51 protein-coding genes and 1 tRNA gene (1 of these 52 cut by a window edge) are annotated in these 56,549 nt (G+C 71.9%); 23 read left to right on the plus strand and 29 right to left on the minus strand.

Annotation, left to right across the window (positions count from 1 at the left end):
- Positions 1 to 179 precede the first annotated feature (179 nt).
- Both ACH4XV_RS36375 and ACH4XV_RS36380 read left to right on the plus strand, forming a co-directional pair.
- The gene (locus tag ACH4XV_RS36375) at positions 180 to 1,172 is read left to right on the plus strand and encodes a PP2C family protein-serine/threonine phosphatase (RefSeq protein ID WP_395796823.1); all 993 of its coding nucleotides are present in this window, start codon (positions 180 to 182) and stop codon (positions 1,170 to 1,172) included.
- A 238-nt stretch (positions 1,173 to 1,410) separates the two neighbouring features.
- Positions 1,411 to 2,637, plus strand: coding sequence for an LLM class flavin-dependent oxidoreductase (locus tag ACH4XV_RS36380; protein WP_078976065.1), 1,227 nt, complete (start codon positions 1,411 to 1,413; stop codon positions 2,635 to 2,637).
- A gap of 132 nt (positions 2,638 to 2,769) precedes the next feature.
- On the opposite strand, the gene ACH4XV_RS36385 is transcribed toward ACH4XV_RS36380, so the two are convergent.
- Entirely contained in the window at positions 2,770 to 3,447 is a 678-nt protein-coding gene (locus ACH4XV_RS36385; protein ID WP_395796824.1) for a DedA family protein, read from the minus strand.
- Between the two features lie 246 nt (positions 3,448 to 3,693).
- Between ACH4XV_RS36385 and ACH4XV_RS36390 the strand changes: the two genes are divergently transcribed.
- From ACH4XV_RS36390 to ACH4XV_RS36400, 3 genes are all read left to right on the plus strand, one after another.
- On the plus strand, positions 3,694 to 4,230 hold the full coding sequence (locus ACH4XV_RS36390; RefSeq protein ID WP_126636536.1) for a hypothetical protein: 537 nt from the start codon (positions 3,694 to 3,696) through the stop codon (positions 4,228 to 4,230).
- Positions 4,231 to 4,311: 81 nt separating this feature from the next.
- Positions 4,312 to 5,457, plus strand: coding sequence for a CapA family protein (locus tag ACH4XV_RS36395; RefSeq protein WP_395796826.1), 1,146 nt, complete (start codon positions 4,312 to 4,314; stop codon positions 5,455 to 5,457).
- A 278-nt stretch (positions 5,458 to 5,735) separates the two neighbouring features.
- The gene (locus ACH4XV_RS36400) at positions 5,736 to 6,995 is read left to right on the plus strand and encodes an MFS transporter (RefSeq protein WP_395796828.1); all 1,260 of its coding nucleotides are present in this window, start codon (positions 5,736 to 5,738) and stop codon (positions 6,993 to 6,995) included.
- 54 nt (positions 6,996 to 7,049) lie between these two features.
- On the opposite strand, the gene ACH4XV_RS36405 is transcribed toward ACH4XV_RS36400, so the two are convergent.
- From ACH4XV_RS36405 to ACH4XV_RS36420, 4 genes are all read right to left on the minus strand, one after another.
- A complete protein-coding gene (locus tag ACH4XV_RS36405; protein WP_395796830.1) occupies positions 7,050 to 8,270 on the minus strand; it encodes a methyltransferase domain-containing protein in 1,221 nt (406 codons plus the stop codon).
- Entirely contained in the window at positions 8,267 to 8,419 is a 153-nt protein-coding gene (locus ACH4XV_RS36410) for a hypothetical protein (protein WP_395796832.1), read from the minus strand. The genes ACH4XV_RS36405 and ACH4XV_RS36410 overlap by 4 nt, the downstream gene beginning before the upstream one ends.
- A 37-nt stretch (positions 8,420 to 8,456) precedes the next feature.
- Positions 8,457 to 8,933, minus strand: coding sequence for a GNAT family N-acetyltransferase (locus ACH4XV_RS36415; protein WP_395796834.1), 477 nt, complete (start codon positions 8,931 to 8,933; stop codon positions 8,457 to 8,459).
- Positions 8,934 to 9,005: 72 nt separating this feature from the next.
- Positions 9,006 to 9,446 carry a nuclear transport factor 2 family protein gene (locus ACH4XV_RS36420; RefSeq protein ID WP_078976058.1) on the minus strand — a complete coding sequence of 147 codons (441 nt, stop codon included), beginning with the start codon at positions 9,444 to 9,446 and terminating at the stop codon, positions 9,006 to 9,008.
- Between the two features lie 236 nt (positions 9,447 to 9,682).
- Between ACH4XV_RS36420 and ACH4XV_RS36425 the strand changes: the two genes are divergently transcribed.
- Both ACH4XV_RS36425 and ACH4XV_RS36430 read left to right on the plus strand, forming a co-directional pair.
- Positions 9,683 to 10,786, plus strand: coding sequence for a S1C family serine protease (locus tag ACH4XV_RS36425; RefSeq protein WP_395796836.1), 1,104 nt, complete (start codon positions 9,683 to 9,685; stop codon positions 10,784 to 10,786).
- A gap of 159 nt (positions 10,787 to 10,945) precedes the next feature.
- Complete coding sequence (locus ACH4XV_RS36430; protein ID WP_395796838.1) at positions 10,946 to 11,992, plus strand: RDD family protein; 1,047 nt, start codon at positions 10,946 to 10,948, stop codon at positions 11,990 to 11,992.
- A gap of 48 nt (positions 11,993 to 12,040) precedes the next feature.
- Here ACH4XV_RS36430 and ACH4XV_RS36435 read toward each other — a convergent pair whose 3' ends face one another.
- Complete coding sequence (locus tag ACH4XV_RS36435; protein WP_380003509.1) at positions 12,041 to 12,232, minus strand: ferredoxin; 192 nt, start codon at positions 12,230 to 12,232, stop codon at positions 12,041 to 12,043.
- A 262-nt stretch (positions 12,233 to 12,494) separates the two neighbouring features.
- Between ACH4XV_RS36435 and ACH4XV_RS36440 the strand changes: the two genes are divergently transcribed.
- Complete coding sequence (locus tag ACH4XV_RS36440; protein ID WP_395796840.1) at positions 12,495 to 14,561, plus strand: serine/threonine protein kinase; 2,067 nt, start codon at positions 12,495 to 12,497, stop codon at positions 14,559 to 14,561.
- 41 nt (positions 14,562 to 14,602) lie between these two features.
- Here the strand turns inward: ACH4XV_RS36440 and ACH4XV_RS36445 are convergent, their stop codons facing one another.
- The gene (locus tag ACH4XV_RS36445; RefSeq protein ID WP_078976054.1) at positions 14,603 to 15,025 is read right to left on the minus strand and encodes a hypothetical protein; all 423 of its coding nucleotides are present in this window, start codon (positions 15,023 to 15,025) and stop codon (positions 14,603 to 14,605) included.
- Positions 15,026 to 15,247: 222 nt separating this feature from the next.
- On the opposite strand from ACH4XV_RS36445, the gene ACH4XV_RS36450 reads away from it, so the two are divergent.
- The 3 genes from ACH4XV_RS36450 (at position 15,248) to ACH4XV_RS36460 (ending at position 16,879) form a co-directional block, all read left to right on the plus strand.
- Complete coding sequence (locus tag ACH4XV_RS36450) at positions 15,248 to 15,991, plus strand: nuclear transport factor 2 family protein (RefSeq protein ID WP_395796842.1); 744 nt, start codon at positions 15,248 to 15,250, stop codon at positions 15,989 to 15,991.
- A 14-nt stretch (positions 15,992 to 16,005) separates the two neighbouring features.
- Positions 16,006 to 16,524, plus strand: a complete 519-nt coding sequence (locus ACH4XV_RS36455) for a nuclear transport factor 2 family protein (protein WP_126636527.1) — start codon at positions 16,006 to 16,008, stop codon at positions 16,522 to 16,524.
- Between the two features lie 70 nt (positions 16,525 to 16,594).
- The gene (locus ACH4XV_RS36460) at positions 16,595 to 16,879 is read left to right on the plus strand and encodes a hypothetical protein (RefSeq protein WP_380003513.1); all 285 of its coding nucleotides are present in this window, start codon (positions 16,595 to 16,597) and stop codon (positions 16,877 to 16,879) included.
- 68 nt (positions 16,880 to 16,947) lie between these two features.
- Here ACH4XV_RS36460 and ACH4XV_RS36465 read toward each other — a convergent pair whose 3' ends face one another.
- Complete coding sequence (locus ACH4XV_RS36465) at positions 16,948 to 17,151, minus strand: hypothetical protein (protein WP_395796844.1); 204 nt, start codon at positions 17,149 to 17,151, stop codon at positions 16,948 to 16,950.
- A 152-nt stretch (positions 17,152 to 17,303) separates the two neighbouring features.
- Here ACH4XV_RS36465 and ACH4XV_RS36470 point away from each other — a divergent pair, with 152 nt between their 5' ends.
- Positions 17,304 to 18,941 (plus strand): MFS transporter, encoded by a 1,638-nt coding sequence (locus ACH4XV_RS36470; protein ID WP_395796846.1) that lies wholly within the window; start codon positions 17,304 to 17,306, stop codon positions 18,939 to 18,941.
- Positions 18,942 to 19,162: 221 nt separating this feature from the next.
- Here ACH4XV_RS36470 and ACH4XV_RS36475 read toward each other — a convergent pair whose 3' ends face one another.
- The 6 genes from ACH4XV_RS36475 to ACH4XV_RS36500 form a co-directional block, all read right to left on the minus strand.
- Positions 19,163 to 19,651, minus strand: coding sequence for a YcxB family protein (locus ACH4XV_RS36475; protein ID WP_395796848.1), 489 nt, complete (start codon positions 19,649 to 19,651; stop codon positions 19,163 to 19,165).
- Between the two features lie 78 nt (positions 19,652 to 19,729).
- Entirely contained in the window at positions 19,730 to 21,532 is a 1,803-nt protein-coding gene (locus ACH4XV_RS36480) for a PrsW family glutamic-type intramembrane protease (protein ID WP_395796850.1), read from the minus strand.
- 138 nt (positions 21,533 to 21,670) lie between these two features.
- Positions 21,671 to 22,414: a tRNA (guanosine(46)-N7)-methyltransferase TrmB gene (gene trmB / locus ACH4XV_RS36485; protein WP_395796852.1), complete on the minus strand. Its 744-nt coding sequence runs from the start codon at positions 22,412 to 22,414 to the stop codon at positions 21,671 to 21,673.
- A gap of 12 nt (positions 22,415 to 22,426) precedes the next feature.
- Positions 22,427 to 24,703: an FGLLP motif-containing membrane protein gene (locus ACH4XV_RS36490; protein ID WP_395796854.1), complete on the minus strand. Its 2,277-nt coding sequence runs from the start codon at positions 24,701 to 24,703 to the stop codon at positions 22,427 to 22,429.
- A gap of 52 nt (positions 24,704 to 24,755) precedes the next feature.
- Positions 24,756 to 25,973, minus strand: a complete 1,218-nt coding sequence (gene lhgO, locus ACH4XV_RS36495) for an L-2-hydroxyglutarate oxidase (RefSeq protein WP_395796856.1) — start codon at positions 25,971 to 25,973, stop codon at positions 24,756 to 24,758.
- An 87-nt stretch (positions 25,974 to 26,060) separates the two neighbouring features.
- Positions 26,061 to 27,443, minus strand: a complete 1,383-nt coding sequence (locus tag ACH4XV_RS36500; protein WP_395796858.1) for a cytochrome P450 — start codon at positions 27,441 to 27,443, stop codon at positions 26,061 to 26,063.
- A 258-nt stretch (positions 27,444 to 27,701) separates the two neighbouring features.
- Here ACH4XV_RS36500 and ACH4XV_RS36505 point away from each other — a divergent pair.
- A tRNA-Met gene (locus tag ACH4XV_RS36505) sits at positions 27,702 to 27,775 on the plus strand.
- Positions 27,776 to 27,847: 72 nt separating this feature from the next.
- On the opposite strand, the gene ACH4XV_RS36510 is transcribed toward ACH4XV_RS36505, so the two are convergent.
- On the minus strand, positions 27,848 to 29,194 hold the full coding sequence (locus tag ACH4XV_RS36510; protein WP_380009202.1) for an MFS transporter: 1,347 nt from the start codon (positions 29,192 to 29,194) through the stop codon (positions 27,848 to 27,850).
- Positions 29,195 to 29,820: 626 nt separating this feature from the next.
- Here ACH4XV_RS36510 and ACH4XV_RS36515 point away from each other — a divergent pair.
- Entirely contained in the window at positions 29,821 to 31,752 is a 1,932-nt protein-coding gene (locus ACH4XV_RS36515) for an asparagine synthase-related protein (RefSeq protein ID WP_395796860.1), read from the plus strand.
- Between the two features lie 566 nt (positions 31,753 to 32,318).
- Here the strand turns inward: ACH4XV_RS36515 and ACH4XV_RS36520 are convergent.
- Together ACH4XV_RS36520 and ACH4XV_RS36525 are read right to left on the minus strand one after the other, a co-directional pair.
- Positions 32,319 to 33,935, minus strand: coding sequence for a SpoIIE family protein phosphatase (locus ACH4XV_RS36520; RefSeq protein ID WP_078976044.1), 1,617 nt, complete (start codon positions 33,933 to 33,935; stop codon positions 32,319 to 32,321).
- A 223-nt stretch (positions 33,936 to 34,158) separates the two neighbouring features.
- Complete coding sequence (locus ACH4XV_RS36525) at positions 34,159 to 35,490, minus strand: NAD(P)/FAD-dependent oxidoreductase (protein ID WP_380008648.1); 1,332 nt, start codon at positions 35,488 to 35,490, stop codon at positions 34,159 to 34,161.
- 219 nt (positions 35,491 to 35,709) lie between these two features.
- Between ACH4XV_RS36525 and ACH4XV_RS36530 the strand changes: the two genes are divergently transcribed.
- Positions 35,710 to 36,453, plus strand: a complete 744-nt coding sequence (locus ACH4XV_RS36530; RefSeq protein WP_395796862.1) for a TetR/AcrR family transcriptional regulator — start codon at positions 35,710 to 35,712, stop codon at positions 36,451 to 36,453.
- Positions 36,454 to 36,522: 69 nt separating this feature from the next.
- On the opposite strand, the gene ACH4XV_RS36535 is transcribed toward ACH4XV_RS36530, so the two are convergent.
- From ACH4XV_RS36535 to ACH4XV_RS36545, 3 genes are all read right to left on the minus strand, one after another.
- A complete protein-coding gene (locus tag ACH4XV_RS36535) occupies positions 36,523 to 36,975 on the minus strand; it encodes a universal stress protein (protein ID WP_395796864.1) in 453 nt (150 codons plus the stop codon).
- Between the two features lie 593 nt (positions 36,976 to 37,568).
- Positions 37,569 to 38,609, minus strand: a complete 1,041-nt coding sequence (locus ACH4XV_RS36540; protein ID WP_395796866.1) for a phosphotransferase family protein — start codon at positions 38,607 to 38,609, stop codon at positions 37,569 to 37,571.
- A 64-nt stretch (positions 38,610 to 38,673) separates the two neighbouring features.
- A complete protein-coding gene (locus tag ACH4XV_RS36545) occupies positions 38,674 to 39,819 on the minus strand; it encodes an acyl-CoA dehydrogenase family protein (protein ID WP_395796868.1) in 1,146 nt (381 codons plus the stop codon).
- A 284-nt stretch (positions 39,820 to 40,103) separates the two neighbouring features.
- On the opposite strand from ACH4XV_RS36545, the gene cutA reads away from it, so the two are divergent.
- Positions 40,104 to 40,427, plus strand: coding sequence for a divalent-cation tolerance protein CutA (cutA, locus tag ACH4XV_RS36550; protein ID WP_395796870.1), 324 nt, complete (start codon positions 40,104 to 40,106; stop codon positions 40,425 to 40,427).
- Here cutA and ACH4XV_RS36555 read toward each other — a convergent pair.
- Complete coding sequence (locus ACH4XV_RS36555) at positions 40,424 to 41,659, minus strand: helix-turn-helix domain-containing protein (protein ID WP_395796872.1); 1,236 nt, start codon at positions 41,657 to 41,659, stop codon at positions 40,424 to 40,426. The two genes, cutA and ACH4XV_RS36555, sit on opposite strands and share 4 nt — an antisense overlap.
- 286 nt (positions 41,660 to 41,945) lie before the next feature.
- Here ACH4XV_RS36555 and ACH4XV_RS36560 point away from each other — a divergent pair, with 286 nt between their 5' ends.
- Positions 41,946 to 42,515: a hypothetical protein gene (locus ACH4XV_RS36560; RefSeq protein WP_395796873.1), complete on the plus strand. Its 570-nt coding sequence runs from the start codon at positions 41,946 to 41,948 to the stop codon at positions 42,513 to 42,515.
- Entirely contained in the window at positions 42,512 to 42,991 is a 480-nt protein-coding gene (locus ACH4XV_RS36565) for a hypothetical protein (protein ID WP_395796875.1), read from the plus strand. Before ACH4XV_RS36560 ends, ACH4XV_RS36565 begins: the two co-directional genes overlap by 4 nt.
- On the opposite strand, the gene ACH4XV_RS36570 is transcribed toward ACH4XV_RS36565, so the two are convergent.
- Entirely contained in the window at positions 42,958 to 44,229 is a 1,272-nt protein-coding gene (locus ACH4XV_RS36570; protein ID WP_395796877.1) for an MFS transporter, read from the minus strand. The genes ACH4XV_RS36565 and ACH4XV_RS36570 overlap by 34 nt on opposite strands.
- 429 nt (positions 44,230 to 44,658) lie before the next feature.
- Here ACH4XV_RS36570 and ACH4XV_RS36575 point away from each other — a divergent pair, with 429 nt between their 5' ends.
- The 3 genes from ACH4XV_RS36575 to ACH4XV_RS36585 all read left to right on the plus strand — a co-directional run bounded on the left by ACH4XV_RS36575 (position 44,659) and on the right by ACH4XV_RS36585 (position 45,914).
- Positions 44,659 to 45,213: a MarR family winged helix-turn-helix transcriptional regulator gene (locus tag ACH4XV_RS36575; protein WP_078976038.1), complete on the plus strand. Its 555-nt coding sequence runs from the start codon at positions 44,659 to 44,661 to the stop codon at positions 45,211 to 45,213.
- Positions 45,214 to 45,261: 48 nt separating this feature from the next.
- Positions 45,262 to 45,546 (plus strand): hypothetical protein, encoded by a 285-nt coding sequence (locus ACH4XV_RS36580; protein ID WP_395796879.1) that lies wholly within the window; start codon positions 45,262 to 45,264, stop codon positions 45,544 to 45,546.
- 101 nt (positions 45,547 to 45,647) lie between these two features.
- Positions 45,648 to 45,914: a hypothetical protein gene (locus tag ACH4XV_RS36585; RefSeq protein ID WP_395796881.1), complete on the plus strand. Its 267-nt coding sequence runs from the start codon at positions 45,648 to 45,650 to the stop codon at positions 45,912 to 45,914.
- Between the two features lie 478 nt (positions 45,915 to 46,392).
- On the opposite strand, the gene ACH4XV_RS36590 is transcribed toward ACH4XV_RS36585, so the two are convergent.
- The 6 genes from ACH4XV_RS36590 to ACH4XV_RS36615 all read right to left on the minus strand — a co-directional run bounded on the left by ACH4XV_RS36590 (position 46,393) and on the right by ACH4XV_RS36615 (position 52,577).
- A complete protein-coding gene (locus tag ACH4XV_RS36590) occupies positions 46,393 to 46,893 on the minus strand; it encodes a hypothetical protein (RefSeq protein WP_395796882.1) in 501 nt (166 codons plus the stop codon).
- Positions 46,894 to 48,249, minus strand: coding sequence for an ATP-binding protein (locus ACH4XV_RS36595; protein ID WP_380008685.1), 1,356 nt, complete (start codon positions 48,247 to 48,249; stop codon positions 46,894 to 46,896).
- A 37-nt stretch (positions 48,250 to 48,286) separates the two neighbouring features.
- The gene (locus ACH4XV_RS36600; RefSeq protein WP_395796884.1) at positions 48,287 to 49,798 is read right to left on the minus strand and encodes an SCO6880 family protein; all 1,512 of its coding nucleotides are present in this window, start codon (positions 49,796 to 49,798) and stop codon (positions 48,287 to 48,289) included.
- On the minus strand, positions 49,798 to 51,135 hold the full coding sequence (locus ACH4XV_RS36605) for a hypothetical protein (RefSeq protein ID WP_395796886.1): 1,338 nt from the start codon (positions 51,133 to 51,135) through the stop codon (positions 49,798 to 49,800). Before ACH4XV_RS36605 ends, ACH4XV_RS36600 begins: the two co-directional genes overlap by 1 nt.
- Positions 51,125 to 51,937 (minus strand): hypothetical protein, encoded by an 813-nt coding sequence (locus tag ACH4XV_RS36610; RefSeq protein WP_395796888.1) that lies wholly within the window; start codon positions 51,935 to 51,937, stop codon positions 51,125 to 51,127. The genes ACH4XV_RS36605 and ACH4XV_RS36610 overlap by 11 nt, the downstream gene beginning before the upstream one ends.
- A gap of 316 nt (positions 51,938 to 52,253) precedes the next feature.
- Positions 52,254 to 52,577: a hypothetical protein gene (locus tag ACH4XV_RS36615; RefSeq protein WP_078979333.1), complete on the minus strand. Its 324-nt coding sequence runs from the start codon at positions 52,575 to 52,577 to the stop codon at positions 52,254 to 52,256.
- 235 nt (positions 52,578 to 52,812) lie between these two features.
- On the opposite strand from ACH4XV_RS36615, the gene ACH4XV_RS36620 reads away from it, so the two are divergent.
- A complete protein-coding gene (locus ACH4XV_RS36620) occupies positions 52,813 to 54,003 on the plus strand; it encodes an NlpC/P60 family protein (RefSeq protein WP_395796890.1) in 1,191 nt (396 codons plus the stop codon).
- A gap of 141 nt (positions 54,004 to 54,144) precedes the next feature.
- Entirely contained in the window at positions 54,145 to 56,172 is a 2,028-nt protein-coding gene (locus ACH4XV_RS36625; protein ID WP_395796892.1) for a PIG-L family deacetylase, read from the plus strand.
- Positions 56,173 to 56,533: 361 nt separating this feature from the next.
- Here ACH4XV_RS36625 and ACH4XV_RS36630 read toward each other — a convergent pair whose 3' ends face one another.
- Positions 56,534 to 56,549, minus strand: the 3' portion of a protein-coding gene (locus ACH4XV_RS36630) for a transglycosylase family protein (RefSeq protein ID WP_395796894.1). Its footprint extends 1,334 nt past the window's final position; the window shows 16 of its 1,350 coding nt (coding positions 1,335–1,350); its start codon lies off the right edge, out of view; it ends in the stop codon at positions 56,534 to 56,536.

The following is a 56,549-nucleotide window of genomic DNA, read 5'->3' on the forward strand; positions in this document are numbered from 1 at the left end:
GTCCCCGCGACCCCGCGACCCCGCGACCCCGCGACCCCGCGACCCCGCGACCCCGCGACCCCGCGACCCCGCGACCCCGCGACCCCGCGACCCCGCGACCCCGCGATGGCGTAATGGGCGTTGCCTTCGGGCTGTTGGGGCGTTGGGGTTTGTGGTGGTGTGGGCTGGGAGGAGTGGTCGTGGTCGGCGGTGCTTCGGGGGCCGGGCGGTTGGTGGTTTCGTCGGGGACGCGGGATCACCGGTACGACCCCGCGACCGCCTGGCGGGTTTATCAGCAGGAGGACGGCAGCCTCACCGTCAGTACGGACGCCTGGCAGGAGGAGGCGCACACGCTGATGGCGATCCGCACCGACTGGTACGCGGATGCCGCCGCCGCGTCGGCCGCCGGGGGGATGCCGCCGGACGTGGCGGGCCGGCTCAGCCGCGCGCTCGGCGCCGAGCCGGTCGCGCCGCCGCCGTACCGCGACTTCGCCGAGGCGTTTCGCGCGGGGGTGTCGCCGTCCCATCCGGAACCGGTCGGCGGCCTGGACCTGGCCGTGCGGCATCGGCCCGCGCAGGACGAGTTCGGCGTGGGCGGCGACTGGTACGACGTGTTCACCCTCGACGACGGCCAGGTCGCGCTCGTGGTCGGCGACGTCCAGGGCCACGGCGCGGGCACGGCGCCGATCATGGCCAGGATCCGGACCCTGCTGCACGCCTACGCGGTGGTCACCCCCGACCCCGGCCGGGCCCTCGCCCTGGTGAACGACTTCCTGGACCGCTTCCCCGGCCCGGCCCACGCCACCTGCACGCTGGCCTACCTGGACCCGGCGACCGGCCGGCTCCGGGTCGCCCGCGCCGCGCACCCGCCGCTGCTGCTCGCCGACCCGGCCGGGACGCCGCGGATCGAGGACGTCGAGGGCGGTCTGCCCCTGGGCATGCTCGCGGACCAGGCGTATCCGTGTACGACCCTGACCGTGTCCCCCGGCGCGACGCTGGTCCTGGTCACCGACGGCCTGGTCGAGGGCCCGCAGCTGTCCCTGGACCGCGGCATGGAACGCCTGGCGCACCGCTTCGAGCGCAGCCGCGGCCTGGACCTGGAGGCGACGGCGGAGCGCCTGTTCGGACTCGCCGATCTGACCGGTCACCGGGACGACGTGACGCTGCTGCTGGCCCGTACGACCGTGCGCTGAACTCCCCACGCCCGGGGGTGTCGAGGGCCACAAAGCCCGCGTTTGCTGGAACTTCGGCCTCTGTCGCGAGAGGATCTGACTATGCGTCAGCTCGATGTCCCGGGCGGCGCCTGGCATCTGACGTGACGTTAGCCACGTGTAAACAAAGTTCGGGCCGACGCTCGCATACTGTCCCGTACGCAGACCTCATACAGGCGTACGCAGCGCCGGTTGAACCAGGCGATTTGGGAGGCTCCACGTGGAGTTCGGCATCTTCCTGAACGGGTACACCCCCGGTCCGGCCGCTCACGATCGCGCGAGCGAGCACCTGGTGCTCATGCGCGAGATGGAATTGGCCATCAAGGCCGACAAGCACAACTGGAAGTACGCCTGGTTCGGCGAGCACCACGGTCTGGTCGAGTACAGCCACATGTCGGCCCCCGAGGTCGTCATCGGCTACGTCGCAGCGAAGACCGAGCGGATCCACCTGGCGACCGGCATCAACAGCCTGTCGCCGCGCAAGGAGCACCCGGTTCGCTACGCCGAGCGTGCCGCGATGATGGACCACATCACCGAGGGCCGCTTCGAGTGGGGCACCGGCCGCGGCGCGGGCAGCCACGAGATGGCCTCGTTCAACATCATGGACAAGAACTCGACGAAGACCGAGTGGGACGAGGTCGTTCGCGAGATCCCGCGGATGTGGGCGCAGACCGACTACACGTTCGAGGGCGACCACTTCACCGTGCCGACCCCGCACGACATCCACCCCAAGCCGTACGGCGAGTCGCACCCGCCGATCTGGGTGGCCTGCGGCAACCCGGCCACCTTCGGCAAGGCCGGCTCGATGGGCATCGGCGCGATCGCGTTCAACTTCGAACCGGTCTACAACCTCAAGGGCCGGATCGAGGCCTACAAGGAAGCCGCCGAGAACCCGGTCGAGATCGTCGGCGACTACCAGAACAACAACGTGATGATGACGAACGCCGTCATCTGTCTGTCCGACCGCAAGCGCGCCCGCGAGATCGCGCTCAGCAAGGGCCGCGGCTACCTGGTCACCCTGGTGAACCTGTACCACGACACCATGCCGAAGTCGGCGGACGCGATCACCTGGCCGTCGCCCACCTTCGACCTCTCGATGGGCGGCGACGAACTGCTCGACCAGCTGATCGAGGGCGGCTACATGCTGGTCGGCACCCCGGACGAGGTGTGCGAGCAGGTCAAGGCGTACCAGGAGGTGGGCTGTGACCAGCTCGTCTTCGGTATCAACGACGGCATGACGCACGAGGAGAACCTCGAGATGATCGAGCTCTTCGGCAACCAGGTCATCCCGGAGTTCGACAAGGACCCGGAGCACTCGACCACCAAGTACCGCCGCAACGCGGTGCCGAAGTTCGGCCGTTTCCAGGGCGCGGGCCCGGACCCCGACCTCAAGGTCGAGGTGCTGCCGACGAGCGCGGTGCTGCCGCTCCCGTACCCCACGGCGTAGCCGAGGGCGATCGGTCGCACGAGTACGACTCACGCATACGAGCACGAGCACGAGGCCATCGGGGCGTCCCGGTGGCCTCGTGCGTTTTCGCCGCCGGTCTCGTCCGCGAGGTGCGGGCGGGTTCCGGGGCGCCTACGACACCGAGGACTCGGCGCCCTCGCGCGTGTCGCCGCCGCCCGGCCGCGTGCCGGCGGCCTTGCGGCGGCGCCGGTTGCGGGCGGTGACGATGCGCCGGGCGACCTCGATCAGGACGGTGATCCCCGCCGCGGTGGCCAGCCCCGCCGCGATGCCCATCAGCGGGTTGTCCTTGAACGCGCTCCCGCCCCAGAAGCCGAGCAGTACACCGTACGTCGCCCAGGCCAGCGCCGCGATCGCGGTGAACGCCCGGAACCGCGCGACCGGGTACTCCACCATCCCGGCGACCAGCGCGACCGCCGTGCGCCCGCCGGGGATGTAGCGGCCGACCACGATCATCACGCCGCCGCGTTCGGCCAGCCACCGTTCCGCCCGCTTTCGGGCCCGTTGTCCGCGCTCGCCGTTGAGCATGTGCTTGTTCGCGAACGGCTCGGCCCAGCGGCCGATCGCGTAGGTGATGTTGTCGCCGAGGAAGGCGCCCAGCGCGCCGGCCGCGATGAGCAGGAAGAGGTTGGGCGAGAACCCGCCGGCGGTGGCGAACACGCCGCACGCGATCAGCGCGCTCTCGCTCGGCAGGATCGGCAACATCGCGTCCAGGAGCGCGGCGAGGAAGACGATCAGGTAGGCCCAGGGAGAGCCGGCGAAGTCCATGATCGGGTCGAACCACGCGTCCACGCTCGCTCCCTCGCCGGTGTGTTCGGTGCCGTTTCCCGACCCGCTCGGATGTCTGTTCGGTGGGCCGCTCTCTTCGGCGGCTACCCCGCGCGTGCGGAATCAAGGCATGGTGCGCCGATCGCTCGAACGTCTGTCACCCTTGATCCCCTCGGTTCGGCCCGGCCCGACATCGACGCGGCCGAACGATCCAGCAGCGGAAAACCCACAGCCGAACAACACACAGCCGAACAAAACAAGGGACGTGGCATGGACGCCGTTCACGAAGGTCTGGACGCCGTGCGGGCGGAGCTGGTCGGTCTCGGTCGCCCCGTGGTGGCCCTCCTGGAGCCCGGTCTGCCGGCCGAGGCGGTGCATACGCGGATGGGCGCCGGGGTGCCCGCCGAACTGGTCTCCTGGTTCGGCTGGGCCGACGGTACCCGTGAGGAGCCGGACCAGTTGGTGGACGAGGCGTCGTTCATACCGGGCTACGTCCTGGTCAGCCTGGCCGAGGCGCTGGAGTTCCGCGAGGAGGTCGAGATGGACCAGCCGGAGGGTGTGCGGTGGTTGCCGCTGCTCGTGTCGCCGGCCGCCGACTTCTACGCGGCGATCTGGGACGGGACGGACGTGCAGGTGGCCAGTTTCGTCCAGGGCGCGGACGAGCCGATGGTGTACGCGTCCATCCCGTTGATGCTTCGCACGGTCACCGAGAGCTTCCGGACCGGGGCGTTCGAGGTGGACGAGGAGGGCTACTTCGACATGCACCCGGAGCTGTGCGACCGGGTCTACGAGGCGCTGAACGGCTGATGCGTCACACGCGGAGGGGGTAATCCTCGTCACGCTCCGGCGCGCGTACGGGCGCGTACGTTGCTGGGCTACCTTGTCCGCGTGCATATACCCCGCCGCCGGACCGTCGCGCTCGGCCTCGCTCCGCTGCTGATCGCCGGTCTCGCCTCGTGCGGGTTGATGTCCGATTCGGGCGACTCCGGGGACTCCTCGAAGAAGGTGGAGAACGCCGCGGTGCCCGATCCGGCGGGGTCCTCGGCGGCCCCGGGCGGCGCGTCGGCGCCGCCGCCCGCGCAGGCCGTGCCGGGTACGGAGATCACCGTCGCGCTCGCGGGCGACGTGCACTTCTTCGAGCGCACGGTGCCGCGTCTGAACGCGGGCGCGGAGGGGGCGCTCGGCCCGATCGGTCGCACCCTCGCGGACGCGGATCTGGCGATGGTCAACCTGGAGTCGGCGATCACCGAGCGCGGTACGCCGGAGAACAAGACGTACCACTTCCGGGCCCCGGCGAAGGCGCTGACGGAGCTGAAGACGGTCGGCGTGGACGTGGTCAGCATGGCCAACAACCACGCGGTGGACTACGGCAAGGTCGGCCTGGACGACTCGATCGCCGCGGTGCAGAACCCGCCGATCGGCGTGGTCGGCATCGGCAAGGACGCCGACCAGGCATATCGCCCGTTCATCAAGAACGTGAAGGGCGTCAAGGTCGCGTTCGTGGCCGCGAGCCAGGTACAGGACATCACGAACCAGCTCTACCGGGCCGGGGCGGGCAAGCCGGGCATCGCCAGCGCGCTCCAGGCCGATCGGCTGGTGCGGGCGGTGAAGGACGCGAAGGCCCAGGCCGATGTGGTGATCGTGTACATGCACTGGGGCATCGAGGGCGACAAGTGCCCGAGCACGGACCAGACCGGCCTGACCCGCAAGCTCGCCGACGCGGGGGCGGCGGCCGTCCTGGGCACGCACGCGCACGTGATGCAGGGCGCGGGCTGGATGGGCAGCACGTATGTGGGCTACGGCTACGGCAACTTCCTCTGGTACGGCACCTCTCCGTACCCGAACTCGAACGACACCGGCGTCGCGACGCTGACCATCAAGGACGGGAAGGTCGTCGGGGAGAAGTTCACCCCGGCCTCGATCGACAACCGCGGCGTGCCGATGCCGGCGACCGGCGCCGAGGCGAAGCGCATCCTGGACCGCCGGGACACCCTGCGGCCGTGCACGGGGCTGACGGCGACGCCGAAGAAGTAGCGCGTCGGGGGCGACTCGGCGCGCCTCCGTCGACTCGGATGTCCCGGGTTCGTCCGGCGCCTTCCCGGGCTTCCTCGTGCCGGGACGGGCCCGCGGTCGTCGTATTTCCGGTGTCGGTGGTCGGTTCGGATTGCTAGGTTGGTTGCCATGTTCCTCCTGTGTGCGTAGGGCCCCGCACCGGCCGCGCCCCCGTCGACGGGGTTGCGCGGCTGATTCGGCGTCCACGCAGATGCGTCGGTGCGGCCGGGCCGTGCCGACCTTTTCGGAGGAATTCCCCCATGGCAGCCATGCCTTCCGCCGACGCGCGTTCCGGGTCGGCTCCTTCCTATGCCGCCGTGTTGCGGATACCCCATGCCCGGCGGGCGTTCGGGGCCGCGATGCTCGGGCGGTTGTCGTACGGGACGATCCCGTTGTCGTTGTTGCTCGCGGTGAAATCCGGGACCGGGTCGTATGCGGTGGCCGGCACCGTGATGGCGTTGTTCGGGGCGACGAGTGTGTTGTTGTCGCCGATGCGGGCCGGGTTGGTCGATCGGTACGGGGCGCGGCGGGCGTTGCCGTCGATGGTCGCGCTGTACGCGGTGTTGTTGGTCGGGATCGCGGTGGCCACGTGGCGGCCCGGGGCCTCGGGGGTGTGGGTGGGCGTCGCGGTGGCGGCGGCCGGGGCCTGTACGCCGCCGGTGGGGCCGGTGATGCGCGCGGTGTGGAGCGAACTGGCCCCGGATCGCGAGCTGTTGCAGCGGGCGTACAGCCTGGACGGGGTGGCCGAGGAGATCGTGTTCGCCTCCGGGCCGCTGCTGGTGGGCTTGCTCGTGGGGTGGGCGCCGGCGGCGGCCGGGGTGCTGCTGGCCGCGTCCTTGATCGTGGTCGGGACGATGGCGCTGGTGGGCTCGCCGGCGGTGCGGCGGGCGGGGGAGGCCGGCGACGAGGCCGGGGCGGGGGAGGCGGCCGAGAGCGGGTCGGCGTCGGGCGGTACGGGGTTGTGGCGGGCGGTCGTGGTGGCCGGCGGGGTCGGGGTGGCCCTGGGCGGGATCGACCTGCTCGCGGTCGCGTTCGCCGACGAGCGGGGTCGGTCGGCGGCGGTGGCGTGGATCCTGGCCGCCCTGTCCGTGGGCAGCGCGGTCGGGGGGCTGGCGCACGGCGCGGTGTCCTGGCGGGTGTCGGCCGACCGCCGACTGCCGCTCCTTGCCCTCGGGTTGGGTGCGTCCCTGGCCGCCGCGGGCCTGTCCCCGAACCTGTACGTCCTGGCCGCGGCCGCCATGCTCACCGGCCTGTTCGTGGCCCCGGCGATCACCACGGCCTACCTGCTCGCCGACGCCGCCGCGACCCCGAACACCCGCACCAGGGTCGGCGCCTGGGTCAACACCACCCTCAACGCCGGCACCTCGGCCGGCGCGGCGGCCACGGGCGCGCTCATCGCCCACGTCCCCCTGCCTCTGCTCTTCCCCCTGACCGCCCTCCCCCTCCTCCTGACCGCCGCAGCGACGGCCTTCGGCACAGGGACGGGGCGCCGAAGCCGAAGGCCCGCGCGGGTCGGGTGACGCCGGCCTCCTCCGGGGTGTCGATCGTCCTGGCCTAGAGGCAAGTGCCTTGCCTCACAGGGTCCATGACGGTTCGTCGGCTCCTTGGGTGGGCGAGAGGCGGGCGGCGCACTCGGGTACGCGGGCATGTTGGGTGCCGTTGGGGAGGACGGTCCAGCCGAAGGCTGGGAAGTCGGGACGGCCTGCGGTGTGCCATCGGGACCAGGCCGACTCGACTTCGGTCCACAGGTGGCGGGGGCCGTGTTGGTGGACGGGGAAGGTGGTGAGTTGCCGGCCGTCGTAGTCGACGTTCGCCCACGAGGTGCCGGCCTCGTCGCCCACCCACAGGCGGGTGTGTACGCCGTCGGCCTCGGGGGCCTCGTCCCAGTGGTGCCAGATGTCGGGCGCCATCAGGCCGATCGCGAACTCGGCGACGGGGTCGGCGCCGGCCACGTCCCAGGGGGAGAGCGTGGTGGTGCCGGGTTCGGGGAGGTGGTCCGGGGCGAAGACCTGATCCACGTCGGTGATGCGTGAGCGGTGTCCGCGCAGGTGCATGAACGCCCCGCCGGCGCGGAATCGGCCGTGTGCGCGGCCCCGTTCGTCCACCGTGGCCACGAGGGTGCCGTTCGCGGTCCAGGCGCTCGCCCAGGGGGTGACGATCACGGATCCGGGTCGGCATTGGCGGATCCAGGCGGGCGGGATGTGGGTGACGGCGGCGGTGGACAGGATTCGGTCGTAGGGTGCGCCGGTCGCCCACCCCTCGGCGCCGTCGCCCCAGACCACGGTGGGGTGCCGGCCCAGGCCCGCCAACCGGGCTTCGGCGATTCGGGCGAGGTTCACGTCCACCTCGACGGTCACCAGGCGCCGGTCGTCGTCGAGACGGTGGGCGAGCAGTCCGGCGTTCCAGCCGGTGCCGGTGCCGATCTCCAACACCCGGTGTCCGTCGGCCACATCGAGGGCCAAGAGCATGGCCGCCACGATCGAGGGCTGGGACGCGGACGACGACGGCCACTCGGCCCCGCCGCTCCGGGGCGCCCCGCCGTCGCACATCTGCACGACGACCGGCGCGTCCGCGTAGGCGGCGGCCCACCAGCGCTCCGGCTCCCGCACCCGATCACACCGCTCGTGCCGGTCCCCGCCGGGCCGCCGCAACCACACGACGTCGGGAAGGAACACATGCCTCGGCACCCCGACGAACGCCTGCCGCCACACCTGCGGCAACTCCCCGACGGCATCCTCGACCCGCCGCAGCAATGCGACCCGAGCCCGCCACAACGCCCGCGCCTTCGCACTCACCCACCCCACCGCCCTTTCGGCGTCCCGGGGTTGGCGGGCTTATCCGGCGGAATCGGCGGCGGCACCGGCTTCTCCGGCTTGTGCCCGTCATCGGTCGCGGGATCGCGGTGTTTGGCCATGGACATCCCTTTCATCGTCGAGGTGTCCATTGACACAACGGGAAACCCTGACAGTTGCGGGGGTGGATCAGGTGTTGGCGAGGGTGGTTAGGGGTTGGCCGGTCAGGCGGTAGCCGAGCCATTCCTTTTCGTGGACCGCCCCCAGGGAGTCGTAGAAGGCGATGCTTGGGGAGTTCCAGTCGAGGACGGCCCATTGGAGGCGGGCGTAGCCCCTGGTGGTGCAGATTTGGGCCAGGCGCTTGAGGAGGGCCTTGCCGTGGCCGGCGCCTCGGGCGCCGGGGCGGACGTACAGGTCTTCGAGGTAGACGCCGTGGACGCCCTCCCATGTGGAGAACGACAGGAAGTAGATGGCGTAGCCGACCGATTCGCCGGTGGCGTCGTCCTCGGCGATCAACGCGAAGGCGGCCGGGGTCGGGCCGAACAGGGCCGTGTGGAGTTGGGCCTCGGTGGCCTTGACCTCGTGGAGGAGCTTTTCGTAGTCGGCGAGTTCGCGGACCAGGGCGTGGATGGCCGGGATGTCGGCTGCGGTGGCTTCGCGGATCATGCCTCGAAGCTACCTCGGCCCCGCCGGCCGCTCCCGGGATTTTCCCGGCCGCCCCGACCCGGCCGCGCCCGGTCAGGCCGTTGGTGCGATGTACATGTAGGACTTTTCCTCGCTGCGGGCCGAGATGCGCCACTCGCCGTCGACGCGCGTGAAGGTGTCCAGGTACCACAGGCCGCAGAACATCGTCGGGCCCGGCGTCTCGTCGTCCTCGCCCTTGAACACCATCGGGTTGTGGCACATCGTGCGGCCCGTGGCGGTGTCGCCGTCGACCGTGATCGACGAGTTGGCGATCAGGTGCTGGTAGGCGCCGAAGCCGGGCATCACCGACGCCAGGAACTCCTTGGTCTCGGCCAGGCCGCCCTTGGAGCCGCCCATCGCCGAGTAGTCGATCAGCGCGTCGGCGGTGAAGACGGTGTCCAGGGCGTCCCAGTCGCCCGTGTCCACCGCGTGCGAGTAGCGGACCATCAGGTCCTGGATCTCCATCCGGTCCGAGATCTCCTGAAGCGTCAGCATGCGTGCGCCCGCCCACCTCTCCGGCTCTTCGGTGCGTCTTCGGCGTCGCCCCGGAGTACCGGGCCGACGTGCGGGCCCAACTTGACACGAACAAGCACATGGCGAAAGAGGCAGGGGCTCGGCGACTCGGTGAAAAGTCCATCAATGGGGTTAGTACGAAGAATGCTCGGGGGACCCGGTCCGGTACCGGCAACCGAGCCGTCGCCGGCGGCAGCCGCCGAACCGAGGGAGACATCGTGGGCAGGACGACGCGGCGACGGGTCACGGTCGTGGTGACGGCGGCGGTGCTCGTGCTCGGCGGGGTGAGCGGGTGCAGCGACGACAACGGCTCGAAGAGGAACACGGACGGCGGCAACGGCAACGGCAACGTCGCCTCCGGCTCGGCGGCGCCGGGCAACGGACCGGCGAACGACCTCCAGGCGCAGTACCAGCAGGTGGTGCGCAACGTGCTGCCGTCGGTGGTCCAGATCACCACGAAGTCCGGTCTCGGCTCCGGCGTCGTCTACGACGACAAGGGCAACATCGTCACCAACGCCCATGTGATCGGCCAGGACACCTCGTTCGAGGTCACCCTCCCGAACGCGAGCAAGTCGGTCACCGCGAAGCTCGTCGCCGCCTTCGCCCCGGACGACCTCGCGGTGATCCGCCTCGACAGTCCGCCCGCCGATCTCAAGCCCGCCCGGTTCGCCGATTCGAGCAAGCTCCAGGTCGGTCAGATCACCATGGCCATGGGCAACCCGCTCGGCCTGGACTCCAGTGTTACCGAGGGCATCGTCTCCGCCGTCGGCCGCGTTGTCAGCGAACCGGAGACCTCCGGCTCGCCGGGCGCCACCATCTCCAGCGCCATCCAGACCTCGGCCGCGATCAACCCCGGCAACAGCGGCGGCGCCCTGGTCGACCTGGACAGCCAGGTGATCGGCATCCCGACCCTGGCCGCCACCGACCCCGAGGCCAACGGCGGCGCGGCGCCGGGCATCGGCTTCGCGATCCCGGCCAACACGGTCAAGTCGATCACCGACCAGATCATCAAGAACGGCAAGGTGGACAACTCCGGCAAGGCCGCCCTCGGCGTCACCGTCCGCACGGTGGCCGGCCCGAACGGCCGGGCCGCGGGCGTCGGCGTGGTCTCGGTCCAGGACGGCGGCGCCGCGAAGGCCGCCGGCATCCAGGTCGGCGACGTGATCACCACGATCGACGACCAGGCGGTCACCGACGTCTCGACGTTGTCCGAGGTGCTGGGTGGCAAGCAGCCGGGGGACAGGGTCAAGGTGAACCTGCTGCGCGGCAGCAATGGCAACAAGGCCACGGTCGAAGTGACACTGGGCGAACTCAAGGGCTGAGCACCCGGATCGCCCGATCGGCCCAACGGCACTCGGGGCAACTGCACGCGATTCGACGGCACTCGGACCCGGCGCGATCCGGCCGTTCCGCGCGCCGCGTGCCCCCGACTCCCCCCACGACCCGGCGGAAGGGACGATCTGCGCGATACCGTCCCGGTCATGACGATTCCTCAGCCGCCACGCGGGCCGGGGTCGCCGTACGGGGACCAACCTTCCGTCGACGGTGATCCACACCTGTCCTGGCACCAAGCACCCGTCACCGCACCGGGCCCGATCCCGGACCAGGCGCAACCGCCCGGCCCCGCCCACCCGCCGGCACCCCCGCAGTCCTACTCCGCGCCCGCCCCGTCCTACCCCGCCCCCGCCCCGTCCTACTCCGCACCGGTACCCCCGCAGTCCTACCCCGCGACGGGCGTCGAGCCCGCGGCGCCCGGCGAACTGCCGCTCGCCTCCCGGACCATGCGGCTGATCGCCCGCACCGTGGACTACCTGCTCACCACCGCCCTGGTGCTGCCGCTGTGGTTCCTGGCCTACCACTACATCCAGGGCAAGGCCGCCGACCTGCCCACCAAGGTGGTCCGCGACTCCTTCCTGGACGTGGTGTTCGGGCGCGCCGGCGAGGCGCAACGGGCGCCGCTGGAGGCGGTCGACGGGCTGTGGTCGACCACCAAGACGCTGCTGCTTCTGCTGGTCCTCGCCCATCTCCTGGTGCCCGCGCTCTACGACTGGTACATGCACGCCAGGTTCGGCCGCACGCTGGGCAAGATCATGGTCGGCGCGAAGGTGGTCCCGGCGGGCACATCGGCACAGGCCGTTCGCGGCCGGGTGCCGGTCGGCGCCTGGCGGGCGGCTCGGCGCACGCTGGTGGCGGTGGTGGTGCCGTGGGCCGCGCTCCTGCTCACCTGGTACGAGGTGGCGCTCCGCCAGTGGGGCACGGCCGGATTGTTCGCCCTGCTCGCCCTGGTCGGCTTCCTGGACCCGCTGGCCGTGCTCGGCCCGCGCCGGCGCACCTGGCACGACCGTACCGCCGGCACCGTGGTCGTCAACGTCAAGCTGCTCGCCCGGGGTTGGTCGGTCACCCGCAACGCTTCGGCGGCGGTGGTGCAGGGTGCCCGGGGCGCGTCCAGCACGATGGCCCGCAACGCCCGCGACCGTTGGCAGTCGAGCCGAGGCGCCGCCCCGGACCGCCCGAACGACCCCTCCTGAGCCGCGATCGGCCCGGGGCGGGCAACTCCCGCCCCGGGCCGCGCCGGCTCAATCCAGGATCGAGATGGCCCGGGTCGGACAGACCCGGATCGCCTCTTCCACCTGCGGCCGCAACTCCTCGCTCGGATTCTCGTTCAGGATGTAGAGGAAGTTGTCCTCCCGTACCTCGAACACCTCGGGTGCCTCGGCCATGCACAGCGCGTTGCTCTTGCACTTGTCGAAGTCGACGACGATCCTCATGTCCGGCCCTTCGTCGTGGAAGCGGTGCGATCCGGCGGATGCCTGCCAACCGGTGCGGTGTGGCAACGCTCGCCGCACGCCGCGGTGTTGCCACACCCGGCGCACCCGTTGGCCTATCACGCCCACCCACGGGTAAGGCGAGCCTTTTCCCCCGAACGGGGAACCAGCCGGTGCCCTGGGGAGGTCACAAGACCGGATGAGAGGATTCCATCCCGGTACGGCCGCAGCGGCGGGCCGGCGAACCAACACGGGAGGCACGTCCATGACGGCCGACGGCGGCGCCGAGATACGTCAATTGCGTCCGGGCGATCCGCAGCACATCGGACCGTTCCGGATCACGGGTCGACTGGGTGCGGGTGGAATGGGCGCGGTCTACGCGGGGCTGGACAGCCTGGAGCGCCGCGTCGCGGTCAAGGTGGTGCACGCGCAGTACGCCGACGACCCCGAGTTCCGGGCCAGGTTCACGCGCGAGGTCAACCTGCTGCGCGCGATCAAGGGCACGTGCACCACACCCGTGCTCGACGCGGATGTCGACGCCGAGACACCGTGGTTCGCCACCGAGTACGTGCCGGGGCCGACCCTGGACAAACGGGTGAATCAGGGCGGTCCGATGCGCGGCGACGAGCTGATGGGCCTCGCGGCCGGGCTCGCCGAGGCGCTGGTCGCGCTGCACGACGCCGATGTGATCCACCGCGACCTCAAGCCGCAGAACATCATCTGCTCGCCCGCCGGACCGCGCGTGCTCGACCTGGGCATCGCGCGGTCGATGGAGGACAGCGGGCTGACCCGCACCGGCATGATGATCGGCTCGCCGGCGTGGATGAGCCCGGAACGCTTCAAGGGCCACGACAGCACGCCGGCCGCCGACGTGTACGCGTGGGCGATGCTGGTCACCTACGCGGCCACCGGGGTGATCCCGTTCGGTACGGGCGCGCCCGAGGTCGTCGCGCTGCGGGTGCTCCAGGAGGAGGCCGACCTTTCCGGCGTACCGGACGTATTGCGGTTGATCGTCAAGCGCGCGGGCGACAAGGAGCCGCACTACCGGCCGCAGGCCCGGGAGTTGCTGGCCTCGGTCACCCACGTGTGGCGCGGCGCGCTCGGCACCGGCGCGGCGCCCTCGCTCGACCCGGTCGCCGACGCGACGTCGCTGATCGGCCAGTTGTGGACCACGCCGGCCTCCGGCGGCCCGTGGCAGGTGCAGCAGCAGTCGCAGCAGCAGGTGCCGCAGACCCCGCCGCCGCGCGTGTACGAGGCGCCGCGCGGGCCCGCGCGCTCCGGCGGCACCGCCGCGTTCGGCGCGCCGGTCGTACCGCCGCAAACCCCGCCGCCGGCCGCGTACAACACCCCCACGCACGACCCCTACGGCGCCTCGCCGACCCAACCGCCGCTGTACCGCGACTCCTCCGGGACGCACGGCGCGCCCGCGGCGCAGTCGGGGGCGTACGGGGCGCCCTCCGGGACGCACGGTGTCCCCGCCGCGCAGTCCGGCGCGTACGGGGCGCACTCCGGGCAGTACGGCGGCACCGGCCAGGGTTATCCGGCCGGTCACCACCAGCCGCCCGCCTCCGGCACGTTCACCCCACCCCCGGCCACCCACGGCGGACACACGCCGCCGCCGCCGACCGGTCGGGCCGCGACCCGGCAGCAGGGCGGCGCCGGCGGCGGTCGCCCGGGCCGCAAACGCCTGGCGATCATGATCGGCGGCGCGGTGGCGGTGGTGGCGATCAGCGCGGGCGCGGTGGTCGCGCTGCGCGGGGGCGGCGACGACAAGCCCGAGGCGGGGAAGAACACCAACAGCGCCGTCGTGCAACCGCCGAAACTCACCGGCAAACCGGGCGGCTTCACCCAGGACATCAAGGGCGTGAAGTTCGCGGTGCCCAGCACGTGGGAGCTCAAGGAGGTCAGCGACACCGAGGTGTGCGTGCTGCCGACCGCCACGCCCGCCGCTCAGCGCACCACCTGCGAGCGCGCCGGGCTGCGGATCTGGGTGGGCAAGAACGATCAGCGCAAGGTGGACTTCAAGGATCCGGCGGGCTGGACCCTGGGTACCGCGCCGACCTGTGTGACCAAGCCCGAGGACACCGCGGCGCCGACCAGCAAGTCGGAGGGCAAGAAGCTCGCCGAGCCGAGCAAGGTCAGCCTCAAGTACGACTACGCGTCGTACAGCGTGACCTGCAAGAGCGGCGACTCGTTCCAGCCGCAACTGTGGTGGCTGCCGCAGTCGATGATCTCGTTCTCCACGGCGGGCCTGTCCCGCGAATACGACGCCGACCTGAACAAGATCCTGGCATCGGTGGACACGGCGGGCTACAAGAAGCCCAAGGGATAGCCCGCCGCGTCACGGGTGGAACCGGTCCGGGGCACCGGGACTCAGAAGTCGGCCGCCGCCGCCACCGGCAGGAACGGGTTCTCCGGTCCCGCCGGGAACGAGCTCCAGCTCTGCTCCTCGTACAGGTTCATCAACTCGTGCTCGGACTCCTCGGTGTCCGGCCACTCGGCGTTGACGACCACGTGCACGGAGGGCTGGGGGTACTGCTCCCACCACTCCACTATGTGTCCCTCGCCGTCGACGGGGACCGGGTGGTGCTCGACCCGGTGAACCATCATGTAGGGACCGCCGGTCCACGGCCCTATGTGCGCACCGCCCAGCGGGATCGCCGAGATGGAGTCGCCGCCGCGCGGCAGCGCGGGTCCCGCGAAGTCGCCCGAGAGCAACGAGCCCACGTACCCCGTCGGGGGCCGGTCCGGCGGGACGTCCTGGTAGAAGTCCACCCGGACCCGGTACCGGATCACTCGCGTCCCCTCCGCTTCTTCTTCGTCTCGTGCTCGCGTCGGAGCCCGGCCGGCTGGTTGCGACCGGTAATACGTATACCAGCCGGCGACGGTTCCGTTCCGACGATCGTGTCGGGGCTGGACTTCGCGACGGGGCGCGGGCAGGATCACGCGGACCGGAGGCGACCTGCGCCCGGATCCTTGCGCGCGGCCGGGTTCGCCGGACGACTGCGGGGAGGCACGATGGGCGGCAGCCGGGACAGGATGGCGGCGGCACTCGCGCGGAGCCGGCGGATCGGCGGTGCCGACCCGGTTCCCGAGGTGTCCCGGTTCACCGAGTGGACGATGATCGACGGCGACCTGGTCTGCCGCTACGTCTGGCACAACCTGCCCGACCCCACCGGCGGCACCACCCGCTACACACTGCCCGGGACGGAGATCCTGCGTCGGATCGGCGATCGTTTCGAGACGGTGGGCGAGTTCCACAACGGCGACGACGCCGACGCGATGATCGCGCGCTGGCGGGCCGCGGGCGGCGCGGTCGCCGGGGCCGACGGCGGCGAGTTGCGCGGCATCGTCGGCTGGGCACCCGAGCCGATGCCCCGCGCCGCCGAGCGGGCCGAGGTGGAGCGGGCCCTCGCCGACTTCGCCGGCCGACTTGCCGCGGCCCCCGCCCACGGCGACTGGGCGCCGGTCGCGGCGCTGTTCACCGACGAGGTGCGGGTACGCGATCACGTGGTCGGCTTCGTCGAGGGCCGGCACGCGCTGCACGCGTACATCCTGGACGGCGTGCGCCGCTCGCCGTTCATCGGCTACCGCGTCGTGTTGCGCCTCGTCGACGGGAACCGGGCCGCCGTCCTGCTCCGCGCCGAGGGAGCCGACGTCGGTCTGGACGTCAACGTGGTGCTGCACTACGCGGGCGAGGGCCGCTGGTCCTACGTCGAGGTCGTGTACAACCCGCAGCAGATCGCCCGCGTGTCCGCCTGACAGGGTGTCGGTCCATGGACGACGTACAACGGCTCCTCGCCTACGAACAGATCCGTCAACTGGCCGCCCGCTACGCGCTGGCCCTGGACAGCCGGGACCTGGACGCACTGTGCGCGTTGTTCGTGCCGGACGTGCGCGTGACCCGGGAGGAGAGCGGACGCGCGGCGCTGCGCGCGTCGTTCGCGACCCAACTCGCGCCCCTGGGGGTGACCATCCTCAACGTGGGCACCCACGTGATCGATCTCCTCGACGCGGACCACGCGACCGGACACGTGTACTGCAAGGGGGAGATCCAGGAGGGGCCGCGCTGGCTGCACCAGGCGATCCTGTACCGCGACGTGTACGAACGCCGGGACGGCACGTGGTACTTCGCGCGCCGTCGGCACGACCTCTGGTACGGCGCCAACGTCGGCGCCAACCCCGCCGGACTGCCGCCGGCCAACTGGCCGGAGCGCTCCTACGGTTCGGGTACCGTGCCGGGAATCTGGGAGACCTGGCGGGAGTTCCATCGATTCCCGGACGAAGACGCCTGAGCGGGTTCCGTTCGCCGCACAGGGGGCAGGCGAGGATCGAGCGGACACTCGGCGGAAGGAAGGACCGGCCATGGCCAGGCTTCCGGACGGCGCGAGAAACGCCGCCGCGCGCACCGGCGTACTGCTGGCCCTGACCATCGTCGCGGCGATGGTCGCGCTGCTCGGCGTCTGGGCGCACACCTGGTTCTGGGTGTGGGCGATGCTCTTCGTCGGGCTCGGCATGCTCGGCATGGCCTGGAGCGCGCTGGAGATCCTGATCGCGCTCCAGGTAGCCGAGGAGCAGCGGGACCGGGACCGGGGTGTGTATCAGGTCCGCCCGGTCGAAATGCGTCCAAGGCGCCGTTCCGGACGCTGACGCGTCCGGAACGGCGCCTTGCGGCCCAACACGACTGAAGTTTCGGTTGTGGGCTGCGGGGGTCGGGCTTAGGGGACTACGCGTTCTACTGCGGCCGGGCCCAGTTCGGCGAGCCTGCGGCGGGCCTCTTCGATGTTTTTCTCGGTCAGGTCCTTGCCCTCCGCCAGGACGAGGTCCTCGGGGTCCACAGGGGTCTCGGCGCCGCTGCGCAGGTCCATCCTCGGTCGGTCGCCCTCCGGGATCTCGTCCACGGGAATGCGCTCGTCACTCATGTCGCCGTCCTTCGTTCGGGAGTGGAGTCGGTGCCCCCGCACGGCATCCGGGTACCCGCTGCGGGCGGGGCGGGAACCCCTCGGAAGCCGGCCGACAGCTTTTTATACAAGCGTCATAGACAAGTGTCTTAGACGCTTGTACTGTTCCTGTCATGACCTCCACCGCAGCCAAGGCCGGCCGTAAGGAATGGATCGCCCTGACGGTCCTGCTCCTCCCGCTCCTGCTCGTGTCGATGGACATGGGCGTGCTGTACTTCGCGCTTCCGTTCATCAGCGAGGACCTGGAGCCGACCGCTCCGCAGCAGCTCTGGATGATGGACATCTACGGCTTTCTGCTGGCCGGTCTGCTGATCACGATGGGCGCGCTCGGCGACCGGATCGGCCGCCGCCGACTGCTGCTGATCGGCGCGGCGGCGTTCGGCACCGCCTCGGTGGCCGCGGCCTTCGCGAACAGCCCCGAGATGCTGATCGCCACCCGGGCGCTGCTCGGTGTGGCCGGTGCGACGCTGATGCCCTCCACGCTGGCGCTGATCCGCAACCTCTTCCACGACCCGGCCCAGCGGCGGACCGCGATCGCGATCTGGACCGCCGCGCTGACCGCGGGCGCCACGTTGGGTCCGGTGGCCGGCGGCCTGCTGCTCGACCACTTCTGGTGGGGCTCGGCGTTCCTGCTCAACGTGCCGGCGATGGTGCTGCTGCTCGCGGTCGGTCCGTTCCTGCTCCCGGAGTTCAAGGACGCCGCGGCCGGTCGGCTCGACCTGGTCGGTGCCGGGCTTTCGCTGGTGTCGGTGCTCGCGGTGATCTACGGGATCAAGGAGACGGCGGCCGAGGGTGTGACGCCGCTGTACTTGGCGAGCATCGTGGTCGGGCTGGTCGTCGGATACCTCTTCGTGCGCCGGCAGCGCACCGTCGCCGACCCGCTGATCGACCTCGCGCTGTTCCGCAACCGGGCGTTCAGCGCCTCGATCGCGGTCAACGTGATCGCCGCCGTGGCGCTGATGGGTTCGGCCCTGTTCAACACCCAGTACATGCAACTCGTGCTCGGCATGCGGCCGTTGACGGCGGCGCTGTGGTCGCTCACGGTGATGCCCGGGATCACGGTGGCGCTCACCGTCTCCGGGATCCTGGCCAAGAAGGTGCGGCCCGGGTTCCTGATCTGCGGTGGCCTGCTCCTGTCGGTGGCCGGCTTCGTGGTGATGAGCCAGGCCCGTCCGGGTACGCCGTTGGTCGTGGTCCTGGTCGGCGCGGGTCTGGTCGCCGCCGGGGTGCTGATCGCGACCACGTTGACCGCCGAGATGGTGCTGACCTCGGCGCCGCCGGAGCAGGCCGGTGCGGCGGGGGCCACCTCGGAGACCGGCAGCGAGTTGGGCGGGGCGCTGGGCATCGCGGTCCTGGGCAGCGTCGCCGACGCGGTGTACGGGCGGGACATGCGCGACGCGACGTTCGACGGGGTGCCGGCCGACGCGGTACACGCGGCGAACGACACGCTGGCGGCGGCGAGCGCGACCGCCGGGCGGGTCTCCGGCGGGGCGGGGGAGCACCTGCTCGACACCGCGCGGGACGCCTTCACGCACGGTATGCAGTACGCCACCCTCGGCGGCGCGGTGCTGCTGACGCTGGCGGCACTCGGCGCGACCTGGCTGCTGCGGGAGGTGCCGGTGCCGGAGCAGGCCGAGCAGGCGGACCCGACCGAGCAGGCGGAGCGGGTCGAGGGCACGACGATCGTGAAGGCCACCGAGGGTGCGACCGTCGTCCCCACGCGCGTGGCCGAGGCGGTCGGCAGCCGCTGACAGCCCACCGGCAGGACCCGAAGGCGGCCTCGCGAGAGGTCGCCTTTGTGGTTGATGTGGGAAATGCCCGATGGACGAAAGCCATTGGTGTGCACGCAACCGGATAAACGCGCCCGATCAGGTCGAATCGGCATTGTTTCTTGCCATTTCGAGCGGCTTCGGTGCGCCGAATGCCTTTGCGCACAGGTTTTCCACAGGATGTGGATCTTCCTTGTGGAAGATCAGCGCGCTGCCCGGCCCCGGCTGTGGATAAACGTCTCCAGTTCGAGGTTTTCCGCGTCGGTAAAGACCCGCCTCGGAATGGTCACCGCCTGGGTGGGACCGAACTCGAAGATCCACTGGGTGTCCACGCGGCGGATCTTGCGGAAGGTGCTCCACGGCGTCTCGCTGCGGGTGCCGCCGAGCGTGGTGACGAATTCCTCGTCGGTCAGCGTGACCTCGCAGGGCACGCCGTGCATGTGCTTGTTCTGCCGGGCGGCCTGGATCGGCGCCCAGAACCGCAGCGCCAACATCGCGACGCCGAAGCCCACGAAGGCCGACGGCCACAACACCGTGGTGCCGCTCAGCAGGGCCCGGGTCACCAGCACCACCCCGAGGGCCGAGAGCACCGCCCCGGCGCCGAGCAGTCCGCGAAAGAGGCCGCGGCGGAAGGCGAGCACGCCCTCCGCGATGTCGGCCTCGGTGGGGATGTAGGTGGTCGAGATATGCACCCGGTCATGGTCGCACGGGGGTCGGCCCGGCCCGATTACGGCTGCGGGTCGCGGGGGCCGGGCCATATCGGACAGGGCCTAGGCGCCTCCCGCCGGCGGGGTGGGGTCGGCGGGCGGCTTCGGGGAATCGCCGGGGCGGGCGTACCAGGCCGGTGGGCCCAGCGGTTCGGCCGGGGCGGGGACGCCGCCGTTCACCTGCGCCGGGGGCGCGCCCCACGGCGCGGTCGACTGCGCGGGAAGGTCGGCCCGGGCGCCGTTGGCCGCGTGCCGGGGCGGGCCCCACGGCGGCGGGCCGCTCGGCGGTACGGGACCCCACGCGGGATGCGCGGCGGGATGCCGGGCCGGCGGTACCCACCCGGGCGGCGGCGCGCCGAAGGGATTCACACCGGGCGGCGGGCCGTACGGGGCGACACCGGGCGGGGCTCCGTAGGCAGACATGCCGGACGGGGCTCCGTAGGGTGCCATGCCGGTCGGCGGGCCGTAGGGTGCCGCCCCCGGCTGCGTCCCGTACGGCATCGTCCCCGGCGCACCCCACGCCGGCGCGCCCCAACCGCCCGGCGCGCCGGCGCCGTAGGGCATCCCCCCGGGCGGCCCCCACGGCGGCATCCCCGGCGGCGGCTTGACGTAGCGCCACCTCGGCGACGGCATCGTGTGGTCGATCACCCGCGCGACGGCCGGCTTGGCCGCCCACACCCGATCCAGCAACTCCCGTTCCTGCCCCGGGTACTCCGGCGCCGGACCGCGCCGCGACCGACCCGCGCGCCGCCGCAACTCGGCGAGCAGCGTGGCATCCGCCTGATAGGCGCGCAGTCGCGCGACGCCCTCCGGCCCCAGCGTGGTCCGCGCGGTGCGCAGCGCGCGCGAGCGGTCCGCCATCGAGGACAGCAGCAGCGGCTCGTGCGGCCGGAACCAGCCCGCCGCGACATAGCCCGGCAACTCGTCCTCGACGGCCCGCAACTGGTCCCGCCGCACGACCACCGTGTACCAGATCAGCGCGCCGAGGATCGGCATCATCACCAGGAAGTACACCCCGAGGAACGCCAGTCCCTGGGTGGCCGAGCCGTTCCAGGACGCGTGCAGCCCGACCGCGCACACGTACCCGGCGAGCGGGAGCAGGATCCGCGCGGGCCGCGAGCGGGCCAGGACCGCCAGGCCGAAGCCGAGCCCGATCATCGACGTGAACAGCGGATGCGCGAACGGCGACATGATGCCCCGGGCGATGAATACGCCCCACGTGGTGCCCAGGCCGTCGCCGTTGTCCTCGCTCGCCGCGAACTCGCGGCCGAAATAGAGGACGTTCTCGGTGAACGCGAAGCCCGCGGCGCTGATCGCGGCCGGGATCAGTCCGTCCAGCACGCCGCGGAACTCCCGCCGTACGGTCACGAACAGGAGCACGACCGCGAGCCCCTTGACGCACTCCTCGACCACCGGCGCCACGATGGTCAGCCCGAGCAGTTCGGCGTCCTCCTGGCCCTTGAGGTCCATCAGCTTGTCGAACGACCAACTGTTCGCCAGCAGCGCGACCAGGGCGCCCGCGCACGAGCCCCACGCGAACGCGAAGACCAGGCTCTTCCAGGGCAGCGGCCGGACCCGACCCAGCCACACGATCGCGCTCACCACCAGCGGGGTGGGCACCAGCGCCAACAACGCGCCGACCAGGAGGCCCTGGGCGCCGATGGTGTCGCCGAGCATCACCGCGATGGTGATCGCGCAGCCGAGCAACGCCAGGACGAGCGCGGTTATTCGCGCGGTCTGGTTCGCCACGAGCCGGCGCGGCCACGACTTCTCCGCGGGTCCGGGTTCGTACAGGGCGAACTCGTACGCGGCGGGGTCCGCGGGGACGGGACCGGCCGGCGTGTCGGGTCCTTGCGATGCGTCCATATGGGGTGACGATAACGCCGCGCGGGGCTGCGGCGCGCCTCTCTCGGTCGGCTGTGACGTGGTCGGTATGGGTGACCCTGCCCGGATCGGCCCGCCACCGGCCGCGCACGCGCGGACCCGGGAAAACCGATCCTCGGCTCAGCGCCGGCGGAAGAGCAGATCCGCGACGCGATGGCCCTTGGCCAGCCCCTGCTGCTCGAAGCGGGTGACCGGCCGCCACTGCGGTCTGGGCGCGTATCCCTCGACGGTGTTGACCAGTTCGGGCTCGGCGGTGAGCACGTCGAGCATCCATTCCGCGTAGGGCGCCCAGTCGGTGGCGCAGTGCAGGATCCCGCCCGGGACCAGCCGGGAGGCGGCCAGCGCCGCGAACGAGGGCTGGATCAGCCGCCGCTTGTGGTGGCGGGTCTTGGGCCACGGGTCGGAGAAGAAGATCCGGATGCCAGCCAGGCAGGCGGGCGGCAACATGTCCCGGAGCAGTTCGATGGCATCGCCGTTGGCGACCCGTATGTTCGTCAGCCCGCGGCGCTCGGCGTCGTGCAGCAGGCTGCCCTGTCCCGGGGTGTGCACGTCGATCGCCAGCACGTTGGTGTCCGGATCGGCCTCGGCCATCGCCGCCGTGGTCTCGCCCATCCCGAAGCCGACCTCCAGCACGACCGGTCGGTCGTCGCCGAACAGCTCGCCGAGGTCGAGCCGGCGGTCCGCGACGTCGAAGCCCCACCGCGCCCACAGCCGGTCCAGCGCGTCCCGCTGGGCGAGGGTGACCCGGCCGCGACGCGGGGTGAAGCTGCGCACCGTCGCCATGTGGCGCTCCGCCGGATCGATCGACGCGACGTCCGGGACGGTCGAGGCGCCGGGCAGAGGGGTTATGGGAAGAGGGGACATAAGACCAGGATTTTACAGACCGGGATTCGGCGGTGGCGGGGACGAGCGGCCGATGGTCGGCGGCACGGTCGGCATGGGCGGCGGGGCGGTCGCCGGCCGGGGTAGACCCGACCCCGGAGCGGCTGCCGGCCCGGGCGCTCCGGAAACCGGCCCGGGCGCTCCCGAGCCCGACTGCGCCCCCCACGGCCCCGACTGCGTCCCCCACGGCCCCGGCGGTCCGGGCGGCGGCGCCGGGCGCAGCCGGAACACCGCCCAGAAGCCGACCGAGACGATGCAGAACGCGCCGAACACCCACACCGCCCGCGTCCACATCTGCCGCGTCGCGCCGGTGGTGACCCCGGTCGGGTCGAGCAGGGTGAGCAGGAACAGGAACACCGCGACCGCGTACACCGCCGCCCAGGCCCACCGATTCCACCGCCAGATCAACTGCCCGTCCAGCCAGGTGATCGGCAGCAGGCCGAAGACCAGGCCGATCATCGCGGCGATGTAGATCTGGGTGAGCACGTTCTCCGTCAGCACCCAGCCGAAGGCCGGGGAGTCGTCGCCGGCCAGCACCCGCTCGACCGGGATCCGCCCCACCCACGCCGCCGCACCGAGGCCGGCCAGTGCCCACGCGCCGAGCGCGGTGGCCCGACCCTCCTCGCGCGCGGGCAGTTGCCGCAGCCCGGCGTGGGTGAAGGCCAGGAACAGGCCGTACACGTAACCCGGCACCAGATGCGCGGTCCGCGACACCACTCCGAGCAGCACCGCGACCACCAGCGCGCCGGGGATCAGCTGCGGGAAGGCGCGGATACGGGAGAGCCGGCGACGGTACAGCTCGGCCGGCCCCGAGTAGGCGAGCACGGTCAGCGGGACGGCGATCAGCATGGACAGCGCCAGCGCGTACGTGGCCCGGTCGAAGCCGATCGTCGGCTCGACCGCGACCGTGCACAGCGCGGACAACACGAGGAAGACGAGCACCTGGAGTCGGGGCGCACGCGGCATCGAGCGCGGTCGCGCCGCCCCCGGCCGCAGTCGGCGCCGGATCCGCACCCGGTTCTCCTCGACCGTCTTGTTGAAGAGTTCGGCGGCGAAGCCCACCAGCGGCAGGGCGAGCGCGGTGCCGGCGCCGGCCACCACCAGCGGGCCGGGGTGGTCGAGCAGGTCGCCGGGGGAGGGCAGGTCGAGGGCGGAGTCGGCGCGGTCGGCGGGGCGTGGCGCGAGGGCATCCGCCGCGCGGGTGCCCGGGGGCACGGTGAACGCGAAGCGCACCGTGCCGTCCAGCCGTTCGGCGGCGCAGCCGGCCGTCAGTTCGGTCGGCCCCTCCGGGAGGTCGGCGGGCAGGGTCAGCTCGGCGTCGATCCGCCCGTCGGCGCCGACCGGCACCCGGGCCACGACCCGGTCGCCGCGCCGCAGCGCCACCTCCGCCGGCGCGCCGTCGATCGGGGCGGCGCAGCCGGTGAACCCGGCCCCGCTCGCCCGGATCCGGTCGCCACCGGCGCTCGGGGCGGACAGGGTGAACGTGGCCGGGGCGAAGGCCACTTGGGCGTCGAGCGTCACGCCGGCGTCCACCACGCCGAACCGGGCGTCGTCGGAGAGGCAGGCCACCGAGAGCCGATGGGTGCCCCGGGTGGGCGTTTGCGGGAGGTGCACCCGCAGTGCCCGGGTCTCGGTCGGCTCGGCGGGGGCGTAGAACGTGGTGACGAAGCGGCCGTCCCACCGGAGTGCGCCGTTGTGGTCGGCGGTGGCCGCGCCGCAGCGCAGGTCGGTCCAGACGGTGACCAGCCGGTCGGGCCCGGCGTCGGCCGGTTCGACCACCAGGCGCCGGCTCGCCAGGTTCGCGGGCGGCGGACCCGGCGCGGGGAAGCCGTTCGGGTTGCCCTGCTCGCTCGCGGGATACTCGAACGTGGTCTGTGCCAGCGGCGGGGCGAACGGCTCCGCGCCCCGGTTCGTGCACAACGTCCGGAAGCCCTGGTTGCCGAGGTAGACCGGCGGGTCGAGGGTGAAGCGCACGGTGAAGCCGTGGTCGGGATCCAGCGGTACGTCCGCCGCGATCAGGCGGTCGGCGCCCTCGACGTTCGTGCGCAGCCGCGCGTCGAAACCGATCAGGTCGATCCGCCCGGTGGGGCAGCCGGTGTGGCCGGTGCCCCGGATCGTCACCACGTCGCCCGGCCGCAGCGGCCCGCCGGGGGAGACGGTCAACCGCGCCCCCGGGGTGTCCGCGCGGGCCGGTGTCGCGCCGCCGAACAGCGGTGCGCACAACAGCAGTACGACGCCCGCGAGCAGTGCGCGCAGGACTACGGGTCTCACGGCCAAGGCGGTTCCCCCGATCGGCAGGCCGGCGACCATGATCCACGGGCGACTACGGTTTGGCGAGTTCGCCCAGCCGTTCCGCGACACGCTTCGCGATCTCGTCGCCGATCGGCAACGAGGCGGTGGCCGCCGGGGAGGGCGCGTTCAGCACGTGGACCGTGCGCCGGCCGCCGGTGATCAGGAAGTCGTCGACCAGCTCGCCGTCGGGCCGCACCGCCTGGGCGCGCACCCCGGCGGGCGCCCGGACCAGGTCGGCCGAGGTCACCTCGGGCAGCAGCCGCTGTACCTCGCGCACCATCGCCGGCTTGGCCACCGAGCGCAGCAACTCGCCCGCGCCGTAGCGCCAGTGCCGGCGGGCGATGTGCCACATGCCCGGGTAGGCGAGCGTCGCGGCCAGCTCGCCCGGCGCGATCCGGGCCCACGAGTAGCCCTCGCGGCGCAGTGCCAGGACCGCGTTCGGCCCGACGTGCACGTCGCCGTGGATGCCCCGGGTCAGGTGTACGCCCAGGAACGGGAAGGCGGGATCGGGCACGGGATAGACCAGGCCGCGCACCAGGCCGCGCCGGGAGGGCACCAGTTCGTGGTATTCGCCGCGGAAGGGCACGATCCGGACCGGCGGCGGGTCGCCGGCGAGTGCGGCGATCCGGTCGCTGTACAGCCCCGCGCAGTTGACCAGGACCCGGCCGCGCAGCTCGCCGAGGCGGGTCTGCACGACCACCTCGTCGGCGTGTACGGCGAGGTCGACCACCTCCGCGCCGGTGCGCAGCGAGACGCCGCGTTCGTGCAGCAGGCGGACCAGGGTTCGGCACACGTCGAAGTAGTCGACGATGCCGGTGGAGGCCACGTGCAGGCCGCCGACGGACAACACGTGCGGTTCGTGTTCGCGGACCTGCTCGGTGGTCAGCTCGGCGACCGGCACGCCGTTGGCCAGGCCGCGCTCGAACAGGGTGCGCAGGCGCGGGAGTTCATGCACGCTCGTGGCGACCACGAGCTTGCCCGGGACGTCGTGCGCGATGCTGTGCCGGATGCAGAAGTCGACCATCCGCCGGGCGCCCTCGACGGCGAAGCGGGCCTTGAGGCTGCCGGGGCGGTAGTACAGGCCGGAGTGGATCACGCCCGAGTTGCGGCCCGTTTGGTGGGCCGCCCACGAGGTCTCCTTCTCGACGACCGCGACGGTGCGCCCCGGGTCCTGTTCGGTGAGCGCGTAGGCGGTGGCGAGCCCGACGATGCCGCCGCCGATCACCACCACGTCATAGGTCAACGTCATCAGCACACCTCCGGCCTTCGACCCTAGACGGTCGCCGGCCGGCGGACGGGGCGGATGTGGGGACTCGGGGGTGGGCGCGGGGTGGGGTCAGCGGTTGCGGAGCCAGCGGGACGGGCTCCACCACGCGGTGGAGGTGGTCGGGGCGGTCGGGGGCGGGTCCACGGGTGCGGCGGGCTGGGGGGTCGGCTCGGCCGGGGCCGGGGGCGGCGGGTCGAGCCTGGCCGGCGTGGCGGCGGCCGGCTCCGGCCAGGGGGTGCCGCCGTGTACGGGCTGATCCGGGGTGAAGACGACCGGCAACTCGGTCAGGCCGCGGATCCACGGGGAGGCCTGCCAGGTCAGCTTGCGCGGCGGGACGGCCAGGCGGATGTCGGGCAGCCGGTCCAGCAGGGTGTCCACCGCGGTCTGCGCGATCAGCCGCGCGGGCCCCTGGAACGGGCACGTGTGCGGGCCGCCGCCCCAGGCCAGGTGGGCCCGGTTGCCGGTCAGCTCGGTGCCGGGCGGACGCACGGCGGGGTCGGCGTTGGCGCCCGCCAGGCCCAGGACCAGGAAGTCGCCGGCGCGGATGGCGGTGCGGCCGAGCAGGGTGTCCTCGGTGGCCCAGCGGCCCGCCACGTTCTGCATCGGCGGGTCCAGCCACAACACCTCGTCGAGCGCCTCGTCGGTGGTCCGCCGGCCGCCGGTGAGGGACGCGTGCAGCGTGTGGTCGGTGAGCAGGATGCGCAGCGCGTTGCCGATCCAGTTGACGGTGGGCTCGGTCGGGGTGATCACGAGCAGGTCCTCGATCACCTCGGCGTCGCTCAGCCCGGAGGGGTGCTCGATCAGCCAGGACGCGATGTCCGCGCCCGGCGTGACGCGCCTGGCCTCGACGAGGTCGGTCAGCATGCGCAGCAGGACCCGCTGATGTTCGGGAGCGTCCGGGCCGCCGTCGAAGAGTCCGTTGATCACCCGGACCAGGTGCGGCCCCTCCAGGGCGGACAGGCCGATCAACCGGCCCATCGCCAGCAGCGGCAACCGCTGCGCGTACTCCGTGAGCAGATCGGCCTCGCCCCGGGCGACGAACGTGTCGATCAGCGAGTCGGCCATGTGCTCGATCTCGCCGCGAAAGGCCCGCCGGTCGATGCGGCCGAGGCTGTGCGCGACGGCCGTGCTGTGCCGGCGGTGCTCGGCCCCGTCGGTGCACAGAATCGACGGGCGATACTCGACCATCGACGCGAGCGGCCAGTCGGCCGGGACCAGGCCCTTGATCCGGTCGCGCCACAACCGCGAGTCGTGCGAGAACAGCTCCGGGTCGCGCAGCACGGCCAGCGCCTCGGCGTAGCCCAGGACCAGCCACGCCCGCACGCCGCCCTCCAGCACGACCGGTGCCACCGCGCCGTGTTGTTCGCGCAACTCGCGGTACAGCCCGGCCGGGTCGGTCTCGAAGCGTGGGCCGGACAGGGCCACGTACGGGCAACCGGATCTCTCGGTCATCTCGGGACACACCCCGCTCCGCCGCTGCCGCGGCTGTCGCCGGCGCACATCGGCCCGCCCCCGGTAGGCGACCCGCCTTCTACGGCCCGGAACCATATCGTGCCCGTCGCCGATTGCCACCGGGTCGAATCGGGCGGGAACGGCCTTTTCCCGCAAGGGAGTCGGTGCTCGGCACCGGCCGTGCGCGGCCGGCCGGGCCGGACGGCGCGGATATTGGTCACGGGCGCGTCCGCGATGGCGTACAGTTGGGTTCACCGACGCGGGGTGGAGCAGCTCGGTAGCTCGCTGGGCTCATAACCCAGAGGTCGCAGGTTCAAATCCTGTCCCCGCTACTTGGATCGCAGGCCCGACATGAAAATGTCGGGCCTGCGGCGTTTTTTGGGACCGGATCCGCCACCGTCGGGTCAGGCCGTGATGCCGGCGACCAAGCGCGCGCGGTCGGTGAAGTCCTTGACCGCTCGGACGTCGGCGTAGGGCTTGAGGCCGACCAGCAGGTTGTTGAGGTAGGCCGCGTTGCGGGACGAGTGCACGCGGTCGGCGATCTCCAGCGCCTGCCGGCCCGCCGCGCACGCCGCCTCGACCTCGCCCGCGCGCAACTCGGCCTGGGCGCCCACCGCGAGCCGCAACCCGTGCGAGCGCTGGTACGCCTCGCCGCGCAGCCCGGCCAGCGCCTGCACGGTGAAGTGCCGGGTGCGCTCGGGCACGCCGAGGTCGCGGTAACACTCGGCGCCGTCGGCGCACAGCCGGTCCCAGGTGAAGAAGTCGATCCACTCCGGGTCGTCGTCGCCGGAGCGGGCGCGCTCCAGGTGCGCCTCGGCCGCGTTCAGCGCCCGCCCGCACCCGGCCGCGTCACCCCCGCGAGCGTGCGCGCGGGCCTCGACCAGGTGCAGGAAACCGGTCACCCGCGAGGTCGCGATGCCCTTGTTGCGCTCGATGGCGGCCTGGGCCAGGTCGACCGCGATGTCGGGGTTGCCGCGATACGTGGCCTGCAGGCTCATCGAGGCCAGTACGTACCCGCCCAGCGGCACGTCGGCCGCCGCCCGGGCCAGCCGCAGCGCCTGGATGTAGTAGCGCTGCGCCACCTCGTGCTGCCCGGTGTCGAAGGCCATCCACCCCGCCAGCCGGGACAGTTCGGCCGTCGCGCCGAACAGGCGACGGCCCACGTCGTCGTGGTAGCTCCCGCGCAGCAGCGGCGTGGCGTCGCAGCGCAGGCACTCCGGCACCATCGACGCCCGCCAGTCGCCGCCCCCGTACTTGCTGTCCCAGCGGCGGGCCTCCTCGGCCGCCTCGCGCAGCTTGGTCACGTCGCTGTGTCCGACGTGCGGGCCGCTTCCGCGATGCTCGGCGCGGGCGTCGGCCGGGGTGATCAACCACCGGGCCATGGGGGTGCCGTAGGCGGTGACGGCGAACGTCCCGGCCAGCAACTCGCGTCGATTCACGTGGTCGTGCCTCCACAGGTCGGTGGCGGTGCGAACTGCCTCCCCGACATCGCGTGGGAAGGCCAGGCCGAGATCGGGATCCACCGGCCGACTGTCGTCGAGGCCGATCTCCTCCAGCGGCACCGGGCGGCCGAGCCGCTCCGCGAGCACGGCCGCGATCAGGTGCGGCACCGGGCCCTGCGGAGTCATGCCCTTGCCGACCCAGCGGGCCACGGAGGTCTTGTCGTAGCGGAGGGACAGGCCGCGCCGGGCGCCCAGGTCGTTGACCCGACGGGCGAGTCCGGCGTTGCTGACCCCGGCGACGCCGAGCAGGTCGCCGAGTCGGCCGTTGGGCCCGCGTTCGCGCGAGACCCGGGGACGGGTGTCGACGGGATCGGAGGTCGCGGGTCGCGACGCCGGGGAATCGAGGAGGGGTCTCACGCCGGCGCCCGCCGGGGAATCGCCGAAGGAGTCGTCGGCCCCGGCCCCGACGCCTCCGCCTACCACCCCCGGATCCGGGACCTCCCGGTCCTCGAGGCCGGAGCCCGAGCGCCCCGACTGATCCTGCTTGGGACTGCCGCGCATAGTTTGCCCCCAAAGGCAACCCTCCGTCCGCCTCAGCGTAACCGGACCGGCCACCCTCGGTAAGGGAGATATTCGCCAATCCGGGGAGTCGTCCGAGGTGTTGCCCCCGACCCGGCCCTCCGGGCCGCCCGCGGGGCAACCCTCGGCCAAGCAATCACCAAGCCGGGGAGTCAATCATTGACAGACCGTACTTGACGACACGTCAGTACGCAGGCACGGTCAAAAGGAACCATGCGCCGGGTGCGTGTCCCCGTGCGCCGTCGAATGCGCTCTACTCAGGCTTGCCTAACCTTGGTTCCATGGAACCGTCGGAACCTGTACGGCCGGCATCCATGGTGGGTTTGCGCGGTGCCGTTTACCCGAAGGGGGTCGAGATGCGCTGGTTCGCAGGGACGTCCGAGAGCCCGGGCGTGGCCCGGCCGACCGGGGCCAGGACACTGTGGGATGGCTCCGATCCGCTGTGGCTGGTGGGCAATTGGCCCGCCGACGAGGTACGGGTGGTCAGTCGGGGCAGGTGGCAGATGGCCGTGCTCGGCGTCTGCGGCGCCACCGACGCCGAACTCGAGGTCGGCCTCGCGGTGGCCCGCGGTGGGGCGCTGCGGCACCTGACCGGCTGGGCGGGCAGCTACCACGTGGTGCTGCGCGCCGGTCGGCGTACCGTGGTGCTGGGCGATCTCGCCGGTGTCCGCCAGGTGTTCCACGCCGACCCGGGCGACGGCGTGGTCTACGCCTCGCACGCGCTTCCGCTCGCCGACCTGACCCGGGCGGGCCTGGACACCGAGGCGTTCGCGGCCCGCCTCGCCTGCCCCGACGTGCCCGAACTGGTGGCCGGGCGCTCGATGTTCACCGGCGTGAGCCGGCTGGAACCAGGCCATGCACTCGAACTCACCCACGGCGTGCCCCGGGTGCGGCTCTACGAACAACACCGCTCTCCCCTGGACTTCCCCGGCGCGGCCGACGCGCTCGGGCGCGCGCTCACCGACGCGGTGGGTCGGCGCGTGGCCACATCCGAGCGGCCGGGCGCCGATCTGTCCGGCGGGCGCGACTCCGCGGTGCTCGCGCTGCTCGGCGCGCGCTCGCTCACCAAGGGGACCGCGCGCGACCTGGTCGCGGTCACCTGGGCCGAGCCGTGCGCCCCCGGCGACCCGGCCTCGGCGGCCGACATCGTGGCCCGCTCGGCGCGGCTGCGCCACCTGGTGATCCCGGGCGGGGTGGACCACCTGCCCTACACCGGCCTCGCCGACGTGCTCGACGGCACGGTGATGCCCGACGAGCCCGGCTTCTCGCTGATCGGGATGGCCCGAACCGGCCGCACCCTGGAGGCCGTTCGCGACGCCGGCATCGACATGCACATCACCGGCTACGGCGGCGACGCCGTACTGGGCACCCCGCTCGCCTACCTGGCCGACCTCGCGATGGACCGCCGCCGCGTCACCACCGCCCGGCACGCCCGCACGTGGGGGCGCAACCTGGGGATGAGCGGCTTCGAGTTGGCGAGTACCGCGAGTCGGGTCGCCCGCACCACCTTCCCCCAGGCACTCGACCGGCTCGCCGAGGTGTTCGCGGGCTCGGGTCGAGTGGACACCGGCCCGTCCGCCGCCATCGCGTGGTGCACCGCGGCCCCCACGGCGGTCTGGACGACGCCGGAGATGCGCCACCGCCTCGCCGTATCGCTGCGTCGGCTCGCGGGCGAGTCGGTGGTCTCGGCCGGATCCGTAGTCGCCGCGGATCCGGCTGTCCACGGCCGTCCGGGGGACCGCGCCGCATGGGTCGCGGTCCGCCGGGCGGCCGAACGGCAACGGGCCTACCAGCAACTCGCCGAGCGGGTCGGGGTGCGGGTCCAGGCGCCGTACCTGGACACCGCCGTGGTGCGCGCCGGGCTCGCGCTGCCGGCTTGGGCGCGGGATCGGGACGACGGCCCCAGGGCGCTGCTCACCGCGGCCGTACATGGGCTGATCCCCCCGCACGCGCTCGGCACCGTACACCGCGCCGACTACACCGAGGCCGAACGACGCGGACTGCGCATCAACGCACGCACGCTACGGGATCTGTTCGCCGACCCACTGCTCGGCGAACTGGGCGTACTGAACCCGGTCGAAGTCCGAAACGCCCTCGACCTGGCCATCGGCGGCCCCAGCCTGGCCAAGGGCGACCAGGCCGCACGCCCCGACCTACCACTGGGCCCACTGGCCGACATCGTCTCGGCCGAGTTGTGGCTACGCGGCGTCTGGGAGGGCCGAGTAATGCGCTGGGACGCCACGCCCAGCTCCGCCCCAGGCATCCGAATCGCCGCCGCAGTGGCGTAACGCCATCGGGCCCGGCCGGCCTCAAGCCCCGGCCGGGCCGTTCCGCCTCAAACGCCGGCGAGGCTCTTTGGCCTCAAGCGCCGGCCGGGCTGTTTCGCCTCAAGCGCCGGCCGGGCTGTTTCGCCTCAAGCGCCGGCGAGGCTGCTTGGCCTCAAGCGCCGGCCGGGCTGTTTCGCCTCAAGCGCCGGCGGGGCTGCTTGGCCTCAAGCGCCGGCCGGGCTGTCGGGACCAGGGTGGCGGAGCGCAGTCCGGCTCCGTCCCAGCCACCAGGCAGCCCACCCAGCACAGGAGGCGCCCCAGGCCGGCCATCACCGGAGTCCGCCCGAACCCACCGACAGCGCGAGGCACCCCAACCGCGTCGCCAGGCGAGCACAAATCAGCCTCGCCGGCGTTTGAGGCGAACCAGCCGGGCCGGCGCTTGAGGCCAAGCAGCCGGGCCGGCGCTTGAGGCCAAAGAGCCTCGCCGGCGTTTGAGGCGAAGCAGCCGGGCCGGCGTTTGAGGCCAAAGAGCCTCGCCGGCGTTTGAGGCGAAGCAGCCCGGCCGGCGCATGAGGCCAAAACCCCGGTCAACCCAACGGGAACTCGCACCAGACCGTCTTGCCCTCGTCCGTCAACCGACTCCCCCACGACTTCGCGATCGTCGCCACAATCGCCACGCCCCGCCCGCTCTCGTCATCGGCCGCCGCCCGCCGCCGCCGCGGCACGTGGTCGTCCGCGTCGGACACCTCGACGATCAACCGCCGATCCGTGCGCCGAAGGCGCAACCGCATCGGGGCCGCGCCATGCGTGAGCGCGTTCGCCACGAACTCGCTCACCGCCAGCACCCCCAGCTCGCGCAGCTCCTCGCCCACCTGCCAACTCGCCAGAACCCCGGACGTGAACGCCCGCCCCCGCGCGGCCACCTCACTGCCCCCGAGCAGGTCGAGCGACGCGGTCCGGAACAACCGCGCCTGCGCCCCCTCCCGCCGCGGCAGCTGCAGCACCAGCATGGCCATGTCGTCGTCGTGCTCCTCGGGCAACTGCATGTGCGCGATCAGGTGATCGCGCACCGCCTCCGGCTCGCCCACCGAGGACAGCAGCGCGGCGCCGAGCGTGTCGATGCCCTCGTCCAGGTCCTCGCCCCGACGCTCGACCAGGCCGTCGGTGTACAGCACCACCGTCGAGCCCGGATCCAGGGTGATCCGTCCCGAGGTGTGCGGCCAACTCGCCCCGGTGCCCAGCGGCGGCCCGTTGGCGTCGTCCAGCTTGTGGATCACGTCGTCACCGTCACGCACCAGCGGCGGCAGATGGCCCGCCGTGGAGTAGGTCAGCACGCCCTCGCCCGGGTCGTAGACCGCATAGGCGCAGGTGGCGATCTGGGTGGCGTCGATCTCCATCGCGGTCTCGTCCAGCAGCTGCAGGATCTCGTGCGGCGGCAGATCCAGCCGCGCGTACGCCCGCACCGCCGTGCGCAGTTGCCCCATCACCGCCGCCGCCCGCACCCCGCGGCCCATCACGTCGCCGATCACCAGCGCGGTACGCCCCGCGCCCAGGGTGATCACGTCGTACCAGTCGCCGCCCACCGCCGCGTCGGTGCCGCCGGGCAGGTACTTCGCGGCCACGATCAGGTCGTCGGGGTTCTCCAACCGCTGCGGCAGCAGGCTCCGCTGCAGGGTGACCGCGGCCTGTCGGTGCCGCCGCTCGCTCTCCCGCAACCGGTCGGTGGCCTGGACCTGGTCGGTGACGTCGACCGCGAACACCAGCACACCGCGCGTATCCCCGCCCCGCCCGGCCGCCTCGGGGCGCACCGGCGTGCAGACGAACGTGTAGTAGCCGTGCCTGCGCTCGCTCTCCGGCATGCCCGGGTACGTCTCGCCGCGGTGATCCACCCGTCGCGCCCGCACCGTACGCCCGCGCCCGGTCCGATAGACCTGGTCCATGAGGGTCAGCAGCCCGTGCTCGGCGAGTTCGGGCAGCGCGTCCCGCGCCGGCACCCCCGACCTGCGCGCGCCGAAGACCGCCCGGTAGGCGTCGTTGACGTAACACAGCTCGTGGTTCGACCCCCGGGTGACCGCGATCAGCGCGGGCGCGTGGGCCAGCACGTCGCGCAGCGGGAAGGTGTCGTTCGATTCCTGGCTGCGTGCCGCCGGCACCGAGCGCCGCCGGTCACCGGCCAGCCGGGCGCCCCACCGAGTGATGTTCAACCGCTCGCTTCCTGGAGAGTTCGTTCACGCAAAGCGCATGGAGATATACCGCAGGTGACATCCCCAGTGTGGGCGAAAGTCGGCCGTGAGGGAATCACGTCCCGTGACCGGGCCCCCGTTCGGGGTACCGCAGCAGTGCGCTGTGGCAATGTACGGGACCCGGTCGCGACACACTCAACCCTCGGACAACACGGCAGCCTACGAGCCGCGCGGTCGCACGTGCCTACCCGGTGCGCCTGCGGTCGCCTCGGGTGGCGTACTCGAATTCGGCGCGCGGGTGCTCGATCGACCCCAGCGAGACGATCTCGCGTCGGAACATCAGGGACAGTGTCCATTCCGCCATGATGCGCATCTTGCGGTTCACCGTGGGCACCCGGCTGAGGTGGTAGGTGCGGTGCATGAACCAGGCCGGCAGGCCCTTGGTCTTGATCCCGTAGACCTGCGCGACACCCTTGTGCAGCCCGAGGGACGCGACCGAGCCGGCGTACTTGTGCCGATACTGCCGCTGCGGTTGGCGGCGCAGCCTGGCCACGATGTTGTCGGCCAACACCCGGGCCTGGCGCACCGCGTGCTGCGCGCTGGGACCGGTGAACTCCTCGCCCGGCTTGGTCAGGTCGGGCACCGCCGCGCAGTCGCCCGCGGTCCACACCCCCGGTACACCGTCCACCTCCAGCGTCGCCCGGGCCCGGAGCCGGCCCTTGTCGTCCAGCGGCAGATCGGTGGAGAGCAACATCGGGCTGGGCTTGACGCCCGCGGTCCACACCAGCGTGCTCGCGTCGAGTTCGGTGCCGTCGGAGAGCACCACGTGCCGGTTCACCGCCGACTCCAGGCGGGTGTTCAGGCGTACGTCGATGCCGCGTCGGCGCAATTCGGCAACCGTGTACCGGCCCATGTCCTCGCCGACTTCCGGCAGGATCCGGGGAGATGCCTCGACCAGGATCCAGCGCATGTCGGCGGGGGTGATGTTGTGGTAGTAGCGGCAGGCGTAGCGCGCCATGTCCTCCAACTCCGCCAGCGCCTCGACGCCCGCGTAGCCGCCGCCGACGAAGACGAACGTCAGGGCGTGGTCGCGGATCGACGGGTCGCGGGTCGAGGAGGCGGTGTCCAACTGCTCCAGCACGTGGTTGCGCAGCGCGATGGCCTCCTCCACGGTCTTGAAGCCGATGCCCCACTCGGCCAGACCGGGGATGGGCAGCGTGCGCGCCACCGAGCCGGGCGCGACCACGAGCAGGTCGTAGGGCTCGGCGTAGGTCTCCCCGCCGAGCAGTTCGACGGTCGCGGTCTTGTTCGCGTGGTCGACGTGCTCGACGGTCCCGGTGACGATCCGGCACTTGGGCAGCACCGACCGGAGGGGGACGACCACGTGTCGCGGCGAGATGGCGCCGGCCGCGGCCTCCGGAAGGAAGGGCTGGTAGGTCATGTAGGACTGCGGTTCGACGACGGTCACCGTCGCCTCTCCCGTTTTGAGTTTTCGTTGCAGGCGCAGAGCGGTGTACAGGCCGACATAGCCGCCGCCGACGATCAGGATGCGCTCGGGCCGAGTCGAGGTCGTCATGCGTCCCACTCTGCCCCTTTCCGGGGGACGCATCCAGGTGTTCGACGGCTTTCCACCGTCCGTACTGGTGGTGACGAGACGTCAGCGTTCAGCGATATCTTCACAACCGTGCTGTCGGATTCCGCTTCTGGGCCGGGGTCGGTTCGGGTAGTCTCGACGCCCTGGGCAAAGCGGGGTCTGGTGGGGGAATCGACACACTTGCCTTCCGGGGGAGACGCTATGAGCGGCGCTTCGCGCACGCGGACCACCAAGATGCAGGACACCGGAGCCGACGGCATCGGAGGTCGGCACACAACGACGATTCCATCGGCACGCAAGCCGCAGCGCAGCAGGCCGGCCGAGCCGTCACCTCAACTGCGCACCGACGCCCGACGCAATCTGGAGCAGGTGCTGCGCGCCGCCCGTGAGGTGTTCGGCGAGTTGGGCTACGACGCTCCGATGGAGGAGATAGCCCGCCGCGCCGGCGTGGGGGTGGGCACCATCTACCGCCGCTTCACCGGCAAGGAGGCGCTGGTCCAGCGGATCATGATCGCCGAGACCAACCGGCTGACGGCCGAGGCGGTGAACGCGCTGGACGAGGAACCCGACGCGTGGTCCGCCCTGGCCCGCTACTTACGTCGCGCGGTCGGCTCGGGTGCCGGCCGATTGTTCCCCGCGCTCAGCGGGCGGGTACCGGTCACCGAGGAAATGAGCACCTCCCGCGCCGAACTCAACGACGCGGTGGGCATGTTGGTCGACCGGGCCAAGGCCGGCGGCCTGCTCCGGGCCGATGTGTCCGATGCCGACATCTCGCTGATGATGTCGTGTCTGCTGCCTCCGTCGGGGCTGCCGCATGCACAACGGTTGACCATCGCCGGCCGTTATCTGGAGATCCTGCTCGACGGGCTGCACGCGGGGCATTCCTCGCCGCTGCCCGGAAAACCTTTCACACAGGACGAGTTGGACACGTTGTTCCTGAGTTGAGGCGGGACCGGGCCGTCACTCGCCGCCGCCGCCACCGCACACCGCCGCCACCACCGACCGTACAGAGCCTCAGCCGCGCACCACGAGGACCGGGCACGCGGCATGGTGCACCACCGCCGTGCTGACCGAACCGAGCAGCAGGCGGGCGAATCCGCCGGATCCGCGCGAGCCCACCACGACCAGTTCGTGGCGTTCGGACATGCCGAGCAGTACCTCGGTCGCCGTACCCGCGTGGACCTGGATCACCGTGTGGCCGCGAAACGTGTGTTCGCGCTCGCCGTTCACCTCGCTCACCGTGGCCTCGGTCCGGATCCGCAGTTCGGTGAGCGCCCGTTCCAGGTCCTCCTGGTAGTGCGGGCCGGGCGCCATCACCACGTAGCCGGGCGTCGCGGGCTGCGCGGTCACCACGTAGAGCGGCAGTTCGCGCAGTTCGGCCTCGGTCATCGCCCAGTCCAGCGCCCGCCGGGACGGTTCCGATCCGTCGACGCCGACCACGACGCCCTTCGGCTCAGCGTCGGTCATGGGCCCTCCTCGTCCACCGGAACCGGATGTGGAGGGCCCAATACCACCGGGACGTCGCGCGCTCACTTCCACACCGGAATGCCACCCGGACGGCGGGGTGGGCCGGGCGGACACACACGCACGTCGACGCGGTGCGAGCGGTGGGCAGGGCCCGGGCCGGCCCGGACGCCGGCCGGCCAGGGCACCGGCAGGCTCGGGCGTACGTCGTCTCGGCGCGGGGGCGAACCGGCGCGTGCGCGGGTGGCCACGGCGCCGGTCGGCTCGGGCGCGCGTCGTTTCGGCGCGGGCTCGGGTGGCCATGCCGCCGGCAGGCTCAGGTATCGAGCGGTTCGGGCGTTGGGTGGTTCGGGCGCCGGCGGCAGGCTCGGGTGTCAGCGGTTCGAGCGCGCTTCGTCGGGAGCGGGGCTCGGGTGGCCGGGGCCGACCAACTCGGGTGCCAGGCAACCATGATGCCGGCAGGCTCGGGCCTCGACCGCTTCGGGCGCCGGGTGGCCACAGCGCCGGCGGGCCCGGCCGTCGGCAGGCTCGAGCACCCGGTGCTCGGTATCCAGCAGGCTCGGGCGCCCGGTGACCGGTGCCCGGTGCGCGGCGGATCAGGCGGTGGCCAGAATCTCCTTCGCCCGCTCCGCGAGAGCCCGCAGGCCGTCGGGGGTGAAGCGGCCGGATGTGTCCTGGTCGCCCATCGCGCCGGCCGTGTAGCGGTCGAGCACGCCGGCGAGGATGCAGGCCAGCCGCCAGCACGCGAACGCCTGGTACCAGCGGATGTGGCTCAGGTCCCGACCGGTGGCCGCCGCATAGCGCGCGGCGAACGCGGCCCGGTCGACGAACCCCTCGCTCGCGGTGCCGTCCGCCGGCAGCAGCGTGCCGTCCTCGCCCGCCTCGACCCAGTACATGAGCGTGGTGCCGACGTCGGCGAGCGGGTCGCCGAGCGTGCACAACTCCCAGTCCAGGACCGCGCGCACGGTGCCGTCGGGACCCAGAATCACGTTGTCCAGCCGGAAGTCGCCGTGCACGATCGTCGCGCCCTGCTGCTCCGGCACGGACGCCGCGAGCGCCCGGTGCACCTCGTCGATCGTGTCCATCCCCGGCACCCGGGTGGCCTCCCACTGGCGCTGCCAGCGCCGCAGTTGGCGGCCGATGTAGTCCTCGCGGCGGCCGAGTTCGCCCAGGCCCACCGCGTCCACGTCCACCGCGTGGATCGCGGCCAGCACGTCCGCCAGTTGTTCTCCCGCTCGCCTGCGGGCCTGCGGGGTGAGCAGCCGGTTCGCGTCCTCGGCGCTGCGGATCACGTGCCCGTCGACGAAGTCCATCACGAAGAACGGCGCGCCATTGACCCCGTCGTCCGCGCAATACCCGAGCACCGGCGGCACCGGCACATCGGTGCGCCCCGCCCCGAGCGCCGCCAGGATCCGGTACTCGCGACCCATGTCGTGCGCGGTCGCCAGCACATGCCCGAGCGGTGGCCGCCGCAACACCCACCGCCGCGCGTCGGCGTCGGCGACCACGTAGGTCAGGTTCGACCGCCCACCCAGTACCAACTCGAAGCCGAGCGGCGGTCGCACGGCCGTACGCTCCGCGAGCCAGGTCGTGATCGCCTCGGGGCGCAGCGCCTCGGACGGGGAACTCTGCGGCATGCTGGGACTCTCCGCTTCGGTGCTGCTCGGGGTCAAGGTGGTGCGGCCGGCGGGCCGGGGTGCGTCAGATGCCGAGGGAACGACCGATGATCTCCTTCATGATCTCGTTGGTCCCCCCGTAGATCGACTGCACGCGGGTGTCGACGAACGCCTTGGCGACCGGGTATTCGAGCATGTAGCCGTAGCCGCCGTGCAGTTGGAGGCAGCGGTCGACCACCCGGCTCTGCAGCGCGGTGGTCCACCACTTGGCCTTCGAGGCCGCCACGGCGTCCAGTTCGCCGGCGATGTGCTTCATGATGCAGTCGTCGAGATAGGTCCGAGCGATATCCAACTCGGTGTCCATCTCGGCGAGTTCGAACCGGGTGTTCTGGAACGAGCCGATCGTGCGGCCGAACGCGGTACGGGTCTTGACGTATTCGAGGGTATGCGCGAATACCCGCTCGGCGCCCGCCACCGCGCTGCACGCGATGCCCAACCGCTCCTGGGGCAGGTTGTGCATCAGGTGGTAGAAGCCGCGGTTCTCCTCGCCGAGCAGGTTGGCCGCCGGGACCCGGACGTCGGAGAAGAACAACTCGGCGGTGTCCTGCGCCTTCATCCCGATCTTGTCGAGGTTGCGCCCGCGTTCGAAGCCGGGCATGCCCCGTTCGACCACGATCAGACTGATGCCCTTGCTGCCCTTGGCCGAGGGGTCGGTCTTGGCGACCACGATCACCAGGTCGGCGTGGATGCCGTTGGTGATGAAGGTCTTGGCGCCGTTGAGGACGTAGTGATCGCCGTCGCGGATCGCGGTGGTGCGCACCCCTTGGAGGTCGCTGCCCGCGCCGGGTTCGGTCATCGCGATCGCGGTGATGATCTCGCCCGAGCAAAAGCCCGGGAGCCAGCGCTGCTTCTGCTCATCGGTGGCGAGGTCGATCAGGTACGGTGCGACCACCTCGTTGTGCAGCCCGAAGCCCACCCCCGAGGCGCCCACCCGGGTCAGTTCCTCGGACGCGATGGCCAGGTAGCGGAAATCGGCCACCCCGCCGCCGCCGAAGCGCTCGTCCACATCGATCCCGAGCAGTCCCTGCTTGCCGGCCTTCAGCCAGAGCGAGCGATCGACGATCCCGTCCTTTTCCCACTGATCGTGGAAGGGCACGACTTCGCGCTGAAAAAACTCCCGAACGCTCTCCCGAAACGCGATGTGCTCGGGTTCGAGGTGCCGGTCCCTCATGTGTCCACTCCCCCTGCGGTCCCGCGACGGACCACGCCGGTTCGAACATTCCTACCGGTCGGTAGGTTCCACGTGCACGCATGCTAGGCGCGCCGGCAAGGGGGATCAACCCTTCGGGCCCGAGGGGGCCTGTCCCGGGAACAGTCGAACCCCACCGCCACAGGCGTACGGCGTCGGTCCTCGCCACCCGGCACCCGGACAGGTCGCGATGCGGAGACATACTCTGATGGCAGGACCGACACCGACGCGGTTGCGACATTCGCGGGCCGCCGCGAGGGGGGCATGTGACGGACTACATGGTCGTGATCACCACGACGGACGGCAGTGAGGCGGCGGAAGCGCTCGCACGTGGCGGTGTGGAGGCGCGGGTGGCGGCTTGTGCGCAGATCGTCGGGCCGATCCGCAGCGTCTACTGGTGGGACGGGCGGGTGCAGGACGACCCCGAATATCAAGTGTGGTTCAAGGCGCCGGCCGACCGCTTCGAGGACATCCGGGACTACATCCTGGGCGCGCACACGTACGACACGCCCGAGGTAATTCAGCTCCCCATCACCGCCGGATCGGCGGCGTATCTGGCATGGCTGACCGATGAAACCAAATCCCGCTAGAGATCCCGAAGTTCCGCACGGAGATCAGCCCCCACGGTCGCCGGTAGCTGCGTCGCGAGACTCGCCAGGCGTTGGCGGCCCAGAGTTGCTTCGGTGCGGCGAGTCACGTCGACCGCTCGACGCGCGATTGTCACACCACGGTCCAGATCACCGCATCGCACCATGGCGGTTGCGACGTCGGCGAGAACGACCGCACGAATCTTGGCGTCGTCGTGTTCGGCGGCTTCCAGCGCGCGGGTGGCGGCAGTTGTCGTGTCGGGATGCCGGAGTCGCCCGAGAGTGGAGACCGTCAGGCCGGAAAGTCGAGCCGGGCGGAAGAAGCGCACCCACGGCTGTTCGCGCGTCGGGTCGGCGTAGTCATATGCGGTGTGGGCGCGGTCGAGTGCCCTGACCGCGCCTTCGCGATCGCCGAGAGTGGAGCATTCCTCGGCCTCCCGGGCGGCGAACCAGGATCTGGCAGCGGCGGATCCGGGCCCCCGGACACATTTCTGGGCCGACCGCAACAGTTCGAGTGCCCGTGGTGGTTCGGCCTGGTAGCTGATGTACGCCAAAACGCAAGCGGCAAGCGGATCGTCTCCCGCCTGCCGCGCGGCCTCGTTCGCTGTCCGGTAGTAACCCTGGGCTGCCTCCGTCTGTCCTATGTCGTAGGCAAGCCAACCCGCGAGGACCGCTGTTTGACCGGCCAGAGCAATCAAGTCGGTGCGTGTCGTCGACGCCGCGCGACTCAACAGGGCCGTGATGGTGTCCAGATGCGCTGCGGCGTGCGGATACAGCGCCCGAGCAGGATGGTGCTCCTCGGCGTCATAGAGACGCGCCGCAGTCCGGTTGAGACTGGCCACGATGCCCGCATCCACGGCGGAACGTCCGTTGAGGGCATGAGCCAGGCGACCCCATGGATCGGCGGTGGCCACCACCACCGACGCTGCCAGAAAGTTACGGCGGATCACGGATTCCTCCAGGTCGTAAGCGGAAACCAACGCACGCGGGCGAGGGGCGGGATTCTGCAACTCGGCGCGTGAGACCCCCAGAACGTCCGCTAGGAGGGGCAGCCACGCCACCGGTCGGCGGCGACCGCGCTCGTAGCGAGCAATCTCGGTCCGACTGAGCGTGCTGACACCGGCACGCCGGTTCAGCTCCGCCGCCAGCTGCTCCTGGGTCATGCCTGCGGCCATGCGTAGTTGCCGAAGCAGCAGACCCAAGCTGTCACGGTTGTCGTGCTCGCTCTCCGCCATCGTTCGAGTGTGGACCGTGATCATGGCGGGTGTCCTGTACTGGCCCCCTTCCGGCCCCCCTTGTGGGTGATCCGGCCCCTGCGCCGGCCCTGCCGACCGAGCTCGCCGCTCGCTTGGATGGGAATAGTCCGATCCGGCGCACTTTCCGCCGTCAGGATCCGTCGGTCCGGGCACGTGGTGACGGGGTCGGCAGGGGTTCGACTGGAGGTCCGCCCTGTGCCGTCCCGAAGGCGGCACCGACCCCGTCTCGTCAACCATCCACTCCCACATACTCGTTGGAGCGCACATGATCGAGTTCGAGGCGGGTGGGCAGACCGTGTCCATGCCCGCGCGGACCATTCACCTGAATCCCACCGATCATCCCCGGCCGTGGCGGCTTTCCATCGCGTCGTCGTGCTTCACCGCTCCCGAAGCGCTCCAGCGGGTGGCGTTTCATCTGACCGACGCGGATGTGGCGGGCTTCGCCGAGACCTTGTTGCGACCGCCGCGTCCGCAGGACCGGGGGTCCGGTCGGGTCGTGTTGATCCGGGACGGAATCGGGTTGCGGTTGCGGGTTTTTGTCGAATCCGTCGACGGGGAGCGGCCCGAGCCGCGTGCGGTGGTCCACCTTCAGGAACACCATCGCCAGGTCCTCCTCGACGACATCAAGCGGCACAGACCGGACCTGATCCCGACCGCCGCCACGCCCGAACCGCGGTTGTGCCTCGATCCGATGCCCGTCGCCGGGCTCACCATCGACCAGGTCGCCGACCTGCACGATCGCCTCGACCGATGGTTGTCCGCCGAGGGCATCCGCGCGGCGATCGCCGACCGCGTCGTCGCCCGCCACGTCTACGCACCGGGCAGGAGCCGGTGAACCGCCCCGGTGCCGCCCTCGCGCGGCTTGCCGCAGCCGCCGCCGAGCGCGGCCGGCTCGAGGGCCGGCACCCGGATCCCCGGACCACGTCGCACCACGAGCAGCGCGCGTACCGCAGCCACTGCCGAGCCGCCGGCGCCGCGATCCGCGTCGCGGTCGCCTGCGCTCACCGCGACGGCGTACCCGTCGACGCCATCGCCCGCACCGTCGGGTTCTCCGCCGGCTACGTACGGATGATCCTGCGACGCGAGGACCACCTCACGCCGAACGGCCCCCGGGCACGGCTCGCCCCGACGGGCGACCGGGCCGACGAGGCCGCGCACGTCGGCCCCGTCGGTCGGATGGACCGGACGACCCGTCCACGCGCCGCACCGACGCCGGCGGAGCGAGGGCCGCCGCGATCCCGATCCCGGGACGGGGGACGGGAGCGCGGCGGGCCCGGCTACGCGGTCAGGGCCTGCGGGGTGGCCGGCTGACGGGTGATCGTGGACTCCGCCACCACCGTGCCGTTCTGGGTGGGGTTGAGGCTGTGGCGCATGCGCAGCGCCAGGACCGTGATCAGGATCGAGCAGGCCATCAACACGCCCAGGTACGGGGCGTACAGGCCCGCGCCGACCATGACGCCCGCGAAGGCCGGACCCGCCGCCATGGCCAGCTGCTTCACCAGCGACTGGGCCGCGTTGTACTGGCCCAGCAGGTGCGCCGGGGCCAGGTCGGCGACCATCGGGCCGAGCGTCGGGGCAAGCAGCGACTCGCCCACACCCAGCAGGGCGAAGGTGACCACGATCGTGCTCGCGGCGGCGACCGAGTTGTCGTGTACCAGGCCCGACACCGCCGTCACGATCCAGGCGAGCAGCCAGACCAGGCCCGTCGCCGCGATCACCGTGCTGCGGCGGCGGCGCTGGGTGATGCGCAATACGGTCAGCTGGCCGAGCACGATCACCGCGGTGTTGGCCGCGAGCGCCACGCCCAGCATGCGCGGCGAGATCCGGCTGACCTCCGTCGCGAAGGCGGTCAGGCCCGACTCGAACTGGCCGTAGCAGGTGAAGAAGATGACCGCGCTCACCACGCACAGCCGAACCATCGCCCGGTTGCGCAGCAGATGCCGAAAGCCCGCGCCCGGCGTGGTGCCGGCCGGCATCGCCGGTACCGCGGGCAGCCGGACCGTGCCGCACACCGCGCCCAGGACCAGGAACATCGCGGTCTCGATGGCGAACAGCAGGGTGAAGCTGGCGGGCCGCGACTCGTCGACGATCAGGCCGCCGATCAGCCCGCCGATGCCCAGGCCCAGGTTGTTGAAGGTGAACTGCAGCGCGAACGCCCGGGCGCGGGTCGGCGCCGTCGTCAGCCGCACGATCATCGTGGCCAGGGCGGGCTGGATCGCGGCGATACCCGCACCGAGCAGCGCGGCGCCGAGCATGACGAACACGCCGGTGCGCGCCAGACCCAGGGTGAGCGAGCCGAGCGCGGCGACTGTCGCGCCGACCGCGAGCACCGGACGCGGACCGCGCCGGTCGATCGCCGGACCGACCATCGGGAGCACGCACAGCGCGGCGACGGCGAGCACGCTGAACATAAGTCCGGCCTGACCGGCGGACAGGTCTCGCACCCGCGTCACGTATACGAACAGGAACGGCACCGTGAAGCCGCTGCCGAACGCGCTGAGCGCGTTACCGAGCTGGATTCGACGCAGAGCGCCCCGGGTTGCCACCACACACCTCCCGACTGTCGGTCGCGCGGCCCGGCCGTTCCGGCCCGCGGGGATCGGCCCGCAGGCGGGTCTCGGCGGTACGGGGGCGTGACGGGGCAACCGATCCGGCCCGTGCCGGCACGGGGGCATGCCCGTGTGCCGGCGATGGGGATCGCCTGGTCCGCGTCGAGGCGGGCGCGCCGGGGGCAGCCGGGGGTGTCCCGGGCCCGCGCCGGCGGTGCCGCCGTGCCTGATCCGATGGTCCGAGTCCTCAAGCCTGAAGACTTCAGAGCTAAACTATACGGATCTATAGCGTTCGCGTCCAATGCATTACCGGGGACTGCGCGACGTCGGCAACCTCCGCCGACCGCCGACCGCGTGGACCCGAGCGCCTACCGCCGACCGGGTCCGCGCGCGACGGACCGGGGGTGCGGAGATGGGATACTTCCCCGCATGACAGAGGGGGCCGAGCAGGCAACGCCGGACGAAGGCGACATCGAGGAATACCTCGCCGTCTTCCAGCGCGAATTCCCCGAGGTGGATCCGCAGGTCGAGACGATCGTGGCGGCACTGTCCAAACTCAACCGCCGGATGAGCGTGGCCTACGGTCGCCAGCTCACCGCCCTCGGCATCACCAACGCCGAGTGGGAGGTGCTCAAGGCCCTGGTCCTGGTCGGCCGGCCCTACCGGCTCAGCCCCGGCGACCTGGCCCGTCGGCTCGGGCTGACCCCCGCGGCGATGACCCACCGGCTGGACCGGATGGTCGCCGAGGAGTTGGTCACCCGGACCCGCGACGAGCAGAACCGGGTGCGGGTGATCGTCGAGCTGACCGGTACGGGGCGCGACGTGTGGCTGCGGGTGGTGCGCGAGGCCGCGGTCTTCGAGGCGGGTCTGCTCCAGGACCTGGGTCCGGCCGAGCGGCACGCGCTGGCCGCGGGGTTGCGCGGGATGCTGGCACGGGTCGAGGAATCCCAGCCGGACGCCGGTGGGCGGCTCGACACGGAGTGATGCGGTTCGGCTGCGGCGGGCCGGCGGACGAGAAGAGGACCTGGGCAGATGCGAGTGCGTATTCCGAGGCAGCGTACGGACATCGAGCGGCTGGACCGCCCGCTGCCGGCGGGGCTGCCGCGACCGGCGCCGCGGGTGTTGCGCGCGCCTCGGCCTCGTGGTGGGCGGTCGGCGGAGGACGCGCTGCTGGACTACCGGCTGGTGGTTGCCCGAACCCTGGGGCGGCATCGGCCCACGGGGGAGGGGACCTGTGTGTGCGGGGTGCCCTCGCCGTGTCCGGTGCGGGCGCACGCGGCGCGGCTGTTGGACTGGATCCGGCCCGAGCGGGCGTGAACCCTTCGGGGTGAACCCTCCCGAAGCCCCCGTACCGGGGCGGTTTCTCGGCTAGCGTCCCCAGGACACGTTGAGGCGCGGGAGTCACGGGAGGCGTGTGGATGGCCGTATCCGAGGGTGTGTCCGACGGGGCCGCGTACGCCCCGTTCGATCCGACGGCGCTGCCGGCGACGGGGGGTTACTACAAGAAGTTGCCCCCGACGCCCTGTACATACGACACGGCGCCGTTGCCCTTGGACGCGGTCGACGGGCATCCGGTGGTCTGCAAGAACCGCGCCTGCAAGTACTACCGAAAGTCCGACAAGGTCGAATACAAGTCCGGCCCACGTGCGTACCGCTGCGAAGAGTGCATGACTTGGACGGACTGAGATGCTCGTGGCCGCATGGCCCTGAGGGGTCTTCGCCGGGCCCGTGGCCGCGCCCCCGCCGGTTGGCCTCAAACGCCGGCCGGGCTGGAGGTGGGTCCCGTCCACGTTTTGGCGTGCGCCCGTTTTCGCCTGCGTCGGTTGGCCTCAAACGCCGGCCGGGCTGGAGGGTGGGTTCCTTCTGCGTTTCGGCGTGCGCCCGTTTTCGCCTGCGTCGGTTGGCCTCAAACGCCGGCCGGGCTGGGTGCCTCCGCGTTTCGGCGTGCGTCCGCCGAAACGCGAACGGGACCCAACCCTTCAGCCCGGCCGGCGTTTGAGGCCGACCGGCGGGGGCCGAGGGGTCGGCCTGGCGGAGTCGTCGGCGGGGCCATGTGGCCGCGAGCTTGGTGGGTCGGGCCGATCGTCGGGTGACCCTACGGCCACGCGGCGACCAGGCCCGGCCACGGGTGAGGGCGCTTCCCGTGTGGGGGGCGCGGGTGCATCATTCCCCATTCGGGAGCTGGTGATTCCGCTTTGGGGTGGGGGAATTCGGGGATTCCGGTGGGGCGTTCGCGGGCTGCTCGGGGGTTTGGGACGCTGTTCGCGCCGCCGCTCCCTCAGCGCGTCGTCGCAACCGGCGCAGCCACCATCGGAATACCCACGCCGCTGCGGTCAGCAGGAGCAGCCACACCAGGCCGAATGCCACCCAGAACGCGGTGGGGGAGGGGAGTTGGCCCGGAGGCGTGTCCGGCCAGGCGTTGGCGAGGTCGTCCGGGTGGGTGAAGAGCGGGTGCACCGCCAGCGCCGAGCCGTGGTACGTGACCCGGTCCGGCCAGTCCTTGCCGGATCCGAGCGCGGCCAGCCCCGTGGACAGCCATATCACCGTGGTGCCGGCCACGAGCAGCAGCAGCCCCGCGAGCAGCAGGCCGTCCGGTACGCCCCGCGACGGTACCCGCCCCGGGGTGGGCTCGCGCGGCACCGGCAGCCGTCCCGACCCCGCCATCTACGCCGCCGGATCGTCGGCCAACGCCGCCTCGGCCCGCACTCGTTCCTCCACCGCGTCCTCGGTCATCGCCCGGTCCGTGTAGACCATCGGGCGTTCGGTGTCGGTGATCAGGTGCTTGACCACCTGTACGTTGCCGTTCACGTCCCAGACCGCGATGCCCGGGGTCAGCGTCGGGATGATCTCCACCGCCCATCTGGGCAGGCCGAGCACCTTGCCCGTGGCGCGCGCCTCGTCCGCCTTCTGCATGTAGACGGTGCGGGTCGAGGCCATCTTCAGGATCGCCGACGCCTCCTTGGCCGCCGCCCCGTCGACCACGTCGGAGAGGTGGTGCACGACCGCCACGAAGGACAGGCCCAGTCGTCGGCCGAACTTGAGCAGGCGCTGGAAGAGTTGGGCCACGAACGGGCTGTTGATGATGTGCCAGGCCTCTTCCACCAGGAAGATGCGCTTGACCCGGTCCGGCCGGATCCAGGTGTGCTCCAGCCACACCCCCACGATCGCCATCAGGATCGGCATCGCGATCGAGTTCCGGTCGATGTGCGAGAGGTCGAAGATGATCAGTGGCGAGTCGAGGTCGATGCCGTCCGTGGTCGGGCCCTCGAACATGCCCTTGAGGTCGCCGTCGGTGAGGCGGTCGAGGACCAGAGCCACGTCGAGGCCCCAGACGCGGACGTCCTTGACGTCGAGGCTGAGCAACTCGCACGACTCCGGTGTCGGGTTGCGCAGTGCCTCGACGATGTCCGGGAGTATCGGCTGGCGCCCTGACACGGTGCGCATCACGTGCGTGTGCGCGGCCTTGAGCGCGTAGCCCGCCCGCTCCTGGAGCGCGTGGCCCATCGCCACCTCGATGATCGTGCGCAGCAGGGCCAGCTGGCCGGTCACCGCGATCGCCGGGTCCAGCGGGTTCAGCCGCACCGCGTCGCCGGAGAGGTCGTTCGGGTCGAGCCGGATCGGCTTGACCCCCAGCGCCTCGGCGATCAGGTTCCACTCGCCGACGCCGTCCTCGCCCTGGGCGTCCAGGACCACCACTTGGCGGTCGCGAAAGCGCAACTGGCGCAGTACGTACGTCTTTTCCAGGGCCGACTTGCCGTTGCCCGACTCGCCGAGCACCAGCCAGTGCGGTGCGGGCAGTTGCTGGCCGTACAGCTGGAACGGGTCGTAGATGTAGCCCTTGCCCGAGTACACCTCGCGCCCGATGATCACGCCCGAGTCGCCGAGCCCGGGCGCGGCGGTCGGAAGGTAGATCGCCTGGGCCTGGCCGGTGGACGTGCGCACCGGCAGGCGTTGGGTCTCGCCCCGGCCGAAGATCATGCCCGAGAAGCCCTGGGTCAACGTGGAGATCAGACCCGGCATGCGCTCACCCCTTCCCGGGCGGCCGAACCGCCCGCGCTCACTTGCGGATACCCGTCGCGAACGGCAGCGTGTTGACGAACGCGCGGTGCTGCTCGCGGTCGCACCACTCCAGCTTGAGGAAACACTTGCCCGCCGACGCCCGGATCGTGCGCTTGTCCCGGGAGAGCTGGTCCGGATTGCGCGAGGAAACCGTGATGTAGCCGACGATGTTCACCCCCGCCGCACCCCCCGCCAGGTCCTCGCCGCGCTGGTCGACCCGGCCCGTGTGGGCCATGTCGCGCGGGTCGACCACCCGGTTCATCTTGGCCGCGCGCGCCGCGTCGGCGTCGTCGTTGGTCTTCTCGGTGAGCATGCGTTCGATCGCGACGTCGGTCGGCTCCAGGTCCATCGTCACCGCGACGGTACGGATCACATCGGGGGTGTGCACCAGGAGCGGGGCGAGGAAGTTGACCCCGACCGGGGTCAGCGGCCACTCCTTGATCCAGGCCGTGGCGTGGCACCACGGTTCGGCCGAGTCCGACTCGCGGGTCTTGGCCTCCAGGTAGTTCGGATGCGTCGCGTCCAACTCGGCGGGCCACGCGTAGCGGGCCTGCATACCCTCGAACGCGTCGATCTGGTGCTCGGGGTCGTACATCGAGTGGATCAGCGAGGCCAGCCTGGCCTCGTTCAGCGGCTGCCGCACCCGGATGTCGGCCTCGGTCAACCGGGCGCACACGTCGGTGAGTTCGCGCGCCATCACCACGCCGATGCCCTTGTCGCCCTTGCCCATCACGTTCGCCTCGGCGGCCAGCTCGCGCGTGTAGTGCATGCACGCGATCAGGTAGGCGCGGTGCTGCTCGGAGGAGGTGGACACCATCGACTGCAACTGCTCGTACGAGTCCTGCACCCACGCCGGCGCCCTGTGGTCGCCGCGCCGGGCCACGTCCTTGGCGTGCGCGTCGGGGTCGGCCGGCAGCGTGCGGGCCAGCACCTGGAGGCGGGTGACGAAGCCATCGCCGTTGGCCACGTGCTTGAGCAGCGTGCCGAACCGCTCGACCAGCGCCTCCTGGTCCTCCGAGTCGCGCAGCCCCACGCCCGGGCCCTCGATCTCGATCGCGGCGGTGACGGTGCGCCGCTCCAGGTGCATCAACACGGTCAGATCGTCGGGACCGAACGGCACACTCGTCCAGGCCACCCGGCCGACCCCGGGCGGCGCGCCCACCGCGACGCCCTGCCCGGTCAATTTGGTGCCCGCCTCGGTGACCGCCGAACGATACTTCGCGCCGCGCTTGAGCGTGCGCTTGTACGTCCGGTTGATCTCCCACCACCGGTAGAACGTGCGCTTCTTGTACGGCATGTACACCGCGGCGAACGCGAGCAACGGGAAGCCGACCAGACCCGCGATGCGCAGCACCAGGATCGGCACCACCAGACCCCAGAGCAGGGCGAGGCCGCCGGCCGCGATGATCAGGAAGATCTCGCCGGGCTCGCGGTTCTTGCCGATGACCGCGGTGGGTTTGGCCTTGCCGATCAGGAAGGTCCGGCGTCGGGCGACCGGTTGCGTTGTCATTACTCTTTACCGTTCCTCGCGTGAGGCGTTGCCGCGGGACTGGCCGTGGGCGGTTGGGTCGGCGTCGGAGCCGGAGCGCCGCCCGATCCCCCGCCCCTGGTGCCATGGGCCGCAATGCCCGACGATACGGCGTTCGCGGTCACCGGGGCAGAGCCTGCGCCGGAACCGGTCGATCCGCGCGAGGCGTGTGCCTGGATGCCCTGCTTCACGTACGTGGCCGGTCCGTTGACCGCCGAGGCCGGTCCGGACGACTGCATCGCCTTGCGACTGCTGTGCAGCGCGGCCATGTCGTCGCCGATGCTGGGCACGAACCGGTAGATGAGCACACTCGCGAAAATGGAGAGGAACAGGATCGCCAGGCCCGAGAGCACCGCGGAGAACGCGTCGTCCTTGCCGCCCGTGGAGACCGCGGTGGCCAGGCCGAGGACTATCACGATCACCGGCTTGGCCAGCAGCACCGCGATCATGATCCCCGCCCAGCGCCGCACGTGGTGCCACATCGCCTTGTCCACCAGGCCCGAGTACACCGCGGTGCCCAGGATCGCGCCGACGTACAACATCGCGGCGCGGACCAGGAGTTCGACCCACAACACGGCCGCCGCAGCCATCGACAGCAGCGACACGAAGATCAGCATGACCGGGCCGCCGCCGAGATCGCTCGCCGGATCGAGGGCCTTGGAGAAGCCGCCGAGGAACTTGTTGGTGTCCTGTTGGGTGCCGGTCGCGATGGCCGCGGTGATCGCGTCGGTCATCGAGACGGCCAGGTACAGCACGAGCGGGGTGAATGCGGAGGCGATCACCGCCAGCCACAGGTAGCCGATCGCCTCGCTGATCGCGGTGCCTATCGGGACGCCGCGCACGGCGCGCTTGGCCACCGCCAGGATCCACAGGATCAGGGTGAGGAAGGTGGACGCGGCGAACACCACCGCGTACTGGCGCAGGAAGCCCGGGTTGGTGAAGTCGACCTGGGTGGTGTCGTTGACCGCCCCGGCCAGCTTGTCGATGATCCAGGTGGCCGCGTCGGCGCAGCCCTTGGCGATCGAGCCGAGCGGGTCGGTGACGGTGCCGAGCGGGCCCGAACCCGGCGCGCCCGGGCCGCCGTTGTTGCAGATGTCCTTGGCGGGGCCGGTGAGCAGGTCGCACTCCGGCTTGCTCGCCGGCGCGCTGGGGCTCGTGGAGGCGCCGGGAGAGGCGCCGGGAGAGGCGGTGGCGCCGGGTGTGGGGTCGGCCCACACGCGGGTGGCGCCGAGTACGAGGAGGGCCTGGAGGCCGGCGAACACCCCGCCGGCGGTCAGGAATCGGGTGCGAAGGCTGCGGCGTTCCCGGTCAGCGTGCATGGCGCAATTCCCCGAACTCCCCGTCGGCCTTGGCGATGTCGTTGGCGCCGGACGGATCCTGGAGTCCGGCCACCGGTGTCGGACCCTCCTTCTGGCTGAACTCGGTCAGTTTCCAGTCCCCGTTCACCCACGACAGGCGCATGGTCGTGGTGTTCCACGCCTCGGCCACGGGCTTCGTGGAGTCGGCCCCCGCCAACCCCACCACGCCCACACTCCACACCTCGACGGTCGCCGAAGTGGGGGTGTAGGCAATGGACTTGGTACCCATCGGCACGGCCCGGCAGACGAACGTGCGCCCCTTGGGCGCGGTGCCGTCGGGCTGGAGGCCGAACACGGTGGTCTGCGCCCGGAACACCTGGTCGGTCCGGGCAAGCAGGCCGTCGCGCACGGCCGGATCGGTGATGGTGGTGATGATCGCCGTGCGCGGCTGGGCGCGGAACATCCGGGCCGAGCCGTACGCGACAACGAAGTTGGCCGCGGCGGACTGGGCGCCCTCGGCGGTCTGCGGATAGCCGACGGGCACACCCGACTCGGTGCGTTCCGGCACCTGCGCGGCGGACAGCGGCGGGCCGCCCGCCGGGGCTTCGGGGGCGGCCGAGGAACTCTTCGCGGTGTCGTCCGCGCCGCCCTTGTCGCCGTCGTCGGAGCGATTCGCGGCGAAGAGCAGGGACATGATGACCACGGCGATCACCACCACGACGCCGATCCCGGACAGTATGGGGTTGCGCCTGGGCTCCGGACCCTCCGGTGAGGTGGTGGGTCTGGGCAGGCGGGTACGCGTGGCGGGTTCCTCGTCGCTCATGGCCTGTCCCCCCTTACCGCGGCAGGCCGGACGTTGCGGGCGACCTGCGCGCACAACACAGTCCCCGACGGCCGAGCGCCGCGGGGTTCGGTTGCAGCCGGAACGATCTTCCCAGATGGGCGGTCATACCGGTGGCACCGCGCTGTTGCGTGAACACAGGCTCGATTGTCCGGGAAAGGAACCGGAATTGCTGCTCTGCCCCGAATGCGGAATGGGGCATTCCGTTTTCGGGGCGCACGACGCGCCGGAGTGCGCCGCGCCCGGGATGAAACACCACGGGATTCGCCACCTTGGGGACGGCAGGGTGCGAACCGGTCTAGATCGCCATTCCGTACACAATCGTGAACAGCGTCCCGAGCGATCCGATGATGAACACGCCGGTCAGACCGGCGATGATGAGGCCCTTGCCCTGCTCCGCGCTGAACGTGTCGCGCATCGCGGTCGCTCCTATGCGCTGCTTCGCCGCGCCCCAGATCGCGATCGCCAGGCACAGCAGCAGCGCCACGGCCATGATCACCTCGACCATGATCCGGGCTTCGCCGCCCAGCCTTGCGAACGGGCCCCAGTTCGGAGCTATCCCGCCGATGATCGTATTGATGTCACCGTTGCCGCCGTTGCCTTTGCCTTCTGCAAGAAACACGTTTTTCACCGCCCCCGAGGTCGGGCTTTGGTTGCCTGTCGTCACATTCGACGGCAGGAGTGGGTCGTTCGTTTATTGTGCTGTGGGGAAGCCGATCGGGCTACCACCTCGGCAAGTGTGTCTGCTCACTGTGTGTATCACGGGTGATTGCGCAGAGCAATCACGGCGCGCACAATGAGCTTCGGAGTGTCCGTCGCGGCCCCGCCCGGCCGCGGAGAATCGGGGGGTACCCGCGATGCGCAAAGCCTGGGTCGCCGGTGGCATCGTATTCGCGATTCCCTTCGGTCTGGTCGGCCTGCTCACGGTGGGGGTCGGCGCGATGCAGTCCGCCTCCGGCAGCCAGACCGGCGCCGGCGGCACGATGGCGCTCGCCCCCGGCACGGTGCCTGCCGCGTACGCGTCCTCGATAGACAAGTGGGGGCGGTTGTGCCCGGAGATCTCGCCGGCGCTGCTCGCCGCGCAGCTGTACCAGGAGAGCGGCTTCGACCCCAAGGCGGTCAGCAACGTCGGGGCCCAGGGCATCGCCCAGTTCATGCCCACCACCTGGCCGGAGTGGGCCACCGACGGCAACGGTGACGGCCAGGCGAGCCCGTGGGATCCGGCCGACGCCATCCCGGCCGCCGCGCGTTACGACTGCTCGCTCGCCAAGTACGTCGCCTCCGTACCGGGGGATCGCACCAACAACATGCTCGCCGCGTACAACGCGGGCGCGTACCGGGTGATGCAGTACAAGGGCATCCCGCCGTACACGCAGACCCAGGACTACGTGAAGAACATCCGGGCCCTGGAACAGAGTTTCGGCGTGGTCCAGACGCCGTTGCAGCCGATGGCGCTCGCCGCCGGCGCGGTCAACTGGGCGCAGACCAAGCTCGGCACGCCCTATCTGTGGGGCGGCGAGGGCACCGCCGCCGACGGCGGCCGGTTCGACTGCTCGGGGCTGACCCAGGCCGCCTACGAGACGGTGGGCATCACACTGCCCCGGGTGGCCAACGACCAGTGGAACGCCGGCCGGCACCCCTCGCGGGACCAACTCCTGCCGGGCGACCTGGTGTTCTTCGCCACCGACCTGCGCGACCCGCGCAGCATCCACCACGTGGGGATGTATGTCGGCAACGGCCAGATGATCCACGCGCCGTACACCGGCACGGTGATCAAGTTCGGCCCGATAGACAAGCCCGACTACATCGGCGCGACCCGGGTCACCCCCGAGGGCGCCAAGTCGCTGCCCGACCGCAGCCCCGGCTCGGCGAACAACGACTCGGGCGCGGGCAGTCCGGCCGCCGACCCGGGCAAGACCGCAGCCGGGAACGCGAGTTCGACCGGCGCGGGCAAGGCGGGGAGCGCGGCCGGCGCTCGGACGCAGCCGCGACTGCCCGCCGCCGACCGGCCGCGCGAGGCGACCGCGGGCGACACCCGCGCGCGCTGACGGGCGGGGCTCGCCGCGCCGCGCGGTCGAGCCGGGTGCGGCCGGGGGCGGGCGAGCGGCGATGATGGGGCGGTCCGCCCTGGGGCGACGACGCGACCCGATCCGCCGGACGGGCCTCGACGGCAGAAAGGCCCGGCCGAGATGGCGATGATCCCCGGCACCGGCAGGTTCACCGCCGTGGCCGCCGTGCTGGCCGCCGCGTTCACCGCCGCGGTGGTACAGCTGACCGGCCCCTACGGATCGCCGACCCGGTACGCGCCGACCCTGCCGATCGGGATCGAGGCGCTGGCCCCGGCGCCCGGCGTCGGCGGCGCGGTGATGCAGGTGGTGGCCCACCAGGACGACGACCTGTACTTCATGAACCCCGACATCGACCACGCGGTGCGCGCCGGCACGGACAACGTGACCGTCTTCCTCACCGCGGGGGAGGCCGACGGCCGCAACGGCCCCGGGAGCCGTCCGGATGTGCGGGCGTACGCGGCGGCGCGCAACAACGGCTCGCGCGCCGCCTACGCGTTCATGGCGCTCGGGGACCGCGCGGCGCGCTGGGAACGCCACAGCATCCGCCTGCGCGACGGCGCGCACGCCGAATTCGACCGCCTCGTCGACGCGCCCAACATCAAGCTGGTCTTCCTCAACACCCGCAAGGAGGAGGGCATCGGCGCGAAGGGTCGGCTGCGCACCCTGTGGAACGGACAGGAGCGCGAACTCGACACGCTGGCGCCGCTCGACGAGCCGGCGGGCGGGCCGTACGCGTACACCCGCGACGGGCTGATCGGGTCCCTGACCGACCTGATGCGGGCCCAGGCGCCGAGCGTGGTGCGCACGCTCGACCCGGACCCCGATCGCCAAAAGCACGACGACGAGCACCCGGCGCACGCCGACAACCACGGCGTCTCCGACCACCAGGACCACACCGCCGCCGCGCGGTTCACCTGGGAGGCGCTGCGCCGCTACAACACCGACCGGCCCGTCGGGGCCGCCGCGGCGATCGCGTATCGCGGCTACTACAACGAGCGTTGGCCGCACAACCTGGAGCCGGCCGCCCGTGAGCGCAAGGACGCGATCACCCGGGTCTATGGCTGGACCGACCGCGAGCACGACTGCCCGGGCCGGGCGGACTGCGGCGACCTCAAGGTGCGCGACACCGCGTCCCGCAGCAACTGGCCGCAGAGCACCACCTACCGCTTCCCCGACCCGGGCCCCAGGCCCGTGCTCGGCGCGGACGGTCGATCGAGCGCCTGGTCGGTGCTCGGCGGCCGGATCACCCGCTGGGCCGAGGACGGCGCGGGCGTCTGGTCCGCAGCGCGCGACCTGGGCGCCCCCGGCGACGGCGAACTCGCCCCGGCCCCGGCCGTGGTGCGCATGGCGGACGGGCGGATCCGGGTGTTCGCGCTGCGGATCGGCGGCGCGGACCGGGCCGATCGGGACCGGCTCGCGATCGTCACCGCGATCGAGTCGGCGCCCGGCGGCGGCCTGGGCCCGTGGCAGGACCTGGGCGGCCCGGACGGCGGCGCGACGGGCCTGGGCCCACCGGTGGCGCAAGCCGACGGCGCGGGCGGGCTGCACCTGTTCGCGCGCGATCGGGCCAAGGGCATCGGCACGCGGTACCTGCCCGCCGGGAGCACGGTGTGGTCGCCGTGGCGCGACCTCGGCGGCGCCGAGATCGTCGAGGGCCCGACCGCGGTCACCCGCCCCGACGGCCGGGTCACCGTGTTCGGCACGGCCCGAGAGGGCATCCGCGCCTGGGACGTGGTCGGCGACCGGTCCGGTCCGCCGCGCACGATCGCGGCGGATCACCCGGTCGGGCCGCCCGCCGCGTCGGTGGGCGCCGACGGCCGGGTCACGGTCGGCTACCGGCGGGCCGGCACGGCCGAGATCGCGGGCACGACCGAGGCCGGCCCCGCCACGTGGGTGCCCACGGCCACGCGCACGGCCGGGGCCGGCTACGAGCCGCTATGGCAACTGCCCCGCCCCGACGGCACGTTGCTCACCGCGACCCGGGACGCCGAGGGCCGCCCGGTGGTGCTCGGCGCGACCCCCACCCCGCTCGTGCTCGACGACCACCCGACCCCGACCGGCCCGACCACCACCCTCGACGGCACGGGCCGCCCACTCGCCCTGTGGCTCGACCCGACCACCACCCTGCACACGACCCGCCTGCCCTGAAGCCCCGCCCCCCGAAGCCCCGAAGCCTGAAGCCCCGACCCCTGAAGCCCCGACCCCTGAAGCCTCGGCGCCTGAAGCCTCGGCGCCTGAAGCCTCGGCGCCTGAACCCCGGCGCCTGAAGCTCCGGCACCCGACCCCCGCGCCGGAATCGTCCTACGCCCCGGGACTTCCACCCACCCGCCCCGCGCGTCCCCCACCCCCGGCCTGCCGCCCGCCCCGCGTCGGCCTCGCCCCCCCCGTGCCAGGCCCGCCCGGCCGCTCGCCGCGCCCGCCCCACCCCCGCGCCCGCGCGGCCCGCACGTGCGAACGGCGGGCATCCCCCGAAGGGGACGCCCGCCGTTCGGCGCGGGAGTGCGGTGGATCAGACGTTCACGCCG

It is taken from the genome of Embleya sp. NPDC020630 (assembly GCF_044334985.1).
In the GTDB taxonomy this organism is placed as follows: domain Bacteria; phylum Actinomycetota; class Actinomycetes; order Streptomycetales; family Streptomycetaceae; genus Embleya.

Bases quoted from the DNA above. Each gene is read 5' to 3' on its own strand.
- ACH4XV_RS36390 (WP_126636536.1), top strand. From the start codon at position 3,694: ATGGACGCCGTTCACGAAGGTCTGGACGCCGTGCGGGCGGAGCTGGTC.
- ACH4XV_RS36400 (WP_395796828.1), top strand. From the start codon at position 5,736: ATGGCAGCCATGCCTTCCGCCGACGCGCGTTCCGGGTCGGCTCCTTCC.
- ACH4XV_RS36410 (WP_395796832.1), bottom strand. From the start codon at position 8,419: ATGGACACCTCGACGATGAAAGGGATGTCCATGGCCAAACACCGCGAT.
- ACH4XV_RS36415 (WP_395796834.1), bottom strand. From the start codon at position 8,933: ATGATCCGCGAAGCCACCGCAGCCGACATCCCGGCCATCCACGCCCTG.
- ACH4XV_RS36420 (WP_078976058.1), bottom strand. From the start codon at position 9,446: ATGCTGACGCTTCAGGAGATCTCGGACCGGATGGAGATCCAGGACCTG.
- ACH4XV_RS36430 (WP_395796838.1), top strand. From the start codon at position 10,946: ATGACGATTCCTCAGCCGCCACGCGGGCCGGGGTCGCCGTACGGGGAC.
- ACH4XV_RS36435 (WP_380003509.1), bottom strand. From the start codon at position 12,232: ATGAGGATCGTCGTCGACTTCGACAAGTGCAAGAGCAACGCGCTGTGC.
- ACH4XV_RS36440 (WP_395796840.1), top strand. From the start codon at position 12,495: ATGACGGCCGACGGCGGCGCCGAGATACGTCAATTGCGTCCGGGCGAT.
- ACH4XV_RS36450 (WP_395796842.1), top strand. From the start codon at position 15,248: ATGGGCGGCAGCCGGGACAGGATGGCGGCGGCACTCGCGCGGAGCCGG.
- ACH4XV_RS36455 (WP_126636527.1), top strand. From the start codon at position 16,006: ATGGACGACGTACAACGGCTCCTCGCCTACGAACAGATCCGTCAACTG.
- ACH4XV_RS36460 (WP_380003513.1), top strand. From the start codon at position 16,595: ATGGCCAGGCTTCCGGACGGCGCGAGAAACGCCGCCGCGCGCACCGGC.
- ACH4XV_RS36465 (WP_395796844.1), bottom strand. From the start codon at position 17,151: ATGAGTGACGAGCGCATTCCCGTGGACGAGATCCCGGAGGGCGACCGA.
- ACH4XV_RS36470 (WP_395796846.1), top strand. From the start codon at position 17,304: ATGACCTCCACCGCAGCCAAGGCCGGCCGTAAGGAATGGATCGCCCTG.
- ACH4XV_RS36480 (WP_395796850.1), bottom strand. From the start codon at position 21,532: ATGGACGCATCGCAAGGACCCGACACGCCGGCCGGTCCCGTCCCCGCG.
- trmB (WP_395796852.1), bottom strand. From the start codon at position 22,414: ATGTCCCCTCTTCCCATAACCCCTCTGCCCGGCGCCTCGACCGTCCCG.
- lhgO (WP_395796856.1), bottom strand. From the start codon at position 25,973: ATGACGTTGACCTATGACGTGGTGGTGATCGGCGGCGGCATCGTCGGG.
- ACH4XV_RS36500 (WP_395796858.1), bottom strand. From the start codon at position 27,443: ATGACCGAGAGATCCGGTTGCCCGTACGTGGCCCTGTCCGGCCCACGC.
- ACH4XV_RS36515 (WP_395796860.1), top strand. From the start codon at position 29,821: ATGCGCTGGTTCGCAGGGACGTCCGAGAGCCCGGGCGTGGCCCGGCCG.
- ACH4XV_RS36525 (WP_380008648.1), bottom strand. From the start codon at position 35,490: ATGACGACCTCGACTCGGCCCGAGCGCATCCTGATCGTCGGCGGCGGC.
- ACH4XV_RS36530 (WP_395796862.1), top strand. From the start codon at position 35,710: ATGAGCGGCGCTTCGCGCACGCGGACCACCAAGATGCAGGACACCGGA.
- ACH4XV_RS36535 (WP_395796864.1), bottom strand. From the start codon at position 36,975: ATGACCGACGCTGAGCCGAAGGGCGTCGTGGTCGGCGTCGACGGATCG.
- ACH4XV_RS36540 (WP_395796866.1), bottom strand. From the start codon at position 38,609: ATGCCGCAGAGTTCCCCGTCCGAGGCGCTGCGCCCCGAGGCGATCACG.
- ACH4XV_RS36545 (WP_395796868.1), bottom strand. From the start codon at position 39,819: ATGAGGGACCGGCACCTCGAACCCGAGCACATCGCGTTTCGGGAGAGC.
- ACH4XV_RS36555 (WP_395796872.1), bottom strand. From the start codon at position 41,659: ATGGCGGAGAGCGAGCACGACAACCGTGACAGCTTGGGTCTGCTGCTT.
- ACH4XV_RS36560 (WP_395796873.1), top strand. From the start codon at position 41,946: ATGATCGAGTTCGAGGCGGGTGGGCAGACCGTGTCCATGCCCGCGCGG.
- ACH4XV_RS36575 (WP_078976038.1), top strand. From the start codon at position 44,659: ATGACAGAGGGGGCCGAGCAGGCAACGCCGGACGAAGGCGACATCGAG.
- ACH4XV_RS36580 (WP_395796879.1), top strand. From the start codon at position 45,262: ATGCGAGTGCGTATTCCGAGGCAGCGTACGGACATCGAGCGGCTGGAC.
- ACH4XV_RS36585 (WP_395796881.1), top strand. From the start codon at position 45,648: ATGGCCGTATCCGAGGGTGTGTCCGACGGGGCCGCGTACGCCCCGTTC.
- ACH4XV_RS36590 (WP_395796882.1), bottom strand. From the start codon at position 46,893: ATGGCGGGGTCGGGACGGCTGCCGGTGCCGCGCGAGCCCACCCCGGGG.
- ACH4XV_RS36595 (WP_380008685.1), bottom strand. From the start codon at position 48,249: ATGCCGGGTCTGATCTCCACGTTGACCCAGGGCTTCTCGGGCATGATC.
- ACH4XV_RS36600 (WP_395796884.1), bottom strand. From the start codon at position 49,798: ATGACAACGCAACCGGTCGCCCGACGCCGGACCTTCCTGATCGGCAAG.
- ACH4XV_RS36605 (WP_395796886.1), bottom strand. From the start codon at position 51,135: ATGCACGCTGACCGGGAACGCCGCAGCCTTCGCACCCGATTCCTGACC.
- ACH4XV_RS36610 (WP_395796888.1), bottom strand. From the start codon at position 51,937: ATGAGCGACGAGGAACCCGCCACGCGTACCCGCCTGCCCAGACCCACC.
- ACH4XV_RS36620 (WP_395796890.1), top strand. From the start codon at position 52,813: ATGCGCAAAGCCTGGGTCGCCGGTGGCATCGTATTCGCGATTCCCTTC.
- ACH4XV_RS36625 (WP_395796892.1), top strand. From the start codon at position 54,145: ATGGCGATGATCCCCGGCACCGGCAGGTTCACCGCCGTGGCCGCCGTG.